Here is a 57,671-nt window from a genome sequence, read left to right as displayed (position 1 = left end):
TACCAATCGAGGTGATCATATTGCCGCCATTATTAGCCTGTATCAGGCTCTCGGTGGCGGTTGGCAAGAAGCGGAAATTGACAACGTTATTCCGCAAAGCCTTCGCGAATTAATGGCCGAGCGCACCGACTGGGGTAATTTACTGGAAGAGCCTCTGCACGCACCAACCGATACTTCATCAACCACCACTTCGCCATCGACAGCGCCAGAACAAGGAAACAACCCATGAGCGAGCAAACACTCTCCGACGAAAAACCCGCGGCCACACCTGCAGGTAAATCCGTCTCTCGTGGTGGCCTTGTGATTTTTGTGGTGGTTATTGTGACCTTGCTGTGGTCGTTGCTGGCGGATCGTTTTACGCCTTACACATCGCAGGCCAGAGTTCAGGGCTATGTTGTCGGTGTCGCCCCCAAGGTCGCGGGTGTGGTCACCGATGTGTGGGTAGGTAACAACGAATACGTTAAAGCCGGGCAAAAGTTATTTGGTATTGACCAATCACAGTATCAAATTGCTTTGCAGCAGGCAGAATCAAACTTAAGAAACACCGAAAAGCAAGTTGAAGCCGGCGATGCCGGAGTGACCAAAGCGCGTGCAAGCTTGCGTGCGGCAAAAGCCGGACGCCTCAAGGCCGAGCAGGATTACAGCCGGCTGAAACGCCTGCGCCAGGACGACCCGGGCACCGTCTCAGAGCGGCGCCTGGAAATGTCTGAGGCAAGTCTGGAGCAAGCCCGGGCGCAAGTAGCCGTGGCCGAGGCGGAAATTCAGCGCGCGATTGAGCAAAAAGGCGGTGACACAGGCGAGGAAAATACCTTACTGCAAACCGCGCAATCCGCCGTAGAAAAGGCAAATTTGGATCTCAGCAATACCACGGTCGTTGCGCAATCAGACGGGGTGGTAACAGACTTAAGGGCCGAAGTAGGGCAGTTTGCCGGTACCGGAAGCCCGGTGTTAACACTGGTGGCCATGGAGTCTATTTGGATTACGGCCGACTATACCGAAAACAATCTCGGGCATTTAAAGCCAGGGACAGCCGTAGAAATTTTGCTGGATTCACTGCCGGGGCAAGTGCTTAAGGGCACGGTGCGAAGCATTGGTGTGGGTGTGAGCAGTGGGCAGTCGGTGCCAGCGGGTGCGCTGCCCAGTGTGCAAAATAACCGCGATTGGCTGCGTCAGGCGCAACGGTTTCCGGTGCAAATCGCCCTGAGTGAACCGGTTCGGGCTGAGGTTAAGTCGCAGCTGCGTATTGGCGGGCAAGCATCGGTTATTGCCTATACCGAAGGACATGGTTTGCTCGCTCTGATCGGCAAACTCTATATTCGTTTGCTCAGCCTTTTGACATACGCGTATTAGTGGCCAATGAGCGGGTCTAGGTTTTGTTTATGCTCACTCAGCTAGCCGCTAAGTTTCGTCGTGAGCGTATGCCGCTGGCGGCGCGGCGCAGCTATCGAATGGCTATAACGCTAAGCCTGGTGCTGGCTGCCGCTTACGGCTTGAATATTGGCATTCCATTTTTAGCCCCTTTATTTGTCGTCATTCTCATGGCTAAGCCCGCGCCGCCACCGGGGCCCAAGCAATTATTCATACTCCTGATCGCCGTTGCCGTAAGTTTGGGCGTTGGGCTGCTGCTTGGGCCCTTGCTACAAAAATCACCGGTTGCGGCGCTGATTATCATTGTGGGCGGCTTGTACGCGAGTAACCGCCTGGTGATCGCCCAAGGCAAAGTTGCCATCGGTACCTTACTGGCCTTGGGGTTAACCGTGGTGTCGGCGGCCAGTAGTATAAGCTCGGCTTTGGCGTCGATGCTTATTGCGGCGCTGGTGATGGGAATCGCCGTGGCAGTCATAGGCCAGTGGATTGTGTACCCATTCTTCCCTGAAGATAACACCATGGTTAAGCCAGAAGTTCCCCCGCCTGCGCAGGATGTTAGCTGGCTGTCATGGCGCGCTACCTTGATTGTGGTACCGGCTTTTCTCATTACCCTGATTAACCCGGCGATGTATTTGCCACTCACAGTAAAAAGCATTTTGCTTGGGCGCGAGGCGTCGCAACTGCAATTGCAAGATGCCAACCGCGAATTGATAGGTTCTACATTTTTGGGCGGGCTCTGCGCTGTACTGGTATGGGGGTGCTTGAGCTTGTCGGTATCGCTGTGGTTTTATTTCGCCTGGGTGTTAGTAATATCAATTGTTTTAGCCAGTGGTGTTTACGGGGTTATGAAAACGAAATTTAAGCCCACTTTTTGGACTGCCACCTTAACCACCATGATTATCTTACTGGGCGCCGCGGTGCAGGACAGCGCCAATGGTAAGGATGTCTATCAAGCTTTTTTTGTCCGCATGCTGCTTTTTATGGCTATTGCCGTATACGCAGCCTTGGCGATGTCTTTATTGGAAAAGTGGCGCAACAGACGCATAAAAACATAGCGACGGCACAACATTGTAGGAGTAATAAATGCTGGTCAATTTTATATTAGGTTTAGCGATGATGGCGTTTTGCCTGTTCCTGCAAGGGGCGCTGGTTCTATTCGCGCTGCACTATTCGGTTAAGCGAATGCACAAACTACACTCGGCGTTTGGTGCCGCTATGCGTGTCACCGCAGGCATGATGTTGATACTGATTGTAGGAAACGTCGCGCAGGTAGTGGCCTGGGGTACTCTGTTTTTTGGCTTGGGAGAGTTTGCCAGCCTGCCCGAAGCCATTTATCACTCAGCCGTTAACTTCGCCACGCTAGGGTATGGCGACATTGTAATGTCTGAAGCGCACAAACTGCTGGGCCCCCTGGAGGCGCTGAATGGCGCACTTATGATCGGTGTTTCAACCGCCGCGCTGTCGCGCGCCTTTGCCGAGGTATTAAAAGAGCACATGCCAGAGGCGCGCCGCTAGCCCACCTGTCGGTTACAGGGAGATTTGACAGTTTTCGTCTCTCAGGTTTTCAGTTTCTGAGGTGATGTCTAAATCGTGATGCAGCGCTTTGAATTGTTCCCGGTATTCGCCTTTAAAGCGCTTGCGAAACTTACCCCAAATAAACCGCTGCACTTCAATGTCTTCTTCTAAAATCAAACCGGGCACCGTGGCCGGTTTGCGAGTGTGTTCGTCAATCGCAACCATCGTAAAATAGGAGGTATTGGTGTGCTTGTTGATGCCGTGCTTGAAGTCTTCCGAATACACCTTAATGCCCACTTCCATGGAAGAGCGACCCACGTAGTTTACCGACGCCATCAGTGTGACCAGCTCACCTACCTCAACCGGGTTGACAAAATTCACAGAATCGACCGATGCGGTGACGCAATATTGCCGCGAGTGGCTGGCTGCCGCCGTATAGGCAATTTTGTCCATCAGCGACAATATAACCCCGCCGTGAACCTTGCCGCCAAAGTTGGAATACGACGGAATCATCAGTTCTTTGAGTACAACCTGTGAAGACTTTACCGTGCGAAACTGGGTCATGATGAGTTTGCTTCCTTTTTGCCTTAAGTCCAAAGTGACAGCGAATACAGCGTTATAGTTAAACTAATCACACTATAGCGTGTTTACTTATTACAGTAACAGTGATTCTATTATACTGTTCAACCATTTGTTTATATGGCAACCCTAGTTTTTTCAGCAAGTCCAACGGAGAGGAATGTATGAAACACTTACCCTTAATGAGCAGTTTAATGGCCGTACTCGTCTTAGGTACCGCTTGCGCAGAGGAGTCTGAGACTAAAGCTGAGGCACCTGCGGCCGAGCCCGTCGCCACCCAAGCCGCAGCGGTCGTACCGGCGCCCGCCACCGAACAAATGCACAGCGAAGCCCCTGCCGCCGAGCAAAAGCCGTTTGTGGTTTTTACCGAAGTGGATGAAGTTACCGCCACCGTCATTGCCATAAACCATGAAACCCGCGAGGTAACACTGGCGGGCGAGAGCGGTGAGCTGAGTTTTGTGGTGGGCGAAGAGGTACGTAATCTGGATCAGGTTAATGCCGGCGATACCGTGGTGGCCGAGTATATGGACCAGTTGAGCATCGAAATTGTAGACGGCGAAGGTCTTGAGGCCGAAGACGCCTTCGTAGAGCTTGCGGCGCGAGCCAAAGAGGGTGATCTACCCGGTATTGTTACCGAATCAGTCGAGGTTCATGTATTTATGGTGGAAGCCATCGACATGGAAGATAACACCTTTAAACTGCGCAATGCCGACGGCGTAGTGCGTCAGTTTACCGCTCAAAACCCGGAAAACCTTAAGTCGGCGAACGTGGGCGATGCGCTTATCGCCACCCACTCGACGGCAATGGCTGTTGGTGTGGTACACGCCGAACAGGAGTAACGCTACGTTAGGGCTGCGCTCGCAGCCCTTTGGTCTTTCCCCTCTTTATTTTTCAGCTTGAGGCTGCATTCGCTGTTGCACTTTCTTGGCGTGCAATACAGCCGGCACAATAACCGCCACGCTGATAATGCCCAGTACCCACAGGTAACTTTGGTTTAACGCGGATAAATTAACGATTTGGGCCGCTTGCTCGTTATTGGTAACGCCGGCAAAGGCAATGGGTGCAAGGGCAGCCTCAAATGCCGCCGCAAAACCGCCGCTAAAGGCACTTTCCCAGCCCAGCGCGGTCATGGAACCGTAGGCTTTATAGGCTATGGCTGACACGCCAAAACCCAGCGCACCTATGGCAACCGTTCCCGTCACCAGCAGGCCAACACTTAAAGCGCCGATACTAACAACCCCCACCGATACAATGCCTACGCTTACGGGGGCAACCGCCAAGCCGCCCCAGGCAAACAGCAAACCATAGGCTCGGTCGCCACCGGCCAGCCAACCAAAGGCGGGCTTTTCGCCGTGTTCGGTAATGCCCAGCTTAAAGTGATACAGCGGTACGCCCATTAAGGTAATGCGACTGATTACGTTCCGGCGCTTGGAACCGGCCTTATCGTATTCATTGATAAAAGCCGCAGGGTTATCCAGCCGGGCCTGAGCGCGTATGCGCGGCTGAGCACGCAGCATGTAGGTGAGTAATACTAGGTACGCCGCACAAAAGCCAAATACCAAACCCTGCGCAAGCAGTGTGTAGGTTAATGCGTACTGAGGGCTGTTAATCGCCAGATACTTAAACACGAACAAACCGGCGGTATAGATAATCGCCACGCCAAAAAACAGGCCGACGATTTTAACGGTATGGCGTTTTTCACTGTATGTGCGCGATTGTGCCAAGCTCGCCTTAACGCTAAAGAACGCCGCTATTACCCCCGAGAAAGAGGCCAGCACAGTTAACAGCCCAGCCCATTTAAACGCGCTACCCGCGCCCATCCCTAAAACAGAGGCCTTCGCCTTTGGCGCAGAAATTGTACTAATAGCCAGCAGCACCGCCATGGTAAAGGACGCGCCCGGCTTACTTTTGCTGAGATTATCTTCAACGAAGGTGACCATGGCGGTTTGTAAGGCTTTGCGCCCGCGCGATAGTCGCTGTTTAACCGTATCCTCGGTTAAATCCAGCTCTTGTGCCACATTCTCCACTGAGCGCTGCTCGCGGTAGAACAGTATTAAGGGCTCGCGGTAGGTCTCCGGCAGCTGCTCCAGCGTTTTCCATAGCAGTGCCTGCTCCTGCTCTTGGATAACGGCATCATCAATAGGGGCTTGATCAGCTACTTGTTCATCCAGTGCCGAGGCATCGTTGGCGGCATGGCGAGTTTCCTTGCGGCGATAGCGGCTGATTTTAAAACGCAATATGCCACACAGCCATGCTTTCAGCTTTTCCGGGTCACTCAGCGTTTCCAGCTTGCGCCAGGCCTCCACAAAGGCCTCTTGGGCGATATCTTCACTGTGCTTTAAATCCCCCACCGACGAATACGCCAATGAGCACAGCAGGCTCTGATAGCGCCCGACAATCTCTCCAAAGGCATCGCGGTCCCCGCCAATAGAGGCGAGTACCAGATTGGCATCGGCAGACTCTTTATAGTGCACACGCTTCTTAAACAGGTTCATTCATTGGTTCCGTTATTTCGGCTGTATACCCATAAGTGCCACCGGCTGACCAAAAGGTGACAAAAAAAGTGAAATAAATTTTTTAATCACTTTTTATTAAAAATCTTGTCACCTTTCACGCCCGGCTTGGTACTTAGACAGCGACACGTTTGCATTGACTGATACGTAAAACCATTAATGAACAATTGACCCAAAAGGAAAAAGTACCATGAAATCACCTAAACCTCTTAGCTTTGTTGCCCTTAAATCTGTTGCCCTGGCCACCGCGTTGGTTCTGTCGGGTTCGGTTTTTGCCGACGCACTGCCACCACTGGTTGACAGTTTTGATGACGCCACCAATAACGATCTGGGTTTGCCACGCCAGCTTATGACAGACAGCGTGGCCGGTGGGCAATCTACCGCTACCCACAGTGTAGATGCTGGTGTAGTCGTCGTAAAAGGCGATATCACCCCAGCGCGTGGCCAGCTGGGCTGGGCTAGCTTTGTCTTGCCGCTCGACGGTCAGGGCCAGCCGCAAGACGCAGACGCCTACGAAGGTGTACTGCTCAAGGTCAAGTTAAACAAAGGTAACTTGTCGGTTTCGGTGAACAGCACTGAGGTGACCAACTTCGACTTCCACGCATCGCCCGTTACCGTGACCAACGACGGCGAATTTCACGAAGTGAAAGTACCTTTCGATTCGCTCAAGCGTGCCTGGTCTGAGCAAACACCATTAAACGCTGCCACCGTTAATGCGATTAGCATTGTCGCTTACGGTGTTCAACCCGAAAGCTTTAACTTCGTTTTAGATGAAGTCAGCTTTTACTAAGTCCAGCAGGGAGGGGCAGCCCAATGGCTGCCTCATACTATGTACTTTTACTCCACCAATGCCCGGAACAAAACCATGAATACTCCCATACCAGTGAACAGTCGATTGGATTATCTCGATGCAGTGCGAGCCTTTGCGCTGTTACTCGGCATTGTCTTTCACGCCAGTTTATCGTTTTTACCGATTTTCATTGGCTGGGCAGTGATGGATATTCACACCAGCCCGATTGTCGGCACCTTTATGCTGATTAGCCACTCTTTTCGTATGGAGCTGTTTTTTCTGGTGGCCGGGTTCTTTAGCCATATGACCTATCACAAAAAGGGCGCCGCACTGTTTTTAAAATCTCGGTTAGTGCGTATCGCCATTCCATTTGTGGTGGGTTGGTTTTTACTTAGGCCTTTGCTCGTGTCCGGTTGGGTTATGGGTATGCAGAGTATGCGCGGTGAGGTCAGTATTTTGCCCGCGTTGCGCGAAGGTTTTGTCTCGCTGCTTGGTTTTTTCAATGCGCCCTTTACCGGCACCCACTTGTGGTTTTTATATTACCTGTTGCTGGTTACGGCAAGCCTGCTTTTGCTTCGCGCATTTATCAGCTGCATCAGCCCACTGCAAAGCGTTCTGACCAAAACGGCGGATGCCCTGATGCGCTGGCTTTGTCGCTCACCGCTGGCGTTGCTTGCCTTAGCGCTACCGACGGCGGGTTGCTTGTGGTTTATGGGGCAGTGGGGCATGGACACTCCCGATAAAGCATTAACGCCGCATATGCCGGTATTTTTAATTTACGGCGGCTTCTTTGTGTTTGGCTGGTTGATGCATCGCCAGAGCGATTTAATGCGCGAGTTCAGCCGGTTAAGTTGGCACAAAGTTGTGCTCGCAATCGTTGCGATAGTGGCATCGGTTATCTTGTCGGGCTATGAAGGTCAGTCGGGTCACCCGAATTATTTCTACCTGAAGCTGGCCTTTAAGTGCAGTTATACCCTGATGATGTGGTCTTTGGTAGCGATCACCATTGGTTTGTTCCGCCGGTTTCTCGATCGCCCGAGCAGAACCGTGCGCTATATTGCCGACTCGTCTTACTGGTTGTATCTGTTGCATTTACCCATTGTTATTTGGTTGCAAATAGCCTTTGCCGAAGTGGACTTGCATTGGGGGATCAAGCTAGCACTGATCAGTGGCATTACCATTGGTGTCTCGCTTGTGCTCTACGATCTTTTTGTTAGGTCTACGTTTATTGGCGCCGTACTCAATGGCCAGCGTAAGGAGCGTTTGCTTGCACGCACCAAGGGCAAAGTGCAGGTGGTTCAGAGTTAATACCGAACGACAAATACAAAAAGGCCGCGAACGTTCGCGGCCTTTTTGTGTTGTGGCTAATCAGCCATGGCGCTGAGCATACATGGGTTTTTATCAACAGCCTGCTAGCGTTGCTTAACAGACCATTGGCCATTTTTATCGCGGCAAACATTAAAGTTATTGGTCGTTGATTTTTTTCGGTTGTCGGTTGCGTAGGTAACAATGCGAATCTGGCGGCAGGCTAGGCCACCTTTGGCCGATTCCGACCGCAATTCCACTTCGCCGGCAAACTCACTGCGCGGCATTTGAAAGGCATACTTTTCACCGACTTCGGCAGTACCGATAAAACCTTGCAGGGTTGAGCGCAGGTAATTTCTTTGTTCTTCGGTTAAGGGCTTACCAGAAGGTGTTACCACCGAGGTAATGTCAGACACTAAACTGAAGGGCGCCTTGATAATACCGGTAAAAAAACCAGAAACGGCGCTTTCTCCCGCTGTGCTCGCCGTTTCATCTATGTGTGCAACAAGTGCTTCCACCCGGTTTATGGTCGGGTCAATGGTGTCGCGTATCGCCTGGGATTCCGCCAAAAACTGTGGCGCAAGCTCGCGGTAACCGTTTAATTCCGTGCGGTAGGCTTCCAGCTCTGCCAGAATAGCCGGCAAATCACCACGCACCAGCTCCACCTCCTCGCGCACCTGCGCCACCTCGGTACGAATCGCCGCAGATTCGGCCAGAATATCGGTGCTGTCAGCGCGTACATTCTCCACCGTGGCAACCACGTTATCAACGCGCTGCAAAATACCCGGCAACACGTCAATAATCTGCTGGCTTTGCTTAACAATTACGTCGGTCTGTAGGCGTATATCCTCAGACTCCTGCAAAATGGCAGGAATTAAATCGACAATCGGCGTCACTGCCCCGGTAATTTCCGTCACGCTTGCAGCGGTTTGCGGAAGGTTATCGGCAATACGACTTAAAGACATACCAAAATAGAAAATGGCCCCGGCCAATAAACTGACCGAAGTCGCAATAGCCACCTGACCAATAACACGTGCGTTAGACATGATCATTCCCTGTAGTGTTTTGGCTAATCTTACAGGGTTAGGGCACAAACGGTAATACCTGATGGGGGTTGCCGAGCTGGGGGTTGAGCAGGGCATCAATGCTCACAAGTACCAGTCGCTGGCCAAAGTCAGTAAACCCACCGCGACGCGGGATTGGCTAGCGTGTTGGAAAAGAGGGTGTTTACGGAAGTTACCGGGGGATACGAGGTATGGGGTTCGCATTTGAGTGCTGGGTTGCGCCCGGATTGGTGAAAGGTGTGAAGAGTTTTATGCCAAAAGTTTCATCTGACCCCGTCAATTACTGCGCTCCGGAACACCCATACGTTTTTTTGTTGCGCACGATTTTAATCCGCCATTACCACACAATTGCGGCCCAGTTCTTTGGCCTTATAGAGCGCGTTGTCGGCACGCTTGAGGGCGCTTTCAAAGCTGTCTTCGGGTTCAATATCGACCAGGCCAATACTCACACTGAGGTGAATGGGCTTACGCGAGTGTTGCTCGTAGGTATGGGCCTCTACTGTCTTGCGCACTTTTTCTGCTAAATAGTGGCTGCTGGCGTGCCCGTGTGTCGGGCACATTAGTATAAATTCTTCGCCCCCCCAGCGACCAAAGTGATCGCTGGTACGCAGACAGTCCCGCACAATTCGGCTGACATCACACAATATACGGTCGCCGGCATCGTGGCCGCGGCGGTCGTTCACCCGTTTAAAATGATCGATATCCATAATCATTAAACACATGCCCTTTTTGGTCGTAGGGTTGGCGAATATGCCTTCCGAGACCTGAGCTATACCGGCGCGATTATACAGCTGTGTTAGTGGGTCAGTCATGGATTTGCTGCGGTAGGCCTCGGCGCGCACCTGCAAGGTGATATATTTATGCGCGAACCATAACAACACCGCCAAAATGGCTAGGTAAATACAATAGGCCCACCAGCTGCGCCAGGGCGGCGGCAGGATGGTAATCGCAATCGTCTGACCCTCTACCCAGTTTTCGCCATTAACGGAGGCGCGGGTACGAAACCGATATTCCCCGGAGTTAATATTGGTATAGGTAGCGCTGGTGTTGCGGCCAATATTATTCCAGCCGCGGTCAAAGCCTTCCAGCTGATAGCTATAGCGCATAGTATTATTCTGGCGAAAATTTAACGCTGCTAAATCGAACGAGAACATGGTGTCTTCGTGCGTCAAGGTGAGCTCGTCGGTCGTTAAAATAGACGTGCTAAGCGGCGAACCTTTCACGCCAATAGGCGCAGCCCGGTTGAGAATTCGCAGATTTGTAATAACCACGGGAAAGTTGGCGCCATGTTTATTCAAATCCTCGGGATTGAATACCGTAATCCCCTCGGTACTGCCAAAATACAACAGGCCTTGGCTATCTTTTAGGCTGGCATCGCGATTGTAGTTACTGCCCGCTAGGCCATTGTCGCGGCTGTAAGTTGCGATCACTGTTAGGTCTGAGCCTATGCGTGCCAAGCCGTTCGTGGTGGCGAGCCAAATATCACCTCGCTCATCTTCAAGAATGCTGGAAACACTGGATGAAGGCAGCCCTTCTTGCACATTTATATGGCGAACCTCACCTGTATTCGGGTGGTAGATATTTACCCCCTGGTCGGTGCCAATCCAGATGCGTCCTTGATTGTCTTCATGCAGTGAGCGAATATTGAGATCGTCGCCTGGCTGGCTGGTAACGCTGGCTTGTGTCGCTGGGGTGAAAGTTTCGGTGTCGGGGTCAAACAGATCGAGCCCAGGGTAGGTGCCAATCCACAGTCGGCCGCTCTGATCTTCAAGCAGGGCAGGTAAATAGTTGCCGGAGATCGTATTGTCTTGACCCTCTTGGTTTATATAGTGGCTAAAGCTATCGGTGTCTCGGTGGTAGCGATTAAGCCCGCCGTTTTCGGTGCCAACCCACAACGTTTGGTCGCGACTTAACAGCAGGCTCCAGATAAAATCATCATTGATTGAGCCGGGGTTATCGCTTTGGTTAGAGTAGTTATAAAAGCGGCCGGTATCGGGGTCGAAGCGATGCAAACCACCGGCCCAAGTGCCTACCCAGAGTTGACCATTCGTATCTTCCTCCAGAGCCAGCACCGGATTGGCCTTGAGCCCATAAGGACTGTCGGGGTCACTCATATAGCGCCGCACTCTGTCGTTGCGGCTATCGAGTGCATTCAGGCCGTTCTCGGTGCCTACCCAAATGGTGCCGTCCTCGCTTTCCAGCATTGCGAGAATGGCGTTGTTGCTAAGGCTACTGGGGTCATTGGGGCGGGAGGTGTGGTGTCGAAACACTTGGGTGCTGCGGTTGTAAAAGCTCACCCCAGCCGGAAAAGCCCCAATCCACAAATCGCTGTTATTGTCTTCATAGACAACACGTACCTGGTCGGAGATCAAGCTGTGGGAATCGTAGGGTGCATTGTGATAATGATGAAACGACTGTGTCGTTTCGTCAAAGCGCGCAAGCCCGCCTTGATCCAGGGCAACCCATACCACCCCCTCGCTGTCCAGGGTAATATCCCAAATGATGTTAACTTCCAGTGAAAAGGGGTCATCTGGATCATGGGCGTAGTGAGTAAACTTGCCGGTGGCATGATCCAGCAGACTGATGCCGTTGCCATAGGTACCCAACCAGGTGCGGCCCTGCTTGTCGTGGACAATGACCCGCACATGATTGTAAGCGATTGAGTTGGCATCATTAGGGTTGTGCAGCAAATACTCAAAGCTTGCAGTGGCCGGGTCAAAAATTGCTACCCCCATGCCGGCCATGGCCATCCATACCCGCCCATCGGAATCGATCGATAAATCCTGTACCTGACCGACATTGGGGCCCCTTGAGATAGGCGGGGCGGGTTGGTAGATGCTCATGGCCGTGCGAGTGGGATTGATGGCATATAGCGAGCGAATGCCGCCCACGTAGAGGGTATTATCTTCACCCACCGCAAGCGATGATAAACTGCCAGAGATAAAGCGGGTGTCACCGAATTGTAGGTATTGGGTAAAATCTTCAGTCCGTTCGTTGTAACGGCTAAGGCCACCGCCGGTGGCCTGCCAAAGTACCCCGTCTTTATCGAGCGCCAGACTCCAGACATAATTGCCACTGAGGCTGCGCTCCGAGGAGGAGTCAGCTTGGTAGAGTTTCAGGTCGCGGCCGTCATAGCGCCCGAGGCCATTCTCGCCCCCCAGCCAAATAAACCCTTTCTCATCCTGGATAATATCAATCACCCCACCTAACAGGTGACTGCCGGCATCGCTTTGGTCAAAAGGGTTATCGAACCGAATAGTGGGTGCGGCGGATGCCGGGTTTTTCGTCTCGGCTGTCACGGCAGACCCTGCTACCAGTAACAGCAGAGTGAGTGTCTTAAGGAAATCGCGTTGCATTGTTATTGTATTCCGGTTCCGGCACTGTGTTGATCTCAGGTGGAGTCAAGGGTGTGCAAGCCTTGCCAACCAGAGAACCACTACCTACTAACATAGCACAGGCTGAATGAGGAAAAAGTTAGCCGAGTCACGCTTTTGGCACACAAATCTACAAATGGTTGGTGCGCACTGTTGGCGATAGGTGAGGCGGGCGGGGACAGTTTACTTCATTAGAATCAACTCAGTCGTTGCTGATCAACGGGGGCTGCTGGGGTTAGATGAAACTTATGGCTCCATATTAAACAAGCAATAAATGTACGGCTGTCCCAGATTTATACACCACCACGCCAAGGGTTGGAGCAAGTAAATGTACGGCTGTCCCAGATTTATACACCACCACGCCAAGGGTTGGAGCAAGAGCTCGAACACTTCCTTCAATGGTTTAACCAACCACCTAATAAGTTAGACGCTTTAGTGCGCGCAGGTGTAGCTCATTTATGGCTAGTTACCCTACACTCGTTTGATGATGGTAATGGCCGCGTCACCCGCGCCGTAACTGACAGAGCTTTGGCGCAGGCTGAGGGGCAATCGGTGCGTTTCTATTCACTCAGCGCCGCCATCATGGCCGACCGCCAAGCCTATTACGATCACCTGGAGAATACCCAAAAGGGCGAGCTGGACGTTACAACTTGGCTTGCCTGGTTTTTATCCACATTAGAGGCGGCCTTGCAACAAGCCTTAAACCGAATAGACCGGGTATTGGATAAAACACGTTTCTGGCAACGCCACGCCAGCACCGTGCTCAGTGAGCGGCAGATAAAAGTGCTCAATCGCTTGTTGGATAACGCTGGCGAGGAATTTTCGCAGGGCATCAATGCCCGAAAGTACCAGTCGCTGGCCAAAGTCAGTAAACCTACCGCTACGCGGGATTTGGCGGATTTGCTGGAGAAGGGCTGTTTGAAGAAGTTGCCGTGGGGGTAGGAGCACGAGGTATGCTCCAAATTACTCCTGAGGGAATACAAATATTTGATGCAATAATGGCATTGTCACCATGGTTTTTCTGTAGCCTTGGGTGAATATTTCGCCTTCCAGCCTCACAAATCCAAAGAACTCCCAAAAGCGCTCAATCGTGCGAATGCTGTAGCTGTTAGTGATGCAGTCCTGTGGGCTTTTATAGGCATTGCCTTCTGCCTCGTCCAACAACATTGGGAATACTCTTACAAAATCTTCGGCAAATGCCATTTTATTAATAGCTTGGCCATTTAATCGGTGCAGCGCCACCAGCGAGTACCAACCTGCAGATTGGATAAAATTCAGCTCGGGGTAAAGGTCTTCATAAGCCCAGTTGTATTTTTCTTGGTAAGTCGTCAACAGCAGTTTAAAAAGCTCGCTATCGGTTAACGACAATGCTTTCTTGGTGAGCGTAAAGTGCCCTTTATGCAGTCGTATCAACCCTGCCAGCTCAAGTACTAAGCGGGTGATATTAAGCTCTCTAAAGTCTTCCTCTTTGTTGACTCGCTCAAGTCTAAAATCGGTGTCAAATCTCTCTACATATTGGTCTAGTACGAATTTAACCAGGGCCCGAGGCAAGTTCCCCTTGGCGGTCGCTTTTGCGTTGTGCTCGCTTAAATAGGTTCGCAGCGCATCAAAAACCACCCAAACGGGGGCGGCATTCAGTGCCTGGTTGCTAATCGTAGATTGCCAGCGAATCAGCTGCTGTTCTTCCAGTGGGTAATTCAACAATGTGTGCAATTGGCTGGGTGAAAACCCGCCCAGCTCGTCACGCGGCGCCTCGTTCATTTGCTGAATTTTATGCTCGGCAAATACCTGCATATCGTCCAGTGATTCAAACTGCTGCCCCGCAAAAGCTTTGCTGAGTTCTTGATTAACCTGTGACGCAGGGTTGCTTTGCGCTGTGGTGAGTACATCAGCCTCCAGGCAACACTTTTTGTACTTCTTGCCGCTGCCACAGGGGCAGGGATCGTTACGACCGATGTTGTTCATGTGGGTACCGGTGTCAGGGTGCAATATCCGCTTAGCTTGAGTGGTGGATTTGTTGTCGCCACCTTAGCGTATTATTCCATAAGTCATAAAGTCACTGCGGTGTATAAAGGTACTTCTGAAACCCCACAAATGTCTCCCGAATTACCGCAGGTGAGCCGAGCTCACTGGCCGCATCGCTGATGGTGTTGTATTTCAGCTCTATCAGGCTTCGCATCTTCGTGGTAGACAATTCCGTCACGCCGTCTTCGATATATTTACTCAGCACAAAGTTAATAAATTCTTGTTGCTTGTAGTTGTTGTAGGCTAGAGTGATGGCGGGTTTGGCGGTTTGTACTCGTTCGCGGCGAGTGTGGGTTTCAGCAGCGTAAGCGACGTAAGCCAGTACATCGTAAACGTCGCTTTCTTTGGCGTCGATCAAATCCTTCATGCTATTGAGTTGCTCTTCGCCGTAGCCAGCCTCACTCAAGTCTTCCAGTAGTTTTTCTCGCGTGGTGGGGTCACTCCAGATCTCGCGCAGTTGATCTTCGTCGGTAAAAAAATGAGGCAGTTCACCGAACAGGCGCTCTAAAAACTCTTTGGCGGTAATGGGTTTGCCTTCCGGGCTCCAGTACAGGGCGGAAGCGATGTGTTTAATGGCGCGGGCCTTGCCATCGGACAGGTTGATAACCACCTTTTTCTCGCAGGCACAGGGGCGCTGGCCGCAGTCGGGGCAGGGCTCGGGTTCCGGTTTTTCACAGATGCATGGGGTATTGTCGCAGACCTTGCAGGTGCCTGTTGTCCCATCACCGCCGTTCTCGCAGGCGCAAGGGCTTACACCGCATTTGGCGCAAGTTTCTGGCTCCAGTGGTTCACCATCCCACTCTGGGTCGGCGAAGTTGTAGTGGGCTTTGACGAAGTCGTAGATGGTGAAGTAATCCTTACCGTCGTACAGGCGGGTGCCGCGACCAATAATTTGTTTGAATTCAATCATATTGTTGCACGGGCGCATCAAAACAATATTGCGCACGTTGCGGGCGTCCACGCCGGTAGAGAGCTTGCGCGAGGTGGTAAGAATAGTTGGAATGGTTTTTTCGTTGTCCTGAAATACCTTCAGGTCGTTCTCACCGGCGCTGCCGTCGTTGGCGGTGACGCGCACGCAATAGCCCGGATTGGTGGTCCAGCCCTTTGTGACGGCATACTGGTTAATAAAATCCCGCACCATGCCCGCGTGTTCCTGTGTGGCGCAGAATACGATGGTTTTTTCATGGGGGTTAAAGCGGTCCATCCAGTAGCGCACCCGCATTTTCTCGCGCTCGGGGATGGTGATAATACGGTTAAAGTCCGCCTCTTTGTAAACCCGGCCCGGTTCCGGCTCGCCTTTTACCACCACGCCATCGCCGGGGGTATAAATATACTCGTCCATGGTGCCAACGATGGGCAGCACCTTAAACGGGGTTAAAAAGCCGTCGTTAATGCCGTCTTTCAGGGCGTAGCTGTAGACAGGGTCACCAAAGTAGCCGTAGGTATCGGCATTTACCGAGCGCTTGGGGGTTGCGGTCAGGCCCAGCTGTACAGCGGGGGCGAAGTAGTTAAGAATCTCGCGCCAGCTGCTTTCGTCGTTGGCGCCGCCCCGGTGACACTCGTCGATCACAATAAAGTCGAAAAAGTCTTGTGGGTATTGGCCGAAGTAGGGCGTTTTGTTGCCGTGCTCGTCCTCCGGCCCGCTCATAAAAGTCTGGAAAATGGTAAAAAACACGCTGGCATTCTTGGGCACCGCGCCCAGCTTTTTAACCTCGCCCGGTTCAATGCGCACAATGGCATCTTCACCAAAGGGGCCAAAATCATTAAAGGCCTGATTGGCCAGTACGTTGCGGTCCGCCAAAAACAGAATACGGGGGCGCTTTTTAGCGGCGGCGGGGTTGGTTTGCGCGTGCAGGCTCCAGCGGCTGTGGAACAGCTTCCAGGCGGTTTGGAAGGCAATGCAGGTTTTGCCGGTGCCGGTGGCCAGGGTTAGCAGAATGCGCTGGCTACCCTGGGCGATGGCCTCCAGCGCGTTGTTGATGGCATTTTCCTGGTAGTAGCGGGGTTGCCAGTCGCCTTTGCACTCAAAGGGAATTTGGGCAAAGCGCTCGCGCCACACGGCGGCAAAGTCGGGCTCGGGCAGGGCGCCGGGCCTAAAGTCTGGGTCAAAGGTCAGCTGCCACAGCTCATCCGGGCCTAAAAACCCTTTCACTAGATTTTCTTCGCCGGTGAGCATGTCTATCTGGTAAATATCGTGGCCATTGGTCGCGTAGCCAAAACGGCACTGCAGGCGCTGGGCGTAGTCCTTGGCCTGGCGCACCCCCTCGGTATAGCTCAGGCTTTCTTTTTTGGCCTCTATGGCGGCCAGCTTGCGGCCCCGGTATTCCAGAACGTAATCGCTGCTCAGGCTGGCGGCGCGCTTGCCGCCGCCTTTGCCCCCGGTTGGAAGAATACGACCCAGGGTAATACCGACCTCGCGGCGGATATGGCTCTCGTCCACCTGCCCCCAGCCCGCCTCGACCAGCTTGGGGTCAATCAGGTTAGCTCTGGTATCCGCCTCATTCATGGTCATTATTGCGTATTCCTTGTGTTGCTTAAATCCATTCAGCCTTACATATGGGAGTCTATAGGTAATGCAATTGCGCCCATTCTTACATATACAGGCGGTTCGGTTATCCCGTAATGATTAAAATTTAACCAGTCAAAACTGGGTCAAGAAACGGCATATTTACAACCTATTGTTTTTCCTTGTCTTTTCCCGTTCTTTCGTGCTCACGGCGCACGTGTCGGGTAAATAAATCAAGAAATTATTCAAGCTCTCTCCCGCTATAAAAGCTCACCCGGTTACCTTTAGGTTGGCGTAAAAGTGAATATAGCGTTTTGTATGTAAACATGTGGCTGAATGTTTACATAAAATAATCCATATGTAAGTTTTAGGCTTTAATCCTTACATATGGGTTTTCTTGTGTAAATATAACGCTTGGTTTTAGGGGCTATTCAGAGGCTCCCTAGGAGTTAAATAAGCGCAGATACCGATCAAAAAAGAACACCCGGTTTCTTTGATACCCGGTAACTTCCACTAAAACCCCATCGGCGACCAGCCTTTTTAACAGCGAAGACGCCGTTTGGTGGCTTACCCCCAGCATAGTGGCCGCATCGTTGGCCATAATCGCCGGGCGGCTGTACAAATGTTTAAGCAAGGTTTGCGCGTTTTCGGCGCGCTTGCCGTAGCCAAACAATAAGGTATCCATTTCTTGGCGCAAGCTTAAAATAGACTCAAACGTTTGCTTGCCGTTATTGGCCGTTTCAATCACCGCCTGCAGAAAGAATTTCACCCAATGCAGTAGATCATGTGATTCGCGCACCCGGGTTAGGGCATCGTAGTAACTGCCGCGGTTGCGTTCGAAAAAATCAGATAAGTAAAGCGAGGGCTTACGCAGCAACCCCTTATTGACTAAATACAGGGTAATCAGCAAACGGCCAATACGGCCGTTGCCATCCAGAAATGGGTGGATGGTTTCAAACTGGTAGTGGCTAAGGGCAATACGGATCAGCTCGGGTACATAAATATGCTCGTTATGCCAAAACAGCTCCAAATCACCCATTAATTCGGGCACCACACTCTGGTGGGGTGGTACAAAAGCCGCGTCATTTAATCCGCTGCCGCCAATCCAGTTTTGGCTGATGCGAAACTCACCCGGCGTTTTGTTCTCGCCGCGCACGCCCTGCATTAAAATTTCATGGGTTCGTTTTAATAGCCGGTTCGACAGCGGCAAGGTTTCCAAATCCACCACCGCTTCGTTAATCGCCTGCACGTAGTTGCGCACCTCGGCCCAGTCATCGCGCTTTTCGGGCGCCAGTTGCTCCGCCTCCAGCACCGCTTCGTCCATTTGCGTTTGCGTGCCTTCAATGCGAGACGATTTGTTGGCCTCTTTGGTAATGTGCATCTGAATAAACAGGTCAACATCCGGCACAATCAGGGTAAAGGCATCCAGCTCCGCCAAGGTGCGGGAGGCTTTCTCCAGCAGGGTATTAATTAGCGGGTCTTCCCACAGCCATTCGCGATTAACGCGGGTGGGGTCAAAGCTTTTGTACTGATACTGCTGCACCCGCTGGCCGGATTTAAATTCTTCGAATTTAATGGGGTCGAGGGCGGACATTAGGCGGCGGCCTCTTTGCTGTCTTTTGTTAGCTCTCCGGAAAAGGCCTTTTGAAGTATTGATTTTTTTAGTTCATCAACTTGCGTAGCTTTTCGGTGATACAAGTCTTCCAGAAGATCGATTTCCCGTGAAATCAAATCTAGCTTTAACGCTATTTCTTTCTGCTTATCTATTGAGGGTAGTGGTAGGATAGCTTTTTTAACTAAATCGCCACTGATATTCTTAACGATTGCGCCAGCAGCCAAATGATGAAACTGACTTTTTAAATAAGGAGACGAAAGCAAGTAATAAAAGTAATTGGAATCAATATCTTCGGGCAGGCGAAGCACAAACCAACCATCGTGAATGTAACCTTGAATAGCCATAATATAGGGACGGCCAAATGACATTGAATTTGATAGAATAAAGTCACCAATGTCGACAAACCGAGACTTAGTGGCGCCTTCCCTAGTGATTTTCTCCTTGGTTTTATTGATATATTTTTGCCCTTCTTTGGCATCTCCAATTTTCACCCAATTGACACCATCCTCACTCCCGGTTTGGAATTTCTTGATTGGTCGGGGCGAGCTACCCCGTTCGACGACGACAGCATCACCGAGGGTCTTTTCAACCCACCCCTCCCCACGCTGGCTAAACACCTTTTGCAAATAGCTTTCAAACAGTTCGCGGGCGTTTTTGAGGTTTTGTTCGGTTAAGGCGCGGGCTTTGTCGATGTCGGCAAAGGCCTGGTCGAGGATGGCGACGATGCGTTTTTGTTCTTCTAAAGGTAATAGTGGAATTTTAACACTACTAACTAAATCAATATTCAAATTTCTAACCGTCGAACCAGCAGCCAAAGAGTCAAACTGCTGGAACACGAAAGGTGAGCCTAGCAGGTAATATAAAAAATCCTGATCTATTAGCTCATCTTTAGGGCTGAGCACTAACCAGCCATCGTGAATGCAACCTGTAGTTCCCATGATATAGGGGCGGCCAAAACTCATTGAATTCGAAAGCAGGAAATCTCCCTTGTTTACAAATCTCGACCTATTTATTCCTTCAGGTATAATTTTCTCTTTAGTCTCATAAATGTATTTTTCGCTGGCTGTGGCGTCACCAATCTTTATCCAATTAACGCCATTAGCATCATTTGTGAGGAATTTTTTAATTGGTCTAGGTGAACCTCCACGAGCAATATCGTAGAGCTCATCAAGCCGAATAAGAGGCCAATCCATTACACCAACTCCTGAATCTTAGCCAATATCGCCTCACTCTCTTTATCCAGTGCAATAATCTCGGCAATAATGTCTTTCGGCTCGCGAAGCTCGGCCTCTTCCTTAGCCGTGGGGTTCTTGACCGATAAATCCCAGATGGCTTGATCTAAGTCCGCCACATTAAGCGACCAGGACTTTTCTGAGTTGGCGCTACCTTTTCCACTGATGGCAGCTGTCTGCAACTCCACAAACTCTCGCAAGTCTTTGTCGTTCAGCGGGTTGGTTTTGCCCAGGCTGCGGCCGGGGTCGAGCTGGTAGTACCAGACTTTTTGCGTGGGCTCGCCTTTGGTAAAAAACAGCACCACGGTTTTAACGCCGGCCCCCAGAAAGGTTTTGGCGGGGCAGTCGAGCACGGTGTGCAGGTTGTGGTTTTTCAGTAGCTCTTTTCGCAGTGCAATCGCCGCGTTGTCGGTGTTGCTTAAAAAGGTATTTTTAATCACCACGGCGGCGCGGCCACCGGGTTTAAGTACCTTCATAAAGTGTTGCAGAAACAAAAAGGCGGTTTCACCGGTTTTAATGGTGAAGTTCTGCTGCACCTCTTTGCGCTCTTTGCCGCCAAAGGGTGGATTGGCGAGAATAATATCGTGCTGGTTGCTGGGCTGTATGTCCTGCAGGTTTTCCGCCAGCGTGTTGGTGTGAATCACGTTGGGGGTTTCAATGCCGTGCAGAATCATATTCATAATGGCAATAACGTAGGCGAGGGACTTCTTCTCTTTGGCGTAGAAGGTGCGCTCCTGCAGGGTTTTTAACGCCGTGGTAGAGAGCTTCTTGTTACCGCGGCCGCCCTGGCGCAGGTAGTCGTAGGCTTCGCAAAGAAAGCCCGCCGAGCCTGCGGCGCCGTCGTATATCGTTCCGCCGATTTGCGGTTGTACTACGTCGATCATGGCGCGAATCAGGGGGCGGGGGGTGTAGTATTCACCCCCGTTGCGCCCGGCGTTGCCCATGTTTTTGATCTTGGTTTCGTACAGGTGGCTGAGTTCGTGCTTTTCTTCCTGAGACCGAAAGCGCAGCTCGTCCACTTTTTCCAGGGCGTCTCGCAGTGAATAGCCGCTCTGGATTTTGTTTTTAATCTCGCCGAAAATTTCGCCGATTTTATATTCAATGGTATCCGGGTTGTCGGCGCGCTTTTTAAAGCCCTTAAGGTAGGGGAAGAGCTCGCCATCCACATAGTCGATCAAATCATCGCCGGTAAGGGCGTTGTTGTGGTCAAAGTTGCCATCGGCGTCTTTGGTGGCGGCCCAACGGCTCCAGCGGTGCTCGGCGTCGATAATATATTGGTAATCCGCCGCGTCCAGCTCGGCGGCGAGCTTGCGCTCTTGCTCTAGGTCGTCCAGGTATTTGAGGAACAGCATCCAGCTGGTTTGCTCGGTGTAGTCCAGCTCGCTGGAGCAACCGGCGTCTTTCCACAGAACATCGTCAATGGCTTTGAAGGTTTGTTCGAACATAGATGGCTGAGTTCCGTCTGTTCGCCGTTAGGGGGTGGCGAATCGTCTAAATTCGGCCGATTGTGCCAGAATTGGCCGAATTTGTCGCCTCACGCCGCGCTATCGGCTCAGCCCCTAAAAAGAGAGCTTCGGAGGCGGCTTACTTAATTCTAACAATGGCTTAAAGCGCTTCTGCCCCATATTTCTGGTGTGTCATTGGTCGCCGGTCGATTATTTATTTTTGGTCAAATTCTGCTCAGTTTTCGGCCGGTGAGGCAAATCGATCAATTGTCGCCCTGTGCATCTGGTCTATTACAGTTTGCCGGAGCCAGGGCATTCGGGGTTTTTAGACGGCTGCGTTGTATGGAGTTGTCATAGCCCCCAGTGGTTCTCCCCATTTGGCGCTATTAACCTCGCTTTATCACTTGTAGCGCTAGCCGCAAAAAAGCAAAGCCTGATAGGTTTTACGTTAAAAGTGTCACCTGCCCTCGTCTAGCCGACTCCGCTAGTTTAAGATTAGTCAAAGTCAGCAACAGACCATGCGAGTAAGGCCGACGCCGACGCTAGAGTAAACATATCAAGAGCCATTGTCGCGGCTGCAGAAGCACCCCCTGTTTCTTCTGTTACACTCTCAATAAGTCCCACCTTTGTAAAATCCGAAACTATTCCTAAAATAGCGGCGGCATATAAACGTCGTTCTCTAGACGTAGTCGGTGGTGAGTCAGTCATAATTCCGGCAATTAGTCCTGCTTTTAATGATCCTTCAGCATAGGCAATAATAGCCCCAATTCTCGGCGCATAACGTATCGCTGGCGAATTGCTTTTGACGGATATGGAATAAGCTGTCCAAGCAACATCAAAGACACGGCATAAAATTTCAGTAAAAAAAAGTGTTTGTTCAAGGCCACTTGGATTCTGATTTTGGTCGCCATCAATATAAGGCGAACCTATGGCCAAATTGATGATCTCTAGAAAGCTAACAGTGATGCCCAGTAAAGATACCGACGTGTTAGTCGCCTTCGCAGCAACGGCTGCATCGATTATGGTTTCTGTGAATGCGGTAATGCCAACAGTCGCGGAATCGCAGGCCACTGAAAAACTTTGGTAGTTGAAAGACTGACTATCACCAATTAAAGCCCTTGTGTTATGGCGGTCTGGGTTGTTTAAGATGTTACCGAAATTCTGTATATCTTGCTGGTTTTGAAAGGGGGCGAAGCCCGTTGCCGCTTTATAAATAATTGTTGCTGGAATAGCGAGTAATAGTGAAATTAAATTGCCTAAAGTTAAGTCTAGCTGAGTTTTATTTTTAAAGAGTGTGCTTAATAAAGGTATATCAAATACATAATTCAAAATGTCTTGCATTGTCGTAATGATTTGATCAAATATGACGTAAATAGCTTGTAGCAGTGTTTTTGTTGCCGATATTGCAGTGTCTGAAAATGCCTGAATAACAAGTGCAATAGCCGACGTTAACTGGCTCAAGAAGTCGTCATCAGAGTCCAAGATGGCCAAAAATTCATTTCTAAAGTTATCGTCAAAGTTGTCAGATACATCATCATAAAAATTTTGAAGAATATCTCCTAGGTCACTCGAACCTTGCACCAAGTTATTATTCGTTATATTGATGTTGTTGGAGTTTTGAGTGAGCTTTGTGAGCATTAGATTTTCTGGGTTGTCACCTTCTGACGCTGCTGACTGGCATTCTGATTGCCAGTCACTACTGCCCAATGCATTCGTTATCATCGATGAAAAACTGTTATCCAAGGTGCCTTGAATTTCATCGAGCTGGGTTATTGTGGCTTCAATGAAACCTCCTATGTCAGTTTGTTTGTGTTCTATAATGCTTTGAATGTTGTTGGAAATAGCCTGAGCTGTTAGTTTTATATCGCCCCAGTTAAAGACGGTTCCTAACCAGCTAATGACACTATCAATAGTGGCGCCAATCGAGTGAAAAATAGATTGAATAAGTTGCACTGCATCCTCGAAAAACTCAATAACGCCACTAAAGTTATATTGGATTTCATTAATCACAAAACTAACGGTCGCGTTGATTACACCCTCTGAAATATTAATAATGACGCCCAGAGAGCTAGTTACACCGCTCACAATCGATTGCCAAACACCCCCCCAGTCAAACTCGGATAATGAACGCGGCTGCCGAAAGGATGCCGGCTGAGCACCAAAACTCCAGTGTCCGTCACAGGAGTTGTTATTTGCTCGGCTTAATCGCTTCGAGATACGCCTAAGTGCGGCTGTTTGGTTGTTTTTTATCTGAGTGTTGGCTAAGCTTTGGATGGCGCTTGCAACATCATCAATAGGAATGCTGGGGTTGGAAAACAAAGGGCTATTTGTAACTTGATTCTCAGCCGCCATTAAATCACTGGCTTGGAGATTTTGCAGCCTTTCAATAACGGGACCATCCGGTGATATACACGTTGCGTTATTAAAGCCAGAATCTGTTTCTGCTATATAAAATTGCTTGGAATATATGCTATCGGCATCACTGACAATCGTCAACAAACCACTGGAGTCACTCTCCACTTGGCAGGGGGAACTGGGGTCAGATGATACATAGAATGGTTTTCCATTGACCTCGACCACGGCATTGTGGTCACTCCAAATATTTACCGCCTTTTGACTTGCCGGTATATTGCTACCGTCAGCAACGCGAACTTGCGTGCGAAAAGTGTATCGTTCATAAATATTAAGAGAAGGCGCTATAATAGGCGTTGCCGCCCAATTCTCATTTTTCTGATTTCTAGCGAATAACGACAAACCCTGTGGTGAAAAAATATTAATACTAGTTGTGCCCACTACTGACGATGCATATTCAACACTATCGATAAGAGGCAGTGGGGAACTAATACCCGAAGACGGGTCACCGCTACCCGTTGCAATCCATAATGTTTTATCTGCCGTTAAAATATAAAGTGTGAATTCATCATTATCTATTGTCGATTCGATTGAAAGAACAGCGAGACCATCAAGAGGGGTATTCGTAAATAAAGTGCCTCTTGATGTCCAGATATTCGAATCATCCGGCTGATACCATTTATAACAGCCATATTCATCCGCACATACCGTCCAGGGCGAAGCGGTGTCAGTCATCACCGTCGCCATCACTCCAGGATTATAGCCGTTAATTGACCCATCAATCGGCGGGCTGGCGCTAATTGGAATACTATTGTCATCGAGCGTGGCAATTGTATAAAAGAAACCTCTCTCACTAAGACCGAGAAAATAAAGACCGCCATTAAGTTTAACCGCTGACAGCAGTCGGCAACCTGTTAATGAGCGGCTATCAAATGAAAGGAGACTAAAATCCTTGCCATTAAGATCAAAAATCAACACTTCATTACTGGATTCGATAAATATTAAAACGTACTCAGTATCAGAACTTGATGATATCGTTTGAGCCCTAACACCTGAGATGTTTGTGATTCTAGGCGAACTGTATTCACTGAATCTAAGCTCCTCGTCTTTCTCGCCGTCATATAGACACCATAACAGGCCTGACTCACCGCTTTGAGAATGTTCCAGTGCCAAAAACAATGTGCCGCTCGTCGTTGACGCTGTAGCCACTTGAGATAATTTTCTTTCGAGATCTCTCTGTGCTATGGGTAAAGACTCAGACGTAATTGATATTCCTTGATTACACTTTATAAAGCGAGGACTTTCATCTTTTAATCCGATCAAGGTGTAAATTTCACCGCTACCGCCTGTGGCACCCGCAACAGAGCTAAGTCCTTCAGTAATCTGATCGGCTTCATAAAAATCTTGGGTAAGTTGACGGCTAATTGGAAGGAACTGTAATGCACTTGACATAATTCGCTATAATCCTTTTATTGGTGATATTTAACCTGGCTGTTATTTTATTGCGTATTTATTCAGTACTGGGTTAATAAATACGTTGCTTTAGTTAACAAAAATATAATAAATGGGGCTCATTTTCGCTCAAGTGCAATAAAAGGGAAACTAAGCTATCGAATTATGAGGTTTTTCACGACTTTATAGGCGACAGATACTTTGAGCCTTAACACCTCCAGCAGAATGCCTAGTCCTGCAGTGCAACCTGTCAAACGCGTCCTAAAAAGCTACAGTTCTAATGGTGATCGAGGATGCATGCGCAATTTTTGAGCCGAAGTCGTAGCTCAATATTAGTGGGGGAAGGTGAAGCTTTTGGCGCTAATATCTTTATGTTGATGCCGGCCTCCCCGGTTTTGCAGGGCGAGCTCTTCGGTCTCTTTACTAAGTGGCAAATATTCAGCATGAGGTGAACATAGCTCGGAAGTTCTCCCCAAGTTGTTACACTGATAGCTAGGCCAAACGTAGTCCCCAGGATCAGCAACCATACTTGCCCGAACTCCTAGGCCAGTTTACTTAATTCAGTTCAACTTGCTTGTTGAACCTCCAGCATTTAGTTTTCTTAGCATCGGTTGGCTAAGTACACACCTAGTTGCTACGCAGTCGCAAGTCCCCGTGAATGCGCTGCCACGAGGGCTTATCCCTCTAATGTGCAGGTGTGTTTAATGGCCGGTTAGTGATCCCCCGGGCCCCAACCCCAAGCCGGCGAGACGGGGAAAGATCTCTTGAGTTGTGCACACTTTCTGGATTTGAATATGATGAGGGTATCTGACCCGCTATATCTCATAATCTCTCGACATTGGACGCGTCTTGAGTTAAGAAATAATTCGCGCTTTTGTTTTTAGAGAGGCCCCGATGAAATTGATAAAAATGTTCTGTACGGCGGCTGTTTTCGCCACGTTGGTGCAATCGGCTGTGGCGGCCGATTTGATCGCGTTTTGGGATCAGCCGGCGAAAGGCGGTAATGTTTTCAATGCCGAGCCAAAAAACGAAGCCTATTTCCAGGCGCTGGCGGATACCGGTGCGAGCTGGGTGCGGCTGACTTTCAGTAAATGGGAGGGGCAGCAGCGTGACTTTCTGATGGGCAACGCGGATAGCTATCGTGGCCTGATTCCCGAAGACTTAGCCGTGCTACGCGCGGAAATTGACGCTGCCGCTAGCGCCGGATTGAAAGTTGTTGTCGCTCCGTTGACTCTTCCCGGTGCGCGCTGGTCCCAGCAAAACGGCGGCAAGTTCGATGACCGGCTCTGGTCAGACCCTGCCTTTCAGAATCAAGCGACGCAGTTCTGGGTAGATCTGGCGGCAGCACTGAAGGATCACCCAAATATTGCGGCCTACAACATTCTGAACGAACCTGCACCGGAAAAGGCTTCGGGCGGTATCGAAAATGGATCGGAGGAACAATTGCGCGACTGGCAAAAGGCCCAGTCTGGGGGTACACGTGACTTGACGCGCTTCTATGCCAAGGTCATTGCCGCCATTCGCAAGGTGGACCCGGTCACACCGATTATGGTGGATGGTGGGTGGTACGCCAATCCCCGCTCGCTGGCGGCGTGGCCAAAGGCGCTGCCGGATAATCGGATGCTGTATGCCTTCCATATGTACGAACCTTATGCCGCCACAAGTGCAGCGAATATGAGGCGTGATACTCCCCGGCGATACCCCGGCGTTAGCACTGAATATGCCGGCCGTCAGGTGAGCTGGAACCGCAAGGCGGTAGCCGACCATATCGGTGCCGCCTTTGATTGGGCGGAGGAACACAATTTACCGCCCACACGCATAGTCGCCGCCGAGTTCGGTTGTATGCGGCGCTGGCCAGATTGCGGGACTTACTTGAACGATGTGCTCGACGCTGTCGAGTCACGTGGTGGTCATTGGGCCTTTTATTCATTTCGCGAGGATGAGTGGGAAGGCATGGATTACGAACTCCCCACGCGTGTTGCGCCGGGCCGATTTTATTGGCTGATGGAACAAGGCAAAGGTGACTCACTGCCACGCGACGGAAAATTGATGGACCTGCTGCGGGATCGTATGCAGTAAAAATGGGCAACGATTTATGAGACACGGATCGCACAGACCGAGGACACCGATATATTGGTGTCAAGTTTGTGAGGGGACGGTCTACTTAACTTCGTTTAGGGCATCCACACATTCGCTTATTTTAACTTAACCTCCAACTTAAATTAGTGGGTGGCGCTATTTTAGTTTGGTTCAATTTGGGATTTTGCTAATCCTGTGACGCTCTATCGCCGATATGTAGCGCTCATTCACCGTTGCCCGCACGCCGTTCAACCTTAAACGGCATTCCTTTAAAATAGGTGCCACAACGCCACGCCCATTCCAGCGGGCCATAGCGGTAGCGAGACAGCCAGCAACACCAACAAAGCAAAGAGCGCAAGACGCGACAAGAGAACGGATTTTTCAGGATGAGGTTGTTCGCCACATGGTGGCTGGGTGCTGGGGGCCGAGTGTGGTGGTTGTTCGGTGTCAGTATTTATAGAAACTAAGGTCGCTATATGAATTTGTCTAAGGAAGAGGTGGCAATAGAAACGGCGGCGCTTGCGTTTGCAAAAGCCCACAAAAAGCCGATTGCCAAGCGCTTAACAGACAAGGCGGTTTATCCTTCGGAGGAGGAGCCGGTATCGGTGTTTATGGCCGGCTCTCCAGGGGCGGGTAAAACCGAGGTGTCGTTAGAGCTTTTAGACGATTTGGCGCAGGGTGAAAATCAAGTAATACGCATCGACCCGGACGAGCTGCGCCGCGAGTTTGCACAGTACGATGGCAATAATAGCTATTTGTTTCAAAAGGGCGTGTCGGTTTTAGTAGAAAAAACTCATGATTTGGCGCTCAAACAAAAGCAAAGTTTCCTTCTCGATGGCACCTTGTCGAATTTGGACAAAGCCCGGGTGAATATCAGGCGTTCGCTCGGCAAGGGGCGGGCAGTGCATATTCTCTATGTCTACCAAGACCCTTGTTTGGCGTGGGCGTTTGTTCAGGCCCGGGAGCAGGCAGAGGGCCGCCGCATCTTATTGGCGCATTTTATCGAGCAGTATTTTGCGGCGCGGGAGAATGTGAATTGCCTGAAGCGTGAGTTTGGAAAAGAAATTGCCGTGGATTTGGTGTTGAAGGACGTTAACAACGGCCGTCGAGCCTATGAGGCGAATATCGATGTTGTTGACAACCATGTGCCTGAAAAATATACTCCGACCGACTTAGAGAAACTGCTTACGAGTTGAGCTATAATCTGTCTTATGATTACTTTTGGCCAAAACAAACCGCTTAAATCGACGTCATTTTCGGACTTTTTCCGAAATGCGTCTTCGCGCGAGAAGAAAAAAGTCTATAGCCGGGTGCTAAAGCGCGCCACAGCTCGCCAACAGGCGATTTTGGATCAGGCTAAGGCCAAGATTGAGCAGCGTCAAAACAGCCCTGAATAGGCTTTTTAGGCGCAATCATACCGCAAAACTTGCCGAATCTCTTAATAAGCCCCAGCTCTCTAGCTGGGGTTTATTGGTTTTAGAGTATCAAAAAAATCAGTCAGTACCGTATGGTGCCAAGTTTGCCGTAAAAACTACGGCCATGGGCGGATAATTGGGCTCGATTGCTAAAAACTCCTGCGCGAATCGGCAATGTCCGACCTATTTCATTATAGAGCGTTAGTTTGGCAGCAAGGTTTTATAAGCTTTTGATATTATTAATATTTTCTATTTCATCGCAAATCGAAGTTGCTGCCAATATCCGTGATGCTTCCTGGCAGGGACTAGAGTGGTTCCGCTTATTTTTTAACCGTCAGGGATTTCCTCATGGCTTGTTCAATCATTTCCCGCTGCCCGCACTCCGTTCAACCTTAAACGGTATTCCTTTAAAATAGGTGCCACAACGCCACGCCCACTCCAGCGGGCCATAGCGGTAGCGCGACAGCCACCAGGCGCTGATTTTAATTTGCAGGTAAATTATTAACAGAGCAATCAGTAGGGTTTGCCACTCGTGCAGGCTGCCCACCAGGCCCAGGCCCAGGCCCCAACCGAAGAAAATAGACGTGCCTATTAAGGTTTGCAGCAAATAATTGCTTAACGCCAGGCGGAGCAGTTGCTGAGGCGGGGGTGTACTTGGGGCGATAGTGTAGGTTGGCCATTGTCGCCGAAGGGACTGGCAGCATCTGGTTCCGGTGCTTAGAAACCGCTGGCTAGTTGCTCTTGACAGCATATTCATATTTAGCATAACCTGTTTCCTGTTTCAAAATAGGAAACAGGTTAAAGTAATGCTTAAACCTCAAGATACACTTTTAGCACTTAAATACTGGGCTCTGCAGTCCAGTGGGCTGCATTTGCCTGTGCGCGACTTGGCCGCTGCACTGGATATGAGTGCGAGTGAGGTGAGTAAAGGTGCCAGGCGCTTACTCGTTGCAAGGCTTCTTGTCTCGCGCGAGGGGGGCTACTACGCTGAGGTGAATGCGCTCACGGAATGGCTGAGCTTTGGGGTTCGCTATGCTTATGCTGTTCAAGAGAAAGGGTACGGCCGTGGTATGGGCACGGGCTGGAGCTGTGAGTTAGTAAGAACCGAAATGGTTCCACCCAGTCCCGGTGTCATATGGGCGGTGCCAGGCGGTATGCAGGAGGGTGTTATTGTTGAGCCTATTTATAAAGGAGTTCCCGTTGCCGCCTCGCAAGACGCTTTACTTTATAAGGCCCTCGCGCTGGTGGATGCTATTCGTTTAGGTAGACCGCGGGAGTTGGCCATAGCGCGTGCGGGTTTGAAGCGTTTATTAACGGGAAGGGAGTCATGACGCATGAATATGGCCCGGTATGACTTTAACCGGCGGCAGTTGGTATTAATAGCGCAAGGGCTGGGCGATTTGCTGCATCGAGTGGTCTTTGTGGGCGGGTGTACTACGGTTTTGCTGGTGGATGAAGTGGCCTATTCGGGCGTCCGGCAGACCGAGGACGTGGATGTAATCGTCGATCTGGCTACCTATTTTGAGTATCAAGCTTTTAGTGCCGCGTTGCGCGAACGAGGGTTTGTGGAAGATGTTTCAGGCCCCATTTGCAGCTGGTTATATAACAGTCGCGGTGCTCGGGTAACGCTGGATGTTATGTCTTCTGATTCGCGAGCAATGGGTTTCACCAATAAATGGTATAAGCAAGCGCTTGATCACACCCAACCACATAACGTGGCTAACGATTTAGAGATACAAGTGGTGTCACCGGTGTATTTTCTGGCAACTAAATTTGAGGCGTTTTTAGATCGTGGAGAAGGCAATTTCTACAGTCACGATCTGGAAGACATTGTTTTTGTGCTGGAAAACCGCAGTGGACTCATTAGAGAACTAGAGGCAGCCCCAGAAGACGTAAAGCAGTATTTGTCCGCTCAGGCGACAAGTTTATTCAACGACGAATTTCTGAATGTGTTGCCGGGTTTAGTGATAGACGACAGACACTCTCCAGCCGTTGTAACGGATATGTTGAGAGTAATGGCATCCTGGTTCTAAAAGTTGTCACCACAGTTTCTGATTAGCGCGTTCTTTTTCGTCAATACAAACAAGGCCACCCGCTGGGCGAACTGGTTGGGGCAGAATGAGGGCCAGGTCTTGAGCACATTTGGGTTGGATTCAGCTCACTTACAAAACACTTACCCTGAACCTGCCCAATGACGGTGTCGCTATAGCTTTGATATTCGACGGCCAACGATCATTCACCGCTGCTCGCACTCCGTTCAACCTTAAACGGCATTCCTTTAAAATAAGTACCACAACGCCATGCCCATTCCAGCGGGCCATAGCGGTAGCGAGACAGCCACCAGGCGCTGATTTTAATTTGCAGGTAAATTATCAGCAGAGCAATCAGTAGGGTTTGCCACTCGTGCAGGCTGCCCACCAGGCCCAGGCCCCAACCGAAGAAAATAAACGTGCCTATTAAGGTTTGCAGCAAATAATTGCTTAACGCCAGGCGGCCATAGGGCGCGAGGGCGTTCAGTTTACCGTCGGGCTTTTTCAGGTAGAGCCACAAAAAGGCACATATCAGGGTAACGGTAAGCGCTATGCCCAGTAGGTCGTAAGCGGTCATACCCAGCACGAAATGCCAGCTAGTCATATCCAGTGGTTGCGGCAAGGTCACGAAGCTGCCAATGGTAAGCAGCAGGAACACCAGCGCGGCGCCTAGGGAGTAAAAGAAGCTTTTTTTAACATCGGCCATGCGGTTGGCAATGTCACTTACGATACCGCTGCGTACCAGCCAAATACCGACCAGGAAATAGGCCAGCGTTAAGTAGCCGCGACCACCCACAGCGACCTGATAGTCGTATTTGGTGGCCAGCCCCTGTGTTAGGTTGAGGGCGAACACGTCCAGCAAAGAGCCGTTTTTAATCGTCTGGATATATTCGGCCAGCACGGGCGATTCAGGCGTCCAGGCAAAGGGTAAGAGCGTGTCCGAGCCGGTAATAAGGAAGAAGACCGCGCGACCAAACCCCGCAAACAAAACCAGGGCAATAACCCAGAGCACCTTATCCGGCAAACGGTAAAACAGCGGCAGGCTGAGCCCAATCACGGTATAAACCGTGAGAATGTCGCCGCGATAAAACATCGTATGCACCAGCCCAATGGCAAACAGCAGAATTAACCGCCAGAGAAAACGGCCGCTAAAGGCCTGGCCGCGCTTTTCGGCATTGGCCATCATAATGGCGAAGCTGATACCAAACAGCAGCGAGAAGATGGAAAAGAACTTGCCGCTGATCAACAAAAAGCCCACGGCCTGTATTGCTTGATCCAGTAATGTGGGCGCTACGCCCCAGGCATCACCCTGGGGGCGAGGGGCGGCGATAAACTGCTCGAGCATGTGCGCTATGGTGATGCCGGCTAAGGCAAAGCCGCGCAGAGCATCGACTGCATGAATGCGGGAGGTATTATTTTGGGTATACATGGCCTTTCCCTACCGTTGTTATTTCCGTAAGACGCACCGAACGCGCCGTTGATTGCACGACTTAGAAGCCCGTATGCAATTGCTTGGATTATCCAAGAAAGTGGCAGTCACGGCTTATCGCGCGTAGTGGGCTTTGTAGTCAGTATACTTTATTCAATTCAACACGCTTGTTGAAGCTTCAAGGTGTCATTTTCTTGGTGTTGAGTGATTAAAAAGGCACGTTCGTTAGCCAACGTAGCCGCGGGTGTCCTTTTCACCCACTCAGGCCACGCTGAGCATGCAAGGGGTTTTCTACAGCCTTGCTAGCTGTACTGTTCGCATTTTTTGCTAATGAATTCGAGAAACCTTTGCACTTTTTCCGGCATATAACGTCGGCTTGGATAGAATGCATAAATGTGTCGCGGTGTATTGATTTTGGCATAGGGGGCGATGTTAATCAGTGTTCCCTGTTGCAACGCTGAGGCGATAACTTCTTTAGGCAGACAGGCCACGCCGGAGCCTGCAAGCGTCGCTTCGCGTATTAGAGCGAGGTCATTGGATACGAGAGCAATTTTACTCGGGCGGAAATTGCTAACCCCTGAGCGCTCGGTCTCGAACATAATGCCGTCGCGCTGGGAGTTCATCAGTAAGAAAGGTAGTTCCTGCAGTTGGGTGAGGGTTACTTGCCGTTGCGCGTCCCACAGGTGCGGGGACGCGCAGAGTACGGAGTGGGTGGTAAACAGCCGTTGACCGATAAAACCGGAATCCGGTAGCGGCCCGAGGCGTATGGCAAGATCGATGTCTTTGGTCAGTAAATCTTCATTACGGTTGCTGAGCAAGACATCCAGCGTGACGTCAGGGTATTCCCGCATAAATTCACTGAACCAGCCTGAGAAAAGTTCGTTCCCTAACAGTACTGGGGCCGTAATTCGGATGGGGCCGCTCAAGGTGTGTTTTGAGCGCACCACGGTGTTGAGATTGGCACTAATCTCGTCGATTGCGTTTTCGCATAAGCTCAATAGTAGTTTACCTTGCTCAGTATGCCGGACTTTGCGAGATGTCCGGTCGAGCAATCTGACACCCAGCGCGGCCTCTAGGTTGGTTATCCGGCGGCTTACTGTGCTGGTAGGCATATTCAGACGCTTGGCTGCGGCGGCGAAGCTGCCCCGTCGCAGAACCTCAATGGCGATGAGCGTGTCGTCCAGGTGATGGCCTTTATGTTCATTGGTGGGATGATCCATTGCAAATATGCCTATTATTATCCTGTAAATGAAACGTTAGCATGTTTACCTTTATAAATCACAGGAGATAAGCATGCGATTATTGAGCTCATTTTTCATATTATTGATGGTCAAGGTGTCGGTGGCTGCTGAGCTGCCGCGCCTGTCCACCTCAGGCGAGGTACCGATCACCCTTTATGTATTGGATTGTGGTCACCTCGAAGCTCGGAAGCCGTCGCTTTTTAACCCTTTATTGCAGGACGACGAGCCACTGCAAATGGTGAGCCCTTGCTTTTTGGTGCGCCATCCCGAGGCAACGTTATTGTGGGACACAGGCCTTGATGATGCCTTGGCGGAGCTGCCCGAGGGTATTGAGGTAATGGATGGTGCCTTTCGTTTCTGGGTCGAGAAGCCGCTAGCCGCGCAACTGCAAGAATTAAACATACCGCCGGAGTCAGTTGATTATCTGGTGTTTTCCCATTTGCACCGTGATCACACCGGTAACAGTTCGATGTTTTCGCAGGCGCAGTGGTTGATGCAGGGCAGGGAAAAAGCAATGGCTTACTCCGACCAGGCCAGCGCCTACGGTTACCATCCCGATCATTATCATCAGCGCCCGGCAGACAAAGTCACTCCGGTTGAGGGCCATGTTGATGTCTTTGGTGATGGTTCGGTTGTCATTCTCTCGACGCCAGGGCACACCCAAGGTCACCAGTCCCTGTACATCGATTTGGCGGAGACGGGGCCGGTGGTTTTGTCGGGTGATTTATATCACTTTGCACTGAACAGAGAGCACTATGGAATTCCTGTGTGGAACGATAAAGCCACTACCATTCAATCTTTTGCATTTATCGACGAGGTTTTGGCACAAACCAATGCCCAATTGTGGATACAGCACGATTCCGAAGAGTTTGCCCAGCATATTAAGGCGCCAGAGTCTTATCGCTAACGCCCATGGTGGACAATCGCTAGAGTGGTCAGTGCAGCGGGGACTCATCAATCGTTAGGTGCGCAGTTGGGCGGCGTGCATTATTTGCCTTTATGCCGCCATGCCGTTATCGGAAGGGTATCGCGAAAGGTTTAAAGTAGTTCGCGTAATTTTTCTCTTGTACCCCTGAGGTACGCTGTAATTGCGGCAATTGTACGATTGATCTCGAATTGCCCCACGCCCAGTTCGGGTAGCGAAACGGGCGTGGTGTTTTTAGTTCCTGTTAGTCCTGACGCTCGGTGACTTCCAGCAGGTGATAACCAAACTGGGTTTTAACCGGGCCCTGAACTTCGTTGACCGGTGCGCTGAATACGACTTTGTCGAACTCGGCAACCATTTGGCCGGGGCCGAAGGTGCCCAGATCACCGCCGTTGCGGCCCGAAGGGCAGCTGGAATGATCTTGCGCTAATTTGGCGAAATCTTCACCGGCTTCAATTTTCGCTTTCAGTTCGTTACAGGTGGCTTCGCTGTCGACCAGAATGTGACGTGCGGCGGCTTGAGGCATAATCGTGTCTCTTTTCTATGGGTTTTAAACAAGCGCATACGATAATCGGTATTGCGGTTTAGATCCAGTTTGGAATGTGGTGTGCAAATCTGATCCGGTCAGATTTGTGATCGTTCCTGCGTCCTTCGGGGCCGGCCCACTAGCGTAGCTCGTGGTCGTTCGGCGGCGCATTTTACACACTTGCCTCACCCTGCGCCCGCGACAAAGCTGGCCCGCGAGCGTGCGAGTGCTTTGGGTCTTAGTGCGTCCATGCACGTCAACCACCCTACGGGGGACACTCTCTACTCGCCCCACAAACAAAAAAGGCCACCCAGTGGGGGTGACCTTGGGCGGGGGGAGTTGAACCCCCGTCCTATTCAAAATACTATAGAGCTAACGACTGTAATCGAAATTACGCTATGAACCGTGAAAAAGCCTTGAAATTGCTTACATCGTGTAAAGCTGAGTTGCAAAGCAAATTTGGTGTTAGCGAACTCTATTTATTCGGGTCTACTGCCCGTGATGACACTCACGAAAACAGCGATGTAGATATTTTGGTCCACTTTAATGGGCCCGCGACCGCCAAACGCTATTTTGGCGTGCAATTCTATTTGGAAGATTTACTCGGCTGCTCGGTAGATCTTGTCACTCAAAAGGCCTTGCGCGCAGAGCTGCTGACCTATGTTGAGCAAGAGCGTATTCATGTCTGAACGTGAATGGGGCTTTTACATTACCGATATGATCGGGTTTGCTGACAAAGCATTGCAGTACATCGATGGTTTGGATCAGTCACAGTTTATACAAAGCGCTATGATTTACGATGCGACTTTACGCAACATTGAGCTTATCGGTGAAGCTGCTACCCATATACCTGATGATGTTCGCGCCGCTCACCGAGATATTCCTTGGCGCATGATCATTGCGACCCGTAATCGTTTAATTCATGGTTATCTTGGCATTGATGACGATACTGTTTGGAGTATTGTGCAAGACGAGTTGCCACCGTTGATCGAAAAGCTTTCCAGTTTGGCTGATATCGACTGATTAGCGTGGTCTGGATTGCCGATGTTCTGCTGTTTCGGGCCTAACCGGTAAGGCGGGGCAGGTTCTACTCGCACCACAAACAAAAAAGGCTGCGGGGGAGTGCATGGCGCACCTCCGTGTGCGCCCAGCCCAGGCCGCCTTCTCTGCCGCTTCACGCCATTCACCTTGCCCCTTCGAGCAGCCTGGTCGGCTGTGCAAAATGCTTGACCACCAGGGATGGTGGAAATGCAGATATTGCAGGAGCAAATATCTGCCCGGCATTTTGTGACCGAAAATTGCTCCATCGGCAACTGCTCCTGCGTTGCTCTAATAAACTACGTCCATGTAGCGATGCATTTTCGGCATTTCCGCAGTCCCTTGCGGTCAACCCCACTACGGGGGACACTCTCTACTCGCCCCACAAACAAAAAAGGCCACCCATTTGGGTGACCTTGTTTGTGTGGTGGAGGCGGGGGGAGTTGAACCCCCGTCCGCCGGCACTCCGCTCGCGGCTCTACATGCTTAGTTTCCGTTAATTAATTTAGCTCATCTACGACCCAACGGGCAGGGTGTAGGGAGCGAGTCCGCTTTAAGTTTCGCAGTGTTGCCACGGGCATAACAACACAGCTATCCAGTTCTGTATGACAGTCTGCAACGCGGTACTGGCACCTTGTTACGGACCGCTAACGGCGTACCGTTAGAAGTGCTTCATCAACTGCTTACGCAGCTAATTGGGCACCGTAGTTGTCGTCGTTGGCAACTAATAAAATGCAGCTTTGGATTTACGTGATTCGCTACCCTCACGACATGCACCTTGAGTTTTGCCACCGGCGTCGAATCCAAATCGCCCCCAAAACTGGGTGCAGCTGGCGCCGCTAAACTCACCTCTATGACAAAACAATGACTGCTAAGTTCACAGGGCCGGCTATTGTAGGGCCGGCAGAGGTTGGATACAAGAGATTAAACGGCCTGATGACGGAAGTCTGAGGTCTGATGCAAATGCGGTTTTAGGCGTCGGACATCCGACATCGGACGTCCGACGGCGCTATGATCGCATTTGCGATCAAAGCGCATCCAAGTTCAACGCCTCACCATAGGCTTTCAGGTCTTCTCCGCTGGCGCCGTTTGTGCGCAGGGTGAACATGGCATTGCCGTTCACGATCAGCAGAATCTCGGGGTCGTTTTGCTGGCCGTTGTAGATGGCTTTGTGCCCTTGGACTTTGATGAGTTTGCCGCCGTTCATGGTGATTAGGGAGGGGTTGTTGAACATGCCCATCATCGATTGCAACAGGGGCGAGTCGGTTACCAGTTCTATGCTGATGTTCATATTGCCCTTGTTGTAGGTGCGGTTGGCGGTAATGCCGCCGCCCATCATCATGCCACCGGCGGATTGGCTCTCGGCGTCCTCGGCGCTCCAGCCGCTCAGTGGGTCTGGGAATACCGCCAGAATACCTTCTGCCTTTTGCTGGCGGATCAGGCCTGCGGCGTAATCGAGCTGGCTTACCGCCTCGGTGAGTTGGCCGTCTTTATAGGCGCTTATGGCCTCGTCGACGGCGTCGGTGACCTCGTCCGCTAAGCTCGCGGCCGGTAGGGTCAAGGCACAGGCTAGTGTGGTGATTGCAATAACTTTCATTGGAGTATCCTTCTCTGGCAAATAGAGTGAATGCAAAGAGTTTTGTTCGGGCTAAATCGAGTATAACGGCTGGATTTTTCATTTGCAGGCTTTTATTCTGCGACTTCAGAATAACTAGCTCATTGTGACCATGAACGCAGATTGTAATCAGATGACTTCTCGCGACCCTCGCGTGCCCGACTGGCAGGCGCTGGAGTTAAGCAAAACCTGGGCGGATGAACTGGATTTGGCGAGGCCAAGCGGGCTGTGGCGCTTTTTGCGGTCGATATTTGGCCAGCGTCGCCAAGTGGTGGTCGATGCCGGGCACGACCTGTTTCGGGCGATCCCTAAGTACGCGCTGCAGGAGTTTCACAACCTGCCCAATGGCAATTATTCCAGTCGCATTGCGCGTGGCTATATCACCGGTTTTGACCGCGCCATGCTGGGTAGTATGCACCGTATTCGCCAGGAGATTGCCGAGCGCGTAACCGACGCGAAAGCGGTGTTGGATATCGGCACCGGGGGCGGCAAATTGGCCGCCGCTGTGCAATCTGTGGGAGTGGCCGATGTCTGGGGGGCGGATGTATCCCCTTATTTGCTTAAGCATGCGGCCACCGATAACCCAGGTGTTAGTTTTATTCAGGCTCCGGCCGAGGATTTGCCCTTTACTGACCAGCGCTTTGATGCCGTGGTGGTGAGTTTTCTGTTCCACGAAATGCCCCCCAAATACGTTAAACAGGCACTTGCCGAAGCGCACCGGGTGCTGCGCCCGGGCGGCTGTTTGCTGATTGCCGAGCCTTCAGAAAACCAGCTGCTGCCGGTAAAACTTGCCAGTTTGCTCACGGCAAAAGGCTGGCGCCACTGGTATTTCAAGTCACTGGCCAGCCGGGTGTACGAGCCTTTTGTGATGGCTTGGCACAAGCAGAATAAGCCCGCTATGTTTGCCGAGGCAGGCTTTGAGTTGTTGCAGCACCGCGATGAAATCCCCATTAACTTTTATTCACTTAAAAAGCGTTCGACCACGTAGAGTGATGTGGTAGCTTGACCCTTGAGACTCAGATAATTGCCTCCATGATAAGAGGTGGCGATTAACGATACCCAAAAACGACCATAGAGGGACACCGCATGACCATCTTTACTGGATTGAAAACCGCTCTGGCGGTATTAACGGTAACGGCCAGCAGTTGGGCTGCCGCCGAAGATAAAAAATTGCAAGATGTCATCTCCGCCGATCACCGCGCTGAGAGCAGCAGCCGCGATGAGTTTCGCAACCCGGCAGAAACCTTAGCTTTTTTTGGCATTAAGCCCGACATGACCGTGGTTGAAATTGCCCCGGGTGGCGGTTGGTATACCGAAATTCTGGCGCCTTACCTGCGCGATAGCGGCACTTTTTATGCGGCGCACTTCGACGCCAACTCAAGTGTGGGTTACTACAAAAACTCGCGCGCAGGCTTCGATAAAAAAGTCGCGGCGAGCCCCGAGCTTTACGACCAAGTTAAGATCTCTTTGTTCGAAATGCCCAGCAAGCTGGATATCGCCCCCGAGGGCAGCGCTGATATGGTGTTGACCTTCCGCAATGTGCACAACTGGTACATGCGTGGCGGCGGTGAAGAGAATCTTGCGCTTGCCTTTGATGCCTTTTACACAGCGCTAAAGCCCGGCGGTGTGCTGGGTGTGGTGGATCACCAATTGCCGGAAAGCTACGCTGATGAAGCGCAGGACCTAAGCGGTTACATTAAGAAAAGTACCGTAGTGAAAGCGGCCCAGGCGGCGGGCTTTGAGCTGGAAGCCGAATCTGACATCAACGCCAACCCGAAAGATACGGCCGATTACGAAAAAGGTGTTTGGACCTTGCCACCCTCCTATCGTATGGGTGATACCGATCGTGAGAAATATGAGGCCATTGGCGAGAGCGATCGTATGACGTTGCGCTTTGTGAAACCCGAGTAACTATTGCGAAACTACTGTATTTAAAAAAACCGCGCTTACGGCGCGGTTTTTTTATGGGCTTGCCAATCGTTTTGCCTTAATTTGAATAGCACATGTTCGGCGAGGGGGTGATCGTGCGCAATATCTGGGTGCTTGAAGTTTTGATCCGTGTCGCGCATGCCAAGGCGTAATATAACGGCGCGCGAGCGGAAATTTTTCACATGAGTGAACGCGACAATTTCAGGCATGCCGAGGGCGTTAAAGCCAAAGTCGAGTACGCTGGTGGCCGCTTCGGTAGCAAGGCCTTGGCGCCAGTACGGGCGCGCTAAACGCCAGCCTATTTCAATGCAGGGGCTAAAGGGCAAATCTGCGCTCGGGCTGTTGAGGCCAACAAAACCAATTAACTCGCCGGTAGTTTTCAGCTCGGCGGCCCAAAAACCCCAACCACGTTTGGCAATGCCCCGTTGCATGCGGCTGGCCAGCTCGTCGCTTTGTGTTTGAGTCAAGGTTGACGGGAAGTAGGCCATGACGTCAGGGTCGCGGTTAAGTTCGGCAAAGGCCGGCAAGTCGCAGGCCTGCCATTGCCTGAGCCGGACTCTGGCACTGGAAAGTTCTATGGTGGGGAAATCACTGTCGCCAAACATGAACGCGCTTTGTTTATTGAGACTACTCACAGCTGCTTCCTTGTCGAGTTATCGTTGATCCGGTAACAAGCAGTCTATACAAATTAGGGTGAGCGTGTCTGTGAAACGCGCCGAGTTTGACGACATTATAGCACTTGGCGGGGAGTAAAGAGGTTTTCGCTGCCAGTTATGGTGTTATATCTGCCATTGGCTCGGTCGGCACTTTGCCCAAGCGTCTAGCTACTTTGCCCATATCCGTCTTTACCTTGCCCAAGTTCGTCTGTACTACGTCCAAAGTAGACTGATGGCGCAGCCGAGCAGGCAGGCCGCCATGGCGCGGTTAAACCAGCTCAGCCTGCCCGGTAGGCTGAGCCAATGTGCCAAATAATAACCACCCCAACTCCAGGCCAATAACAAAGGGGTAGCTACCAGAGAAAAAATGGCCGCCAGTGTCAGCATAGAATACAGTGCATTCGCCTCGCCGGTGCTGGCAAGGGTCATACACATTAGCCATGCCTTGGGGTTTAACCACTGAAATGCAGCGCCTTGCCATACGCTCCAGGGTCTGCCCATTGGCCCGGTGGTGTTGCTCGCGCTCTGGCGCAACAGTCCCAGCGTTAAATAGGCGAGGAAGCCGGCACTCGCAGCGCTGAACAGCGTTTTACTGAGGGGGTAGGCACTAAACAAGTGATTCACGCCGTAGCTGGTGCTGAGCAGCATTGCGGCGCAACCCAGCACAATGCCGGCAATCAGCGGCAAGGATTGGCGCACGCCGAAGTGCACGCCGGTGGTCATCAGCAATAAGTTGTTGGGGCCGGGTGTACCTACCATAACGGTAATGATGCCCAGTTGGGTCAGTAGTGCGTCGTTCATGGCGAATCCTCCGTGAGAGGTACCATGCTAGGGGGCTACCGATTTTCATTACAGATGCAGTAAATTGTGATTGAGGCGATACAGTCTGCGGCAAGAGGCAACTGTACCGCTCTGTGCCGAGGCGACTGTGCTGTAGGAGCTGGGGTGTCGGGTTGCCAGGCAGGTATGCGCGTCTAGCGCGGGTGAACCTGCGCGGCTGAGTCGCGTTTGACCAGAGTGGGGGTGTATTTATACGTGTGTGTCGTGGAGGTGGGCTCGCCGCGGGCGTAAGCCAGTGCAAGCTCTGCCGCTTTTACTGCCATCATTTCAATAGGGTAGTGCAGCGTGGTGAGTTTGGGGTGGCAGTATTTTGCCAGCAGAACATCGTCAAAACCGACAATGGAGGCGTCGGTTGGGACTTGCAGGCCGTGATCGCTGAGCGTCGTCATCGCGCCGGATGCCATGGCATCGTTGTAGGCCAAAACGGCGGTAAAGTCTACGCCCCGGGCGAGCAGGTGGCGCATCGCGTGCTCGCCGCCTTTTTGATCTGGCGAGCTGTATTCAATATGGCTGTCGTCTAACGTCAGCCCTGCAGCATGCAGTGTGTTGCGAATACCTTGCAGGCGCTCGCTGGGGTCATCAATCTGATAACGACTGCTGATCACGGCAAATTTTCGGTGGCCAAGATCCAGTAAATGTTGGGTCATGACTTTACCGCCAGCGGTGTTATCCAGCCAAACACAGCGATGGGCAATTTGCGGAATATAGCGGTTAATAAGCACAAACCCCGGTATTTGCCCGGCAAACTCAATGAGTGTGTCATCGTCCAGTGCTTTGCTGTGAACGACCATGGCTTCGCAGCGGTGCTGCATAAGTGTGTCGATTGCCTGCAGTTCGGTGTCTTTTTCGATCGAGCCTGCACTCATGAGCAGCTGAATATTTTGTTGGCGGGCGACCGAGTCGATGCCGTGGGCGAGGGTCGCAAAAAAGGGGTCGAGTAATTCGGCCACTACCACACCTAGGGCTGAGTGCTTTTGGGTGACCAGTGCGCGGGCGTTAGCGTTGGGTCGGTACCCCAGTTCTTGCATTACTTGTTTGACGCGCTTGCGAGTCTCATCGCCGACTTTCGGGCCATTGTTGATAACGCGCGACACTGTGGCGTGCGAAACACCGGCAGCGTTGGCGATATCTTTGATGGTGATCATTACCCATTTTCCTAATTGGTATATACGTTTACCCACAGATTTTTGATTCTATCGGACAAAATGTCCACATGTAACCCATTTTTTGTGGTTTTTGTGTGCATTTTTGTCATAGTGAAAACGACTTTAAATTAATAGGGAAAACGTATACCTTATGGTATTTGATAGACTCTAACTTGGACTTCGAAGGGGTTTTTTGTGAAAGTATTGGTAACCGGGGGTGCCGGCTATATTGGCTCACACACTTGTCTGGCGCTTGTGGCTAAGGGCCATGAGGTGGTGGTGTATGATAATTTTGCCAATAGCAAACCCGAGGTAATGGACAGGTTAGAGCAGATTAGCGGTGTCAGTATTTCCTGTGTAAAAGGGGATGTTCGCGATAAGGCAGCCCTGAATCATCTGTTCGGTGAGCATGCCTTTGATGCCGTGATCCACTTTGCCGGTCTCAAAGCCGTGGGTGAATCCATAGAGAAACCGCTTGAGTACTATGATGTCAATGTCTGTGGCAGCCGCACCTTGACCGAGGCCATGCTCGCCCATAATGTCAATTGTCTGGTCTTTAGCTCCTCGGCTACCGTTTACGGTAACCCTCAGTCGGTGCCAATTCGGGAGGACTTCCCACTGTCGGCCACTAACCCCTACGGCAGCTCCAAACTGATGGTGGAAACCATACTGGGAGATGTTGCCAAAGCCCGGAATTCGTTGAGCGCGGTATTGCTGCGTTACTTTAACCCGGCGGGTGCTCACGAAAGTGGTTTGATCGGCGAAGACCCCAATGGTATTCCCAACAACTTGATGCCATTCATCGCTCAGGTGGCTGTGGGTAAGCGAGAGAAGTTGGCGATTTTTGGCGACGATTACGCCACCTGTGACGGTACTGGTGTGCGCGATTACATTCATGTATTGGATCTGGCCGAAGGTCATGTGGCGGCGTTGGAAAAATTGTGTAACCGAGCGGGCACGCATATCTACAACCTGGGAACGGGCCAGGGCTATAGCGTACTGCAAATGCTAAAAGCGTTTGAGAAAGCCTGCGGCAAAACGATTCCTTATCATATTCAAGGGCGGCGCGATGGCGATATTGCCGAGTGCTGGGCTGACACCCATAAGGCTGCGCAAGACTTGGGGTGGCGCGCCGAGCGCAGCATAGAGCAGATGACAAAAGATGTGTGGCGCTGGCAATCGGCCAACCCCAATGGTTATTAACATGTCTTAGACCGTGACCGGTCAGCCGTGTTTGCTGTGATGGTTTCCTGCCTGAAGTATACGGCCGACGAACGCGTGCAAGACCGAAGGCAAAGACACAACAAGCGAAATGCCCACGAGCAATGAAAGGCACTACACATATGCAATCGACTTTTAATCCGTCGGACCACCCGCACAGACGTCGCAACCCGATGCTGGGCGAGTGGGTACTGGTTTCACCACACCGCGCTAAACGCCCTTGGCAGGGGCAGTCCGAAGCGCCGGACCTTGTCGAGCGTCCCGCTTATGATGACAAGTGCTATTTGTGCGCCGGCAACAAGCGCATAAGCGGTGATATCAACCCTAGCTACACCGGCACATTTGTTTTTCAAAACGATTTTGCCGCACTGAATGAGCAGGTGCCAGAGTACGAAGATAGCGACCCTTTATTTGCCACTGTGGCCGAGCGCGGTTGTAGTCGGGTTATTTGTTTTTCCCCGGATCACGGTAAGACCTTGCCAGAAATGAACCGTGATGACATTGCGGCGGTGGTGGATTGCTGGCAATCGCAAACACGCGAGCTGGGCGAGCAGTACCAGTGGGTGCAGGTCTTTGAAAACAAAGGCTCGGTAATGGGGTGTTCCAACCCACACCCGCACGGGCAAATATGGGCGCAACATTCTTTGCCGACACAGGTGGCGAGAAAACAGCAGAATTTTTCCGAGTACTGGGCCGCGCACGGTCGCAATATGCTGCTCGATTACGTCGAGCGCGAGCTTAGCTCGGGTGAGCGGATCGTGTGCCGCAATAGCGACTGGGTCGCACTGGTGCCTTATTGGGCGGCGTGGCCCTTTGAGGTATTGCTGTTGCCGCGTTTTACAGTCAGCCGTATGACTGAGCTGTCAGAGGCGGCCCGGATTAGTCTGGCGGATGCGATTCAACAGTTAACGATTCGCTACGATAATTTGTTTAATACCTCTTTTCCCTATTCTATGGGGTGGCATGGCGCGCCCTATGACGCTAGCGATCACCCCGAGTGGCAACTGCATGCGCACTTTTTTCCGCCGCTGTTGCGCAGCGCCACGGTCAGAAAATTTATGGTCGGCTATGAAATGTTGGCCGAAGCTCAGCGGGATATTACACCCGAGCAAGCCGCGCAGCGTTTGCGAGATTTACCCGCTGTGCATTACAAACAACAATAAGAGTAGATGGTTGATGTTGTCTGAATTATTTAAGAAAACGTTTGGCCGCAGCCATGAAGCGCACAGTGTAGCGCCTGGCAGGGTGAATCTTATTGGTGAGCATACCGATTACAACGATGGGTTTGTGTTTCCGGCGGCGATCGATTTTGCGACGCAAGTGTTGGCAGCCCCGCGCAGCGATCGCATCATTAATATGGTTGCCGTTGATGTTGAGTCCCAGAGGAATCGCTTTTCGCTGGATGATATTCAATTCGATAACGCCATGATGTGGAGCAACTACGCGCGCGGTGTGTTTAACGTGCTGCAAGAGGCGGGCTTTACATTGAGCGGTATGGATTTGCTGATCACCGGTAACGTGCCACAAGGTGCGGGTTTAAGTTCTTCGGCGTCATTTGAAGTCGCTCTGCTGAAAGTGGCCAGTGACCTTTGCGGTTTGTCGTTAACCGGCACACAGGCGGCGCAGTTAGGTCAGAGGGCCGAGAATGAATTTGTCGGCTGTGCCTGCGGTATTATGGACCAGTTGATTTGTGCGCTGGGTCAGCAAGGCCGAGCCATGCTACTTGATTGCCGCTCCCTGGTACCTCAATACACGCCCATATCGCCGGAGTATCAAATAGTCATTATTAACTCTAATGTTAAGCGCGGCTTAGTGGAGAGTGAGTACAATGATCGTCGTGCTCAGTGCGAAGGTGCCGCTCGTGCCCTCGGAGTAAACGCCTTGCGCGATGCGACTCTGGTGCAACTGAAGCACTGGAAGCATAAATTGACCGAAATGGAATATCGGCGGGCCAAGCATGTCATCAGTGAGAACGACCGCACGCTGGAATTCGCCGAAGCTCTTACCCGGGGCGACTACGGTCAGGTCAGTGCACTGATGCGCGCTTCGCATCAGTCCATGAAAAATGACTTTGAAATTACGGTGCCAGCCATTGATTACCTGGTGGATTTGGTTCACGGTATACTGGGCGATACCGGCGGGGTGCGAATGACCGGCGGTGGCTTTGGTGGATGCATCGTGGCGCTGTGCCCCACGGACAAAGTTGATGCTGTTAAGCGCGCTGTGGCACGCCACTATCAGGCTGAAACGGGCCTTGTTGCCGATATTTATGTGTGTACGGCCGAAGACGGCGCATTTGCCGGCTAAGGCAATAATGGTTGCTATTACAATAAATAATTAAACAATAACGATACAGAGCGAGAGCGGTTATGACTATTGCGAATCTGGACCTGGCGGTCTTTGTGGTTTACGTCATCGGGCTAATTGGTGTTGCCTGGTGGGTGTCGCGCGAAAAACAAGGGCACGAAAAAAATACCAACGACTACTTTCTGGCGGGCAACAGTTTACCTTGGTGGGCTATTGGTGCCTCTCTGATTGCGGCGAATATATCGGCCGAACAGATTATTGGTATGTCGGGGTCTGGCTACAAAATTGGTTTGGCGATTGCCTCTTACGAGTGGATGGCAGCGATCACGCTGATAATTGTCGGTAAGTTCTTCTTGCCGATCTTTCTTAAGAACAAAATCTACACCATGCCCCAGTTTCTGGAGCAGCGCTATGATCACCGGGTACGGATAGTTATGGCGATTTTCTGGCTGGGCGTCTATGTGTTTGTGAATCTTACCGCCGTGCTTTGGTTGGGCGCGCTGGCGATTAACACCATTACCGGTGTCGACTTAATGTACGGCATGATCTTTCTGGGCGTGTTTTCACTGGCGTACTCTTTGTACGGTGGCCTCAAGGCCGTGGCCATGACGGACATTATTCAGGTGGTTTTGTTGGTCTTTGGCGGGTTGTTTTTGTCTTATACCGCGCTTAACTTAATTTCCGATGGCAATGGTGTTTGGCGGGGGTTCACTACACTGACCACTGAGTTACCGGGCAAGTTCGATATGATCTTAAGCGCCGACAGTGAGCACTATATGGATCTGCCCGGTATATCGGTATTGATCGGCGGCATGTGGATTATGAACCTGTCCTATTGGGGTTTTAACCAATACATTATTCAGCGTACCCTCGCCGCTAAGAGCGTGACGGAAGCGCAAAAAGGTATTGTGTTTGCCGCTTTCCTAAAACTACTGATGCCTCTGATTGTGGTACTGCCCGGTATTGCCGCTGTAATTTTGGTGCCAGAACTGTCGAGACCCGATCAGGCGTACCCATCGTTAATGAATGTCATGCCAGTGGGTATTAAGGGCCTTATTTTCGCCGCCTTAGTTGCTGCGATTGTGTCTTCACTGGCCTCCATGACCAACAGTGTTTCCACGATTTTCACCATGGATATTTACTCGGATAAACGCCCGGGTAAGAGTCAGCACCACTATGTATTGGTTGGCCGTATCGTAAGTGTTACTGCCCTGGTTATTGCCATGATTGCGGCTAAGCCATTGCTGGGTAAATTTGATCAGGCATTCCAGTTCATTCAAGAGTTCACCGGCTTCTTTACCCCGGGTATCGTGGCGCTGTTTGTCTTGGGTATGTTTTGGAAAAGAACCACTGCGACCGGCGGTTTAGTTGCGGCGATAGGTTCTGCGGTACTGAGCTTCGGGTTTTATTTATTGTGGCCCACGCTTCCGTTTATGGATCGGGTTGGGCTGGTATTCTTGCTCTGTGTGGTTGCGGCACTGGTGGTTTCGCACTTAGGCAAAGGGCATAAAACCGAACAGCCGGTGGAGCTTTCCGAGGTTAATTTTGGTACTACCGCAGGCTTTAATATCGCCAGTGTGGCGGTCTGTATCGTGCTTATCGCGTTTTACACTGTATGGTGGTAATCCGCTAAAGAAAAATTAAGTGTTTTAAAAAGCCGCTGCAGCCCGGGTTGCAGCGGCTTTTTTTATGGCTGCTCAATAGGTATTAGCCGAATACAGTACAGGTAATCTATTTTGCATCTGTTCCGCTCTAGGTGTAGCTTTATAAAACTGTACTGCTTTGTTGGACGCCTACTGTACGTTTCAGTATTTGTTCACTGCGTTAGTCTATAGCTAATACGACAAGGAGACCGTGGCGATGCTTTACCAAGACCTAGCCAACCGCTTGCAGGGGCTGATTACCGACGAGGTGTATCGGCCCGGCACCGCTTTGCCCGGCGTGAGGCGCCTGAGTCAGCAGCATCAGGTCAGTGTGTCGACGGCCGTTAATGCCTGCCGTGAATTGGAGCGCCGCGGCTTATTGGAAGCGCGACCGCGCTCGGGTTATTTTGTGCGACCTCAAACGGCCAAGCGCCGGCCGCCGCGGGTGCGCACGGTGAGTAAAACGCCTAAGCCAGTTACGGGGCAAGAGCGGGTTTTGCAATTGATTCAGTCGGCCAATAATCCCGATGTGGTGAATCTGGGCACCGCGATCCCGGATCCGGACTTTCTGCCGGTTCACACCATTGAAAAGGCTTACCGCAAAGTGTGGCGCGAGCAGAGGCGCCGCTGCGTTAACTATGAGTTTCCACCCGGAGCGCCGGAGCTGCGTACTCAAATTGCCCGTCACTTGGCGAGTTTACAGTGTGATGTTAGCCCGGAGCAGGTGCTGGTTACCAACAGCTGTCAGGAGTCTGTGTCCATTGCGCTAAAGCAAATCACCCGGCCCGGTGACGTGGTTGTGTTGGAGTCGCCGATCTATTACGGCCTGCTGCAGGTGGTGGAGTCTTTAGGTTTAAAGGCGCTGGAAATACCCACCGACCCGGAACAGGGTATTTCACTCGGCGCGCTCGAGCTGGCATTGGATAAATGGTCAGTGGCGGCGTGCGTGATGGTGCCGAATTTTTCTAATCCACTAGGCGTGTGTTTATCGGACGAGCGCAAACAAGCATTATTAGAATTATTGTATCGCTACAAGGTGCCGCTGGTTGAGGATGATATTTACGGCGAGTTGCCACTGAGCGGGCCGCGACCTCGGCCCATAAAAAGTTGGGACACCAAGGGGCTGGTGTACTACTGCTCATCGTCATCAAAAACCCTGGCCGCGGGCTTGCGGGTAGGGTGGCTGGTGCCCGGTAACAATATTGAGCGCGCCGAATACCTGCAGTTTATAAACACGGTGTGTGTGAACACACCGGCGCAGTTGGCGATGGCTCATATTCTGGAAAAAAGCCGCTACGAACGTATGATGCGACAATCGAGAGCCGAACACGCGGTATCGGTGGCGCGTATGATTGAGCGTGTTACTCAGTTATTTCCGGATCAAACCCGCGTCAGTCGCCCCACCGGCGGTTTTGTGCTCTGGCTTGAATTGCCCGGAAATATCGACACCAAACAGCTGATCGAGCCGGCGCTGGCGCAAGGCGTTAGCTTCGCCCCCGGTAGTTTATTTTCCAACAGCGGAAAATTTAGCAACTGTTTACGGCTGAACTGCGCGGTAAAGTGGGATGCACGCGTGGAGCGGGCGCTGGCGAATTTAGCGAGGTTGGTAGGGGGGTAGAACGTCAGACGTCGGACGTCTGACGCAGAAAAACAGATTAATAAAGTCAAAGTTGATCAGCGGATTAAGCTTTATCAGACATCAGACATCAGACATCAATCACCCAAGCAACCGCTTAATTTTCCCCTCCAATTTTCCCGGTTTGGTAACCGGAGCGAATCGGCGCTGTGGGGTGCCGTCGGGCGCTACTAAAAATTTGGTGAAGTTCCACTTAACATTATTGCCACCTAAGCCTGGGCACTCTTCTTTTAGGTATTGAAAAATAGGGTGTGTGTCGGGGCCGTTTACGTTAATTTTTTCGCTGACTAAAAAGTCTACGCCGTAATTTAACAGGCAGCCGTTTTGAATTTCCTCGGCATCGCCCGGCTCTTGTTCACCGAATTGATTGCAGGGAAAGCCAATGATAATTAATCCCTGATCAGCGTATTTTTTATGCAGCTCTTGCAGGCCTTCGTATTGTGGCGTCAGCCCGCATTTGCTCGCGGTATTGACCAGCAGCAAAACCTTGCCCTGAAAATCGGCAAAGTTGATGGCCTCACCTTGCAAACTGTTAATCGAAAACTTGTGAATTTTGGGCATAGTCGCCCCCACCGCTCGGTTACATGTAGAGTTTAGATACGGCCTATCATAGCAGTGCGCCAGTTGAGCGCAAAGAGAGGTGTTAGCGACGCCAAGCGCCGCTAACGAGGGGAAGCAAGAGTTAAATCGACACTTACGGTTGAGTGAATTCAATCCAATTCATATTCCAGGCTCCCCCGACGGCCTCCAACCTAAGGGCAAAGTCGCCAGCGGGTAATTCTACGCTCGCAGAGACGTTTTGCCAGGCTTGCCAATCGCCAGTGTCTGGAACGATGATGGTTGTGAGGGGCTTGCCGTCAATGATGACGTTAAAGCCCTCTGAGCCGCCCTGGCTGGCAAGTCGGAACGTTACATCGTATTCACCTGCTTGGGCGCTAGTAAGCTGGTACTCAAGCCAGTCGCCGGTATCGAGGTAACCGATGTTCTCACCGCCGCCCGCGTCGCTGGTCGATTCGATTTGAATGCCTTGCATGCTCATAAAAGCCTCGGCTTGTAAAATTCCGGGTACGGCGCGAGGCACAATGGCGGTTGCGAGGATGTTGCTGGGGTAGCTGATGGCATCTCCCAGATATGCACTTATGCGGTAGTAGTATGTCGAGCCATCGGCATTGGTGTCGAGGTACTCGGTGTCCGTTACAGTGGCAATAACGCTGCCCAGGCTTGCGGATGACTGGCTGCGGTAAACGTAATATCCGTCAACCGTATCGGGATTGGCGTCCCAATATAATTGGTTGCCAGATTCTGTAACCATCAAACTCGAACCTGTTGTCGGAGAGGGCAATACAAATAGGGTGGGCGATTCGTTGGTAGTTAGCCACTGCTGCAAGGGCTGATGGACGTCATAGTTGATGGTACCAAATCGCTCGAACAACGCTTCGATTTGCTCGAGACTGGCACTTGCAAAGTCCAACTGAGGTATTGATTCACCGGTAATATCCTCGCCGTTCTGGGGTTCGCTGCTGACGAGGTAAATTTCCACCCAGGCATCGGTGCTGCCATTATCTTTAAACACTCCGTCGAGTTGGTACGCTGCACCGCCTTCGAGAGTGATCTTCTGGTACAGGCCGCCGTTGCTTGGTCCTGTACTCGTTAGGTGCAGATAACTGCCCTTGGCACCGGTCGGTTGTGTGGCCGCGTCAGTTTGGTTGAAGTTAACACTGACGGCATCGCCAATGGTCCATTCGCTCCAGCTGGCACTGTCACCAAAATCGCCGTTGGTCAGCACGGACGTGCCGCTGTCGACATGAATAATGTCCAGAGAGTCCATCGCCACATTGAGTGTACCTGCGCAGCATGCCTCGGCTTTAACGGCTAAGTAGTACTCTTTATTGCCATCGCCGGGCACTGTGAACTCCTGCGCTGAGGTGGTACAGGCAGATGCCAATGTACTGTCCCATCCGGGGCATGCCCAGGTGTCAGCTTTGCTAAGCAGGCCTAAGCCCGGCTCGTTTGCCACCATGCCCCAGGTGCCGGCACCTTGGCCGCCGATATTGGACAGAACTTTGTAGGCCCAGTTGGTTGCAGCCCAGCCGTATTCGCCGTAAGTATCGTAAGTGGCGCGCGCAATCTTAGCGCCAAGCTCAAGCCCCTGGCCGGCCCAAGGCTGAAATTCACCGATCAAAAAGGGGGTGTCTAATGTGCGTACGCGCTCGTTCCACTCGCACACCCCTATGGTTCCGGTTCGGCCGCAGGTTAGCCAGTCGCGTTGCGCCTCATACCCTGTAATGCCCCAACCAAAAAAGCCCGGGTAAAAATGCATTTCAAACGCTACCTTTTCCATACCACGCTCGGCGGGATTACCGTAGGCGTCTATGCCCGCGCTGTGGCCCGGCAGTATGATGACATGGTTGGAATCAATGGCCCGCACCTTGTTGTATAAAGTGGTAATGACATCGGCGAGATTCTCTGGTGAGGTACCCCACGGTTCATTTAACAACCCGTAGGCGGCCACCGTTTCGTTGTCCTTGTAACGCTCAGCGATTTGCTCCCACAGCCATATGGTGCGGTCTTGGTAATAGGAGGCCTCTTGACCGTTGCCGCCGTCCCAGTACCAATTGCGTCCAGCGCAGCCGGAGTGATGTTCCCAGCCCTGACTCCCGACGGCGCCGTGTAAATCGAGAATAATATACATATCTCGTTCGGCCGCCTCGGCTATGGCGAGGTCCAGATATTTCCAGGCATCGTCGCGCAGCGTGTAGGGGTTGTTTTCATCCTCAATCAGGTTCCATATAAACGGCAGCCTAATAACGTTAAGGCCAAAATCAGCCATGTGATTCCAGTCGCGTTCGGTAATCCAATTATCACGAAACAGGGTCATCAAACGTTTGCGCTCGGCGTTGCCGAATCGCTCATCAAGTACCGACTCCAGTGTGCACTGGTCGTTCACGGCTTGGGTACTTTGTCCCATCATCCAAAACTCTTGCAGTAACCAGTTACCTAGGTTGGTGCCTTTTAGTAGTACAGGATTGTTATTGGCGTCGACCCATTGCGTACCATCGGTACCGAGCATTGCGGTCGCATCCATACTGGATGAGCTAGAGCTAGAGCTAGAGCTAGAGCTAGAACTAGAACTAGAACTAGAACTAGAAGAACTTGAGCTCTCGCTGGATTGATGGGAGGAGCTGTTGGTGCCCGGCGAGCTGCTGGATGATCCGCAGCCATTGAGCAATAGGGCGCTGAGTAGGGCGGCCGCAAGCCAAGTGAAAGTCCTGGTGTGGTGGCGCATGGTGAATATCCTCTTTTTATTATCTGACCTATCGGTCATAGTTTTTTGCTTCCTTAATTCGCGCGCCATTGTGACGACTCGCCAGTGGATAAGCGTCTCAATTTGTTCAAGGCACTAACATGGGACCAATCTATGAGTGATATCAGATCAAAAAAAGGATTGCGAAAGGCAAGGCTTAGAGATTGGATCTGTACCATTTGCCCCTGAGTAGAATGCCACTGTTGAATTCTGACAATCTCGTCAATGGCGCGGTACCACAGCGATCAGAACAACGTTGTTGCGGGTAGTTTTAGGCGGCGGTATTTTAACAGTAACGTGGTGTTTAACAACCGCTTTTAAGAGGCGGGCCAGGTGAAAGCTTGCGCTATGTAGCAAACTTACCCACCGGGAATCAGGGAGTATAGAGAGGGTACAGAGTTGTGAGTGGCCCCTTGAGTGTGCAGGTTTGTAAAGTAACGTTTTCAAAAATTGAATTGTCAGTGTAACCGGTTAGCGTCTATGCTTCGGGTTTGATCCCTATAATAACCAACATGGAGATACCATGATTTCTTTAGCTCGCATGACAAGACGCCTCGTTATAGGTGTGTTAGCCGTCACCGCCATTATGGCGTCCACCCTGGTCTTTGCCGGAGATTCCGCTTATCGCGGTATTTCGGTACAGCTTTGGTCCGTAAAGGACAATGTTACTGAAGATGTTAAAGGCACACTGAAGTCTCTGGCCGATATGGGTTTTGACGCCGTTGAACTGGCCGGCAATCTCGGTGAATTTGGTGATGACGCGGCCGGATTTAAGGCCTATATCGACTCGCTGGGCCTAGAGATTAGCGGTGCGCATGTTGGCTTTGACAAACTAACCGAAGAGAACATTGACGCTACCATCGCTTTTTATAAGACCTTAGGTGTCGAGTGGTTAATCATCCCCGCTGATGGTCGCGCCTGGAGCGACGAAGGCATCGAGAAAATCGTTGCACAGCTGAATGAAACCGCCAAAATACTCGCGCCTCACGGCATGAAAATCGGCTATCACAACCACCAGGACGAGTTTAACGATTACGCGGATAGCAGCTACTGGGAATACATGATCGAGAATACCAGTGACGACGTCGTGATCCAGCTTGATATCAGTTGGGCCTATTTCGCGGGTAAAGACCCGGTAGATTTAATTAACCGCTACGGTGACCGTATACGCACCGCGCATATGAAGGCTCAGGTAACGCAATACGATAAGGTAATGCCAGTCATCAAAGAGGCGGCCCCCGGTAACTGGGGTGAAAAAATGGGTATTGTCTTTGGTGAGCTGAATAAGGTGACTCACGCTGACAATGGTATTACCTCCATTGTGGGGCAGGATTTGGTTGACTGGCAGGCCGTTGTAGAGCAGTTTGCTAAGTCTCCTGAGCCCGTGTGGTTGGTAGTGGAGCAAGAAGTTTACCCAGAGGGTATGACGCCTATGCAGGCGGTAGAGGCTTCCAAGAAAGGTTTGGAGAAGTTGCTTTAAGCTTTCGGTTGACGGTTATGACCGGACCTTGCAAAAGCCCGCTGGCCTTATGGTTAGACGGGCTTTTTTCTTGTGTTCAATCTAGCAACAGCCTGCTAGGTTATCGCGTTAAAAAATTGCTACAGCTGTGTTTTACATATTCGCCTCTGGTGAGGTGACGTATGAAAAGGATTTAATCACCTATGCAGCAGGCGCCGGTTCTTTTATTTGATATCAGTGGGGTATTAGTCGAACTGGGTGGAATGCCAGAGTTTGTACGTTGGTCAGGCATGTCGGAGAAACAGGTGGGCGATAGTTGGCTCGTTTGTGAATCAGCGCGGGCTTTGGAATCTGGACGTATTGGTTTCAGTGAATTTCACACAGCATTCGTCGACGAGTGGAACATTGAAATCACGCAAGACGCGCTGAGAGAGGCTTTTGCAAGCTGGGTAAGTGTGGCCTTTGACGGCGCTATTGATTTGCTGCAAGAGCTCCAACCTCGTTACCGCCTGGCATGTTTGTGTAATACCAATGAAGTACAGTGGCCCGTGGTAAGAAAAACCATACAAGCAGATCGTTTTTTTCCGATGCAGTTTATTTCTCACTTAATGGGTAGGGTTAAGCCTGATCCTGTAACATTTACGCACGTTGTGCAAGCACTGAATACGACACCCGAGAATATAGTGTATTTCGACGACAGCTGGCGGAATGTTGAATCAGCCCAGGCATTCCAAATCAACGCGTTTCAGGTAAGTGGTGTCGGGGAAGTACGGCAAGTGCTTGCATCGCTCGGGTTGTTATAGTTCACTGGGTTGGAAGAACAGCTACATGGAGAGTCAAATATGCGCTATATCATTTCTTTATGTGCCTTGCTTTTCGCCAGTTCGCTTTATGCTCAAGAAGTCATTCCTTTATGGGAAGACGGTGCCCCCGGCTTTGAGCATTTAAAAGACGAGCCCGAGTTGGCGCAAGACTGGTGGGTTAAAAACATTCATAACCCCAGCATAACGGCTTTTTTCCCAGATCCTAACATTGCGACGGGTGGCGCTGTGTTGATTGCCCCTGGTGGGGGGCATCGCGAACTGGTATTCGAGGCAGAGGGCGTCGATGCTGCGAAGTTTTATCAAGACCTCGGTATAGCCGCTTTCGTACTAAAGTATCGTTTAGCCAACGAATCTGAATCCCCTTACTCTTACCCGGAGCATAGTACGCAAGATGCGGCTCGCGCGATGCGGGTGATACGTCACAACGCTAAACAATGGAACATCAATCCCGACCAACTGGGGATGATGGGGTTTTCTGCTGGTGGCGAGGTTGCCATGTTTATTTCCTTCGGAGAAACCGGGAGCGATTCCAGCGCAAATGATCCAATAGAGCGATTAAGCGCAAAGCCCGATTTTCAGGTGTTGGTGTACCCAGGCTTTGGCGGTTTGCCGGATAAAGTAAGCCAGGATGCACCGCCTTTGTTTACAATATCTGCGGGTGATGACACATGCTGCAGGGCAACCGGACCCGTGTTGTATATGCGCTACCTGGAGGCGAAAGCCGACGCCGAAGCACACTTCTACAGTTCGGGTGGTCATGGTTTTAATATGGGACAGCGTGCTACTGACAGAAGCATCGCCAACTGGAGTGGGCGATTGAAAGACTGGTTGTTAGATCGAGGGTTGGCGCGTACCAACTAATTTTCGGTACTGTCTGACGAACATAAGGAAAACAAAATGCGAAAAATAACGTGTGTACTGTTCTTGGTCATTTTAGTCTTAGCTAATTATGCACAGGCAGATCGCTGTGATCACAGCTGTCAGATGAGTCTGGTTGAGTCGTATTTTGACAAGTTAACGGTTGTTTATCGATTGGGGTCTACCCCTGCTGATATTGAAGCTCTCTTTGCCGAGCTGCACCCATCGGTTAGATATGAGCATATACGCTACGGAGCGGCTTTTAGTCGAGATGATTGGCAGGACGCATTTGTTCGCAATCAAGAAAATGACGCTTACCAAAATGATTCGGAGTTAATGATTCAGGTGAGTAATGCTATTCAGGGAGATTCCCATATTGCAGTTGCTTATAGCTATGGACGTGTAGATGAACATGGCGATTGGCAGCCTGACGGGGATCAAGATCTAATGGCCCTGTTTACTATTGAGAATGGAAAAATATCGCGGGTGCAAGAGTATTGGTAGAACACCTGTAATCTAAACAAAAACTTATCTTCTTTAGGGGGTACGTCAGACGTCTGATCGCAGACATCTGACGTACCAGTTTAAACACTCAAATACTTTTGTACCAGCTCGTCGTTGAGTTCTTCCATCGCACCGGTGGCCTCTACTTTACCTCGTTCCATAATGTAGAAATGATCCGCCACTTTACGGGCGAAGGGCAACTTTTGCTCGACCAATAGCACCGTCAAGCCAAACTCTTCGTTAAGGCGTCGGATCACATTGCCGATGTCGCGCACGACGTTGGGCTGAATGCCTTCGGTAGGCTCGTCCAGTATGAGCAGCTTGGGGTCGAGCACAAGCGCGCGACCAATGGCAAGTTGCTGTTGTTGTCCGCCGGAAAGGTCACCACCACGGCGGTGCTTCATTTCTTTTAGTACCGGGAATAGTTCGTAAATCAAATCCGGTATCTGACTTTTGCCATCACTGCGGGCGCCAAGAGATATTTTTAGATTTTCCTCGACGGTGAGTAGCGGAAAAATCTCGCGGCCCTGAGGCACATAGCCAATGCCTGCACGCGCGCGGGCTTCGGTACTGGCCTTGCTGACTTCCTTGCCATTGAATTCGATTGTGCCGTCTTTAATGGGTAGTAGGCCGGTTACGCATTTTAGCAGTGTGGTTTTACCGACACCGTTGCGGCCAATCAAACAGCCGCAACTGCCTTCGGGCAAGCTTAAATCTAGGTCCCAGAGTATGTGGCTCTGGCCGTAAAACTGGTTTATGGTTTGTATGTTTAGCACGTTTTAGCTCCAAATTGTTGCGGTTGACGGTACACGGCCAACGGGGAACGGGAAAGAAAGCCTCAGCTTCGTTTCCCGTACTCCGTGTACCCTCAACCGTTACTCCCCCAAATACACCTCAATCACCTTCGGATCATTCTGCACCTTGTCCATAGTTCCCTCGGCAAGTACAGAACCCTGATGCAGTACCGTGACTTCACGGGCAATCGAGCGCACAAATGCCATATCGTGCTCGACCACAATCACCGAGTGTTTACCAGCCAGAGATGTCAGAAGTTCAGCGGTGCGTTCGGTTTCCTCTCCGGTCATGCCGGCAACAGGCTCGTCCACCAGCAGTACGCGAGGGCTTTGCATCAGTAGCATGCCAATTTCCAGCCATTGTTTCTGGCCGTGGGACAGATTACCGGCATCGTTCCTAACTGAGTCGGTGAGGCCAATGGTTTCCATAACTTCACTGATACGGTCCTTCTGTTCGCCGTTAAGACCGCGCGTTAACGTTGACCAAAATCGTTTGTCGCCTGCGGTGGCCAACTCCAAATTTTCGTAAACTGACAGTGCTTCGTATACCGTAGGCTTCTGGAATTTTCGGCCTATACCACCGCGAGCAATCTGGTGCTCGGACAACTCCAGCAAATTGATTTGTTGGCCGAAGTAAACGCTACCCGCATCGGGTTTGGTTTTGCCGGTAATCACATCCATCATGGTGGTTTTACCGGCGCCGTTGGGGCCGATAATGCAGCGCAGTTCACCCTCATCAATGTACAGGTTGAGGTTGTTCAGCGCCTTAAATCCATCGAAGCTTACACTGACATCTTCTACGTACAAGATAGGGCCGTGACTGGTATCCAGCGGGTGGCCGAAGTTAGGGTCTTTTTTGGGGAGTGCCCTGGAGCCCCAGTTGCGGGCGTGTTTAATTGGATTCATTACGCGCCCTCCTTTGTGTCGGCCTTATCGGTTGTTTGCTTATCGGAATTGTCGCCAGCTCTGTTCTTCTTAATTTTACCCAGAAGTCCTACTAAACCTTGCGGTAGTACTAGGGTTACCAGGACAAACAGCAAACCAAGCGGAAACAGCCAGGCCTCGGGGTAGAAAGAGGTGAACACTGTCTTACCGTAATTCACGCTGAAAGCCCCGAC

Annotated in this window: 51 protein-coding genes and 1 other RNA gene (2 of these 52 cut by a window edge); 27 read left to right on the top strand and 25 right to left on the bottom strand. The window is 51.1% G+C overall.

The window, feature by feature from the left end; genetic code table 11:
- The 4 genes in view from QWI17_RS02930 to QWI17_RS02915 are tightly spaced (at most 29 nt apart) and all read left to right on the top strand, a layout consistent with a single transcriptional unit that may run on beyond the window.
- Positions 1–229, top strand: the end of a protein-coding gene (locus QWI17_RS02930) for an efflux transporter outer membrane subunit (protein ID WP_302720998.1). It extends 1,334 nt beyond the left edge of the window; 229 of the gene's 1,563 nt are visible here — the last part of the coding sequence; its start codon lies beyond the left edge, outside the window; its stop codon occupies positions 227–229.
- Positions 226–1,350 (top strand): HlyD family secretion protein, encoded by a 1,125-nt coding sequence (locus tag QWI17_RS02925; RefSeq protein ID WP_302720997.1) that lies wholly within the window; start codon positions 226–228, stop codon positions 1,348–1,350. Before QWI17_RS02930 ends, QWI17_RS02925 begins: the two co-directional genes overlap by 4 nt.
- Positions 1,351–1,379: 29 nt before the next feature.
- Positions 1,380–2,423, top strand: coding sequence for a DUF2955 domain-containing protein (locus tag QWI17_RS02920; RefSeq protein WP_302720996.1), 1,044 nt, complete (start codon positions 1,380–1,382; stop codon positions 2,421–2,423).
- A 28-nt stretch (positions 2,424–2,451) separates the two neighbouring features.
- Positions 2,452–2,883 carry a potassium channel family protein gene (locus tag QWI17_RS02915; RefSeq protein WP_302720995.1) on the top strand — a complete coding sequence of 144 codons (432 nt, stop codon included), beginning with the start codon at positions 2,452–2,454 and terminating at the stop codon, positions 2,881–2,883.
- 12 nt (positions 2,884–2,895) lie between these two features.
- Here the strand turns inward: QWI17_RS02915 and QWI17_RS02910 are convergent, their stop codons facing one another.
- Positions 2,896–3,447: an acyl-CoA thioesterase gene (locus tag QWI17_RS02910; RefSeq protein ID WP_302720994.1), complete on the bottom strand. Its 552-nt coding sequence runs from the start codon at positions 3,445–3,447 to the stop codon at positions 2,896–2,898.
- A 179-nt stretch (positions 3,448–3,626) separates the two neighbouring features.
- On the opposite strand from QWI17_RS02910, the gene QWI17_RS02905 reads away from it, so the two are divergent.
- Complete coding sequence (locus QWI17_RS02905) at positions 3,627–4,301, top strand: hypothetical protein (RefSeq protein WP_302720993.1); 675 nt, start codon at positions 3,627–3,629, stop codon at positions 4,299–4,301.
- A gap of 45 nt (positions 4,302–4,346) precedes the next feature.
- Here the strand turns inward: QWI17_RS02905 and QWI17_RS02900 are convergent, their stop codons facing one another.
- Positions 4,347–5,957, bottom strand: a complete 1,611-nt coding sequence (locus QWI17_RS02900; protein WP_302720992.1) for an RNA polymerase sigma factor — start codon at positions 5,955–5,957, stop codon at positions 4,347–4,349.
- A gap of 208 nt (positions 5,958–6,165) precedes the next feature.
- On the opposite strand from QWI17_RS02900, the gene QWI17_RS02895 reads away from it, so the two are divergent.
- Positions 6,166–6,765, top strand: coding sequence for a CIA30 family protein (locus QWI17_RS02895; protein WP_302720991.1), 600 nt, complete (start codon positions 6,166–6,168; stop codon positions 6,763–6,765).
- Between the two features lie 75 nt (positions 6,766–6,840).
- The gene (locus tag QWI17_RS02890; protein ID WP_302720990.1) at positions 6,841–8,073 is read left to right on the top strand and encodes an acyltransferase family protein; all 1,233 of its coding nucleotides are present in this window, start codon (positions 6,841–6,843) and stop codon (positions 8,071–8,073) included.
- Positions 8,074–8,177: 104 nt separating this feature from the next.
- Here QWI17_RS02890 and QWI17_RS02885 read toward each other — a convergent pair whose 3' ends face one another.
- A complete protein-coding gene (locus QWI17_RS02885; protein ID WP_302720989.1) occupies positions 8,178–9,116 on the bottom strand; it encodes a hypothetical protein in 939 nt (312 codons plus the stop codon).
- Positions 9,117–9,460: 344 nt separating this feature from the next.
- Positions 9,461–12,490 (bottom strand): ligand-binding sensor domain-containing diguanylate cyclase, encoded by a 3,030-nt coding sequence (locus QWI17_RS02880; protein ID WP_302720988.1) that lies wholly within the window; start codon positions 12,488–12,490, stop codon positions 9,461–9,463.
- 276 nt (positions 12,491–12,766) lie between these two features.
- Between QWI17_RS02880 and QWI17_RS02875 the strand changes: the two genes are divergently transcribed.
- Complete coding sequence (locus QWI17_RS02875) at positions 12,767–13,450, top strand: Fic family protein (protein WP_368045322.1); 684 nt, start codon at positions 12,767–12,769, stop codon at positions 13,448–13,450.
- A 21-nt stretch (positions 13,451–13,471) separates the two neighbouring features.
- Here the strand turns inward: QWI17_RS02875 and QWI17_RS02870 are convergent, their stop codons facing one another.
- The 6 genes from QWI17_RS02870 to QWI17_RS02845 form a co-directional block, all read right to left on the bottom strand.
- Complete coding sequence (locus QWI17_RS02870) at positions 13,472–14,473, bottom strand: SEC-C metal-binding domain-containing protein (RefSeq protein WP_302720987.1); 1,002 nt, start codon at positions 14,471–14,473, stop codon at positions 13,472–13,474.
- A 91-nt stretch (positions 14,474–14,564) separates the two neighbouring features.
- A complete protein-coding gene (hsdR, locus tag QWI17_RS02865; protein WP_302720986.1) occupies positions 14,565–17,045 on the bottom strand; it encodes an EcoAI/FtnUII family type I restriction enzme subunit R in 2,481 nt (826 codons plus the stop codon).
- Positions 17,046–17,481: 436 nt separating this feature from the next.
- The gene (locus QWI17_RS02860; RefSeq protein ID WP_302720985.1) at positions 17,482–18,633 is read right to left on the bottom strand and encodes a Fic family protein; all 1,152 of its coding nucleotides are present in this window, start codon (positions 18,631–18,633) and stop codon (positions 17,482–17,484) included.
- Positions 18,633–19,847, bottom strand: a complete 1,215-nt coding sequence (locus QWI17_RS02855) for a restriction endonuclease subunit S (RefSeq protein ID WP_302720984.1) — start codon at positions 19,845–19,847, stop codon at positions 18,633–18,635. The genes QWI17_RS02860 and QWI17_RS02855 overlap by 1 nt, the downstream gene beginning before the upstream one ends.
- Positions 19,847–21,331 carry a type I restriction-modification system subunit M gene (locus QWI17_RS02850; RefSeq protein ID WP_302720983.1) on the bottom strand — a complete coding sequence of 495 codons (1,485 nt, stop codon included), beginning with the start codon at positions 21,329–21,331 and terminating at the stop codon, positions 19,847–19,849. The genes QWI17_RS02855 and QWI17_RS02850 overlap by 1 nt, the downstream gene beginning before the upstream one ends.
- Positions 21,332–21,826: 495 nt before the next feature.
- On the bottom strand, positions 21,827–25,135 hold the full coding sequence (locus QWI17_RS02845; RefSeq protein WP_302720982.1) for a hypothetical protein: 3,309 nt from the start codon (positions 25,133–25,135) through the stop codon (positions 21,827–21,829).
- Between the two features lie 894 nt (positions 25,136–26,029).
- On the opposite strand from QWI17_RS02845, the gene QWI17_RS02840 reads away from it, so the two are divergent.
- Positions 26,030–27,214 (top strand): glycoside hydrolase family 5 protein, encoded by a 1,185-nt coding sequence (locus tag QWI17_RS02840; protein WP_302720981.1) that lies wholly within the window; start codon positions 26,030–26,032, stop codon positions 27,212–27,214.
- Between the two features lie 223 nt (positions 27,215–27,437).
- Here QWI17_RS02840 and QWI17_RS23590 read toward each other — a convergent pair whose 3' ends face one another.
- A complete protein-coding gene (locus tag QWI17_RS23590) occupies positions 27,438–27,617 on the bottom strand; it encodes a DUF418 domain-containing protein (RefSeq protein ID WP_368045321.1) in 180 nt (59 codons plus the stop codon).
- Between the two features lie 73 nt (positions 27,618–27,690).
- Here QWI17_RS23590 and QWI17_RS02835 point away from each other — a divergent pair, with 73 nt between their 5' ends.
- A complete protein-coding gene (locus tag QWI17_RS02835) occupies positions 27,691–28,410 on the top strand; it encodes a zeta toxin family protein (protein ID WP_302720980.1) in 720 nt (239 codons plus the stop codon).
- Positions 28,411–28,425: 15 nt separating this feature from the next.
- Positions 28,426–28,611 (top strand): hypothetical protein, encoded by a 186-nt coding sequence (locus QWI17_RS02830; protein WP_302720979.1) that lies wholly within the window; start codon positions 28,426–28,428, stop codon positions 28,609–28,611.
- 379 nt (positions 28,612–28,990) lie between these two features.
- Here QWI17_RS02830 and QWI17_RS02825 read toward each other — a convergent pair whose 3' ends face one another.
- A complete protein-coding gene (locus tag QWI17_RS02825) occupies positions 28,991–29,380 on the bottom strand; it encodes a DUF418 domain-containing protein (RefSeq protein ID WP_302721049.1) in 390 nt (129 codons plus the stop codon).
- Positions 29,381–29,435: 55 nt separating this feature from the next.
- Between QWI17_RS02825 and QWI17_RS02820 the strand changes: the two genes are divergently transcribed.
- A complete protein-coding gene (locus QWI17_RS02820) occupies positions 29,436–29,960 on the top strand; it encodes a hypothetical protein (protein WP_302720978.1) in 525 nt (174 codons plus the stop codon).
- 3 nt (positions 29,961–29,963) lie between these two features.
- Positions 29,964–30,662: a nucleotidyl transferase AbiEii/AbiGii toxin family protein gene (locus tag QWI17_RS02815; RefSeq protein WP_302720977.1), complete on the top strand. Its 699-nt coding sequence runs from the start codon at positions 29,964–29,966 to the stop codon at positions 30,660–30,662.
- A 199-nt stretch (positions 30,663–30,861) separates the two neighbouring features.
- Here the strand turns inward: QWI17_RS02815 and QWI17_RS02810 are convergent, their stop codons facing one another.
- The gene (locus QWI17_RS02810; protein ID WP_302720976.1) at positions 30,862–32,088 is read right to left on the bottom strand and encodes a DUF418 domain-containing protein; all 1,227 of its coding nucleotides are present in this window, start codon (positions 32,086–32,088) and stop codon (positions 30,862–30,864) included.
- A gap of 302 nt (positions 32,089–32,390) precedes the next feature.
- Positions 32,391–33,308, bottom strand: coding sequence for a LysR family transcriptional regulator (locus QWI17_RS02805; RefSeq protein ID WP_302720975.1), 918 nt, complete (start codon positions 33,306–33,308; stop codon positions 32,391–32,393).
- Positions 33,309–33,381: 73 nt separating this feature from the next.
- On the opposite strand from QWI17_RS02805, the gene QWI17_RS02800 reads away from it, so the two are divergent.
- A complete protein-coding gene (locus QWI17_RS02800) occupies positions 33,382–34,236 on the top strand; it encodes an N-acyl homoserine lactonase family protein (protein WP_302720974.1) in 855 nt (284 codons plus the stop codon).
- 262 nt (positions 34,237–34,498) lie between these two features.
- Here the strand turns inward: QWI17_RS02800 and QWI17_RS02795 are convergent, their stop codons facing one another.
- Positions 34,499–34,780 carry a peptidylprolyl isomerase gene (locus tag QWI17_RS02795; protein WP_302720973.1) on the bottom strand — a complete coding sequence of 94 codons (282 nt, stop codon included), beginning with the start codon at positions 34,778–34,780 and terminating at the stop codon, positions 34,499–34,501.
- A gap of 398 nt (positions 34,781–35,178) precedes the next feature.
- Here QWI17_RS02795 and QWI17_RS02790 point away from each other — a divergent pair, with 398 nt between their 5' ends.
- Positions 35,179–35,469, top strand: coding sequence for a nucleotidyltransferase family protein (locus QWI17_RS02790; protein ID WP_302720972.1), 291 nt, complete (start codon positions 35,179–35,181; stop codon positions 35,467–35,469).
- Entirely contained in the window at positions 35,462–35,803 is a 342-nt protein-coding gene (locus QWI17_RS02785; RefSeq protein ID WP_302720971.1) for a HepT-like ribonuclease domain-containing protein, read from the top strand. The genes QWI17_RS02790 and QWI17_RS02785 overlap by 8 nt, the downstream gene beginning before the upstream one ends.
- A 440-nt stretch (positions 35,804–36,243) precedes the next feature.
- On the opposite strand, the gene ssrA is transcribed toward QWI17_RS02785, so the two are convergent.
- Positions 36,244–36,634: a transfer-messenger RNA gene (ssrA, locus tag QWI17_RS02780) on the bottom strand.
- A gap of 211 nt (positions 36,635–36,845) precedes the next feature.
- On the bottom strand, positions 36,846–37,415 hold the full coding sequence (locus QWI17_RS02775; RefSeq protein ID WP_302720970.1) for a hypothetical protein: 570 nt from the start codon (positions 37,413–37,415) through the stop codon (positions 36,846–36,848).
- Positions 37,416–37,566: 151 nt separating this feature from the next.
- Here QWI17_RS02775 and QWI17_RS02770 point away from each other — a divergent pair, with 151 nt between their 5' ends.
- Positions 37,567–38,421 carry a class I SAM-dependent methyltransferase gene (locus tag QWI17_RS02770; RefSeq protein WP_302720969.1) on the top strand — a complete coding sequence of 285 codons (855 nt, stop codon included), beginning with the start codon at positions 37,567–37,569 and terminating at the stop codon, positions 38,419–38,421.
- A gap of 98 nt (positions 38,422–38,519) precedes the next feature.
- Positions 38,520–39,344, top strand: coding sequence for a class I SAM-dependent methyltransferase (locus QWI17_RS02765; protein WP_302720968.1), 825 nt, complete (start codon positions 38,520–38,522; stop codon positions 39,342–39,344).
- Positions 39,345–39,379: 35 nt separating this feature from the next.
- Here the strand turns inward: QWI17_RS02765 and QWI17_RS02760 are convergent, their stop codons facing one another.
- The 3 genes from QWI17_RS02760 to QWI17_RS02750 all read right to left on the bottom strand — a co-directional run bounded on the left by QWI17_RS02760 (position 39,380) and on the right by QWI17_RS02750 (position 42,003).
- Positions 39,380–39,997, bottom strand: coding sequence for a GNAT family N-acetyltransferase (locus QWI17_RS02760; protein WP_302720967.1), 618 nt, complete (start codon positions 39,995–39,997; stop codon positions 39,380–39,382).
- 234 nt (positions 39,998–40,231) lie between these two features.
- Complete coding sequence (locus QWI17_RS02755) at positions 40,232–40,819, bottom strand: LysE family translocator (protein WP_302720966.1); 588 nt, start codon at positions 40,817–40,819, stop codon at positions 40,232–40,234.
- A gap of 173 nt (positions 40,820–40,992) precedes the next feature.
- Positions 40,993–42,003 carry a LacI family DNA-binding transcriptional regulator gene (locus QWI17_RS02750; protein ID WP_302720965.1) on the bottom strand — a complete coding sequence of 337 codons (1,011 nt, stop codon included), beginning with the start codon at positions 42,001–42,003 and terminating at the stop codon, positions 40,993–40,995.
- A 195-nt stretch (positions 42,004–42,198) separates the two neighbouring features.
- Between QWI17_RS02750 and galE the strand changes: the two genes are divergently transcribed.
- From galE to QWI17_RS02725, 5 genes are all read left to right on the top strand, one after another.
- Positions 42,199–43,206 (top strand): UDP-glucose 4-epimerase GalE, encoded by a 1,008-nt coding sequence (galE, locus tag QWI17_RS02745; RefSeq protein WP_302720964.1) that lies wholly within the window; start codon positions 42,199–42,201, stop codon positions 43,204–43,206.
- Between the two features lie 140 nt (positions 43,207–43,346).
- Positions 43,347–44,387 (top strand): UDP-glucose--hexose-1-phosphate uridylyltransferase, encoded by a 1,041-nt coding sequence (locus QWI17_RS02740; protein WP_302720963.1) that lies wholly within the window; start codon positions 43,347–43,349, stop codon positions 44,385–44,387.
- 13 nt (positions 44,388–44,400) lie between these two features.
- Positions 44,401–45,531: a galactokinase gene (galK, locus tag QWI17_RS02735; protein ID WP_302720961.1), complete on the top strand. Its 1,131-nt coding sequence runs from the start codon at positions 44,401–44,403 to the stop codon at positions 45,529–45,531.
- A gap of 62 nt (positions 45,532–45,593) precedes the next feature.
- Positions 45,594–47,156 carry a sodium/sugar symporter gene (locus QWI17_RS02730; protein WP_302720960.1) on the top strand — a complete coding sequence of 521 codons (1,563 nt, stop codon included), beginning with the start codon at positions 45,594–45,596 and terminating at the stop codon, positions 47,154–47,156.
- Positions 47,157–47,391: 235 nt separating this feature from the next.
- Positions 47,392–48,792 (top strand): aminotransferase-like domain-containing protein, encoded by a 1,401-nt coding sequence (locus tag QWI17_RS02725; protein WP_302720959.1) that lies wholly within the window; start codon positions 47,392–47,394, stop codon positions 48,790–48,792.
- Between the two features lie 99 nt (positions 48,793–48,891).
- On the opposite strand, the gene QWI17_RS02720 is transcribed toward QWI17_RS02725, so the two are convergent.
- Positions 48,892–49,371, bottom strand: coding sequence for a glutathione peroxidase (locus QWI17_RS02720; RefSeq protein WP_302720957.1), 480 nt, complete (start codon positions 49,369–49,371; stop codon positions 48,892–48,894).
- Between the two features lie 133 nt (positions 49,372–49,504).
- Positions 49,505–52,135 carry a cellulase family glycosylhydrolase gene (locus QWI17_RS02715; protein WP_302720956.1) on the bottom strand — a complete coding sequence of 877 codons (2,631 nt, stop codon included), beginning with the start codon at positions 52,133–52,135 and terminating at the stop codon, positions 49,505–49,507.
- Positions 52,136–52,637: 502 nt separating this feature from the next.
- On the opposite strand from QWI17_RS02715, the gene QWI17_RS02710 reads away from it, so the two are divergent.
- The 4 genes from QWI17_RS02710 to QWI17_RS02695 all read left to right on the top strand — a co-directional run bounded on the left by QWI17_RS02710 (position 52,638) and on the right by QWI17_RS02695 (position 55,759).
- Positions 52,638–53,594, top strand: a complete 957-nt coding sequence (locus tag QWI17_RS02710) for a sugar phosphate isomerase/epimerase family protein (RefSeq protein WP_302720955.1) — start codon at positions 52,638–52,640, stop codon at positions 53,592–53,594.
- A 182-nt stretch (positions 53,595–53,776) separates the two neighbouring features.
- Positions 53,777–54,376: an HAD family hydrolase gene (locus tag QWI17_RS02705; RefSeq protein ID WP_302720954.1), complete on the top strand. Its 600-nt coding sequence runs from the start codon at positions 53,777–53,779 to the stop codon at positions 54,374–54,376.
- A gap of 39 nt (positions 54,377–54,415) precedes the next feature.
- Positions 54,416–55,258: an alpha/beta hydrolase gene (locus QWI17_RS02700; protein WP_302720953.1), complete on the top strand. Its 843-nt coding sequence runs from the start codon at positions 54,416–54,418 to the stop codon at positions 55,256–55,258.
- A 36-nt stretch (positions 55,259–55,294) separates the two neighbouring features.
- On the top strand, positions 55,295–55,759 hold the full coding sequence (locus tag QWI17_RS02695; RefSeq protein ID WP_302720952.1) for a hypothetical protein: 465 nt from the start codon (positions 55,295–55,297) through the stop codon (positions 55,757–55,759).
- 80 nt (positions 55,760–55,839) lie between these two features.
- On the opposite strand, the gene urtE is transcribed toward QWI17_RS02695, so the two are convergent.
- The 3 genes from urtE to urtC all read right to left on the bottom strand — a co-directional run.
- Positions 55,840–56,535: an urea ABC transporter ATP-binding subunit UrtE gene (gene urtE, locus QWI17_RS02690; RefSeq protein WP_302720951.1), complete on the bottom strand. Its 696-nt coding sequence runs from the start codon at positions 56,533–56,535 to the stop codon at positions 55,840–55,842.
- Positions 56,536–56,634: 99 nt separating this feature from the next.
- Positions 56,635–57,459: an urea ABC transporter ATP-binding protein UrtD gene (gene urtD, locus QWI17_RS02685; protein WP_302720950.1), complete on the bottom strand. Its 825-nt coding sequence runs from the start codon at positions 57,457–57,459 to the stop codon at positions 56,635–56,637.
- Positions 57,459–57,671: the 3' portion of an urea ABC transporter permease subunit UrtC gene (gene urtC, locus QWI17_RS02680; protein WP_370659600.1), read on the bottom strand. 933 nt of this gene lie beyond the right edge of the window; 213 of the gene's 1,146 nt are visible here — the last part of the coding sequence; its start codon lies off the right edge, out of view; it ends in the stop codon at positions 57,459–57,461. The genes urtD and urtC overlap by 1 nt, the downstream gene beginning before the upstream one ends.

It is taken from the genome of Gilvimarinus gilvus (assembly GCF_030518155.1).
GTDB classification, from domain to species: domain Bacteria; phylum Pseudomonadota; class Gammaproteobacteria; order Pseudomonadales; family Cellvibrionaceae; genus Gilvimarinus; species Gilvimarinus gilvus.
Note: the sequence above shows the minus strand (reverse complement) of the source record. Positions and strands in the feature narration are given on the sequence as shown.

Excerpts from the sequence above, each read along its gene's own strand:
- QWI17_RS02925 (WP_302720997.1), top strand. The coding sequence starts at position 226 with ATGAGCGAGCAAACACTCTCCGACGAAAAACCCGCGGCCACACCTGCA.
- QWI17_RS02920 (WP_302720996.1), top strand. The coding sequence starts at position 1,380 with ATGCTCACTCAGCTAGCCGCTAAGTTTCGTCGTGAGCGTATGCCGCTG.
- QWI17_RS02915 (WP_302720995.1), top strand. The coding sequence starts at position 2,452 with ATGCTGGTCAATTTTATATTAGGTTTAGCGATGATGGCGTTTTGCCTG.
- QWI17_RS02910 (WP_302720994.1), bottom strand. The coding sequence starts at position 3,447 with ATGACCCAGTTTCGCACGGTAAAGTCTTCACAGGTTGTACTCAAAGAA.
- QWI17_RS02905 (WP_302720993.1), top strand. The coding sequence starts at position 3,627 with ATGAAACACTTACCCTTAATGAGCAGTTTAATGGCCGTACTCGTCTTA.
- QWI17_RS02900 (WP_302720992.1), bottom strand. The coding sequence starts at position 5,957 with ATGAACCTGTTTAAGAAGCGTGTGCACTATAAAGAGTCTGCCGATGCC.
- QWI17_RS02895 (WP_302720991.1), top strand. The coding sequence starts at position 6,166 with ATGAAATCACCTAAACCTCTTAGCTTTGTTGCCCTTAAATCTGTTGCC.
- QWI17_RS02890 (WP_302720990.1), top strand. The coding sequence starts at position 6,841 with ATGAATACTCCCATACCAGTGAACAGTCGATTGGATTATCTCGATGCA.
- QWI17_RS02885 (WP_302720989.1), bottom strand. The coding sequence starts at position 9,116 with ATGTCTAACGCACGTGTTATTGGTCAGGTGGCTATTGCGACTTCGGTC.
- QWI17_RS02880 (WP_302720988.1), bottom strand. The coding sequence starts at position 12,490 with ATGCAACGCGATTTCCTTAAGACACTCACTCTGCTGTTACTGGTAGCA.
- QWI17_RS02870 (WP_302720987.1), bottom strand. The coding sequence starts at position 14,473 with ATGAACAACATCGGTCGTAACGATCCCTGCCCCTGTGGCAGCGGCAAG.
- hsdR (WP_302720986.1), bottom strand. The coding sequence starts at position 17,045 with ATGACCATGAATGAGGCGGATACCAGAGCTAACCTGATTGACCCCAAG.
- QWI17_RS02860 (WP_302720985.1), bottom strand. The coding sequence starts at position 18,633 with ATGTCCGCCCTCGACCCCATTAAATTCGAAGAATTTAAATCCGGCCAG.
- QWI17_RS02855 (WP_302720984.1), bottom strand. The coding sequence starts at position 19,847 with ATGGATTGGCCTCTTATTCGGCTTGATGAGCTCTACGATATTGCTCGT.
- QWI17_RS02850 (WP_302720983.1), bottom strand. The coding sequence starts at position 21,331 with ATGTTCGAACAAACCTTCAAAGCCATTGACGATGTTCTGTGGAAAGAC.
- QWI17_RS02845 (WP_302720982.1), bottom strand. The coding sequence starts at position 25,135 with ATGTCAAGTGCATTACAGTTCCTTCCAATTAGCCGTCAACTTACCCAA.
- QWI17_RS02840 (WP_302720981.1), top strand. The coding sequence starts at position 26,030 with ATGAAATTGATAAAAATGTTCTGTACGGCGGCTGTTTTCGCCACGTTG.
- QWI17_RS02835 (WP_302720980.1), top strand. The coding sequence starts at position 27,691 with ATGAATTTGTCTAAGGAAGAGGTGGCAATAGAAACGGCGGCGCTTGCG.
- QWI17_RS02830 (WP_302720979.1), top strand. The coding sequence starts at position 28,426 with ATGATTACTTTTGGCCAAAACAAACCGCTTAAATCGACGTCATTTTCG.
- QWI17_RS02825 (WP_302721049.1), bottom strand. The coding sequence starts at position 29,380 with ATGCTGTCAAGAGCAACTAGCCAGCGGTTTCTAAGCACCGGAACCAGA.
- QWI17_RS02820 (WP_302720978.1), top strand. The coding sequence starts at position 29,436 with ATGCTTAAACCTCAAGATACACTTTTAGCACTTAAATACTGGGCTCTG.
- QWI17_RS02815 (WP_302720977.1), top strand. The coding sequence starts at position 29,964 with ATGAATATGGCCCGGTATGACTTTAACCGGCGGCAGTTGGTATTAATA.
- QWI17_RS02810 (WP_302720976.1), bottom strand. The coding sequence starts at position 32,088 with ATGTATACCCAAAATAATACCTCCCGCATTCATGCAGTCGATGCTCTG.
- QWI17_RS02805 (WP_302720975.1), bottom strand. The coding sequence starts at position 33,308 with ATGGATCATCCCACCAATGAACATAAAGGCCATCACCTGGACGACACG.
- QWI17_RS02800 (WP_302720974.1), top strand. The coding sequence starts at position 33,382 with ATGCGATTATTGAGCTCATTTTTCATATTATTGATGGTCAAGGTGTCG.
- QWI17_RS02795 (WP_302720973.1), bottom strand. The coding sequence starts at position 34,780 with ATGCCTCAAGCCGCCGCACGTCACATTCTGGTCGACAGCGAAGCCACC.
- QWI17_RS02790 (WP_302720972.1), top strand. The coding sequence starts at position 35,179 with ATGAACCGTGAAAAAGCCTTGAAATTGCTTACATCGTGTAAAGCTGAG.
- QWI17_RS02785 (WP_302720971.1), top strand. The coding sequence starts at position 35,462 with ATGTCTGAACGTGAATGGGGCTTTTACATTACCGATATGATCGGGTTT.
- QWI17_RS02775 (WP_302720970.1), bottom strand. The coding sequence starts at position 37,415 with ATGAAAGTTATTGCAATCACCACACTAGCCTGTGCCTTGACCCTACCG.
- QWI17_RS02770 (WP_302720969.1), top strand. The coding sequence starts at position 37,567 with ATGACTTCTCGCGACCCTCGCGTGCCCGACTGGCAGGCGCTGGAGTTA.
- QWI17_RS02765 (WP_302720968.1), top strand. The coding sequence starts at position 38,520 with ATGACCATCTTTACTGGATTGAAAACCGCTCTGGCGGTATTAACGGTA.
- QWI17_RS02755 (WP_302720966.1), bottom strand. The coding sequence starts at position 40,819 with ATGAACGACGCACTACTGACCCAACTGGGCATCATTACCGTTATGGTA.
- QWI17_RS02750 (WP_302720965.1), bottom strand. The coding sequence starts at position 42,003 with ATGATCACCATCAAAGATATCGCCAACGCTGCCGGTGTTTCGCACGCC.
- QWI17_RS02740 (WP_302720963.1), top strand. The coding sequence starts at position 43,347 with ATGCAATCGACTTTTAATCCGTCGGACCACCCGCACAGACGTCGCAAC.
- galK (WP_302720961.1), top strand. The coding sequence starts at position 44,401 with ATGTTGTCTGAATTATTTAAGAAAACGTTTGGCCGCAGCCATGAAGCG.
- QWI17_RS02730 (WP_302720960.1), top strand. The coding sequence starts at position 45,594 with ATGACTATTGCGAATCTGGACCTGGCGGTCTTTGTGGTTTACGTCATC.
- QWI17_RS02725 (WP_302720959.1), top strand. The coding sequence starts at position 47,392 with ATGCTTTACCAAGACCTAGCCAACCGCTTGCAGGGGCTGATTACCGAC.
- QWI17_RS02720 (WP_302720957.1), bottom strand. The coding sequence starts at position 49,371 with ATGCCCAAAATTCACAAGTTTTCGATTAACAGTTTGCAAGGTGAGGCC.
- QWI17_RS02715 (WP_302720956.1), bottom strand. The coding sequence starts at position 52,135 with ATGACCGATAGGTCAGATAATAAAAAGAGGATATTCACCATGCGCCAC.
- QWI17_RS02710 (WP_302720955.1), top strand. The coding sequence starts at position 52,638 with ATGATTTCTTTAGCTCGCATGACAAGACGCCTCGTTATAGGTGTGTTA.
- QWI17_RS02705 (WP_302720954.1), top strand. The coding sequence starts at position 53,777 with ATGCAGCAGGCGCCGGTTCTTTTATTTGATATCAGTGGGGTATTAGTC.
- QWI17_RS02700 (WP_302720953.1), top strand. The coding sequence starts at position 54,416 with ATGCGCTATATCATTTCTTTATGTGCCTTGCTTTTCGCCAGTTCGCTT.
- QWI17_RS02695 (WP_302720952.1), top strand. The coding sequence starts at position 55,295 with ATGCGAAAAATAACGTGTGTACTGTTCTTGGTCATTTTAGTCTTAGCT.
- urtD (WP_302720950.1), bottom strand. The coding sequence starts at position 57,459 with ATGAATCCAATTAAACACGCCCGCAACTGGGGCTCCAGGGCACTCCCC.